Raw genomic sequence first — 57,671 nt, forward strand, 5'->3', positions numbered from 1 at the left:
AAAGACCCGTTTGGGTTGTATGGTTAAGTGACTAAGCGTACACGGTGGATGCCTTGGCAGTTGGAGGCGATGAAGGACGTATTAACTTGCGATAAGCTTAGTCAAGCTAGTAAAAAGCGCTTGAGACTAAGATTTCCGAATGGGGAAACCCACCTGCTTGCAGGTATCGTTAACTGAATACATAGGTTAACGAGGCGAACGCGGAGAACTGAAACATCTAAGTACCCGTAGGAAAAGAAATCAACCGAGATTCCGAAAGTAGCGGCGAGCGAAATCGGAACAGCCCTTAAGCTTATTATGTGTTAATGGAAGGCTGCTGGAAAGCGCCACGATACAGGGTGATAGTCCCGTACATGAAAAGACATTTTAAGTGAAATCGAGTAGGTCGGAGCACGTGAAACTTTGACTGAATATAGGTGGACCATCATCTAAGGCTAAATACTCCCAACTGACCGATAGTGAACCAGTACCGTGAGGGAAAGGCGAAAAGAACCCCTGTGAGGGGAGTGAAATAGAACCTGAAACCGTGTACGTACAAGCAGTAGGAGCCCACTTGTTGGGTGACTGCGTACCTTTTGTATAATGGGTCAGCGACTTATATTTTGTAGCGAGGTTAACCGAATAGGGTAGCCGTAGGGAAACCGAGTCTTAACTGGGCGAATAGTTGCAAGGTATAGACCCGAAACCCGGTGATCTAGCCATGGGCAGGTTGAAGGTTGAGTAACATCAACTGGAGGACCGAACCCACTAACGTTGAAAAGTTAGGGGATGACCTGTGGCTAGGAGTGAAAGGCTAATCAAACCGGGAGATAGCTGGTTCTCCCCGAAATCTATTTAGGTAGAGCCTCGGACGAATACTTACGGGGGTAGAGCACTGTTAAGGCTAGGGGGTCATCCCGACTTACCAACCCTTTGCAAACTCCGAATACCGTAAAGTAATATCCGGGAGACACACGGCGGGTGCTAACGTCCGTCGTGAAGAGGGAAACAACCCAGACCGCCAGCTAAGGTCCCAAAGTCATAGTTAAGTGGGAAACGATGTGGAAAGGCCCAGACAGCCAGGAGGTTGGCTTAGAAGCAGCCATCCTTTAAAGAAAGCGTAATAGCTCACTGGTCGAGTCGGTCTGCGCGGAAGATGTAACGGGGCTAAACTATGCACCGAAGCTGCGGATTCAGAATTTATTCTGAGTGGTAGGGGAGCGTTCTGTAAGCCGTTGAAGGTGTACCGGGAGGTATGCTGGAGGTATCAGAAGTGCGAATGCTGACATGAGTAACGATAATGGGAGTGAAAAACTCCCACGCCGGAAGACCAAGGGTTCCTATCCCATGTTAATCAGGGTAGGGTAAGTCGACCCCTAAGGCGAGGCCGAAAGGCGTAGTCGATGGGAAACAGATTAATATTTCTGTACTCGATATAATTGCGATGGGGGGACGGAGCAGGCTAAGCAAGCATAGCGTTGGTAGTCTATGTGAAAGTGAGTAGGGCGTTTGTTTAGGTAAATCCGGACAAACACTAAACCTGAGACACGAGACGAGTCACTACGGTGATGAAGTTGCTGATGCCATACTTCCAGGAAAAGCCTCTAAGCTTCAGATTATATGGAATCGTACCCCAAACCGACACAGGTGGTCAGGTAGAGAATACTAAGGCGCTTGAGAGAACTCGGGTGAAGGAACTAGGCAAAATCGTACCGTAACTTCGGGAGAAGGTACGCTCCTATCTGTGATGAGACTTGCTCTCTAAGCGGACGGGAGCCGCAGTGACCAGGTGGCTGGGACTGTTTATTAAAAACACAGCACTGTGCAAAATCGCAAGATGACGTATACGGTGTGACACCTGCCCGGTGCCGGAAGGTTAATTGATGGGGTTATCCTTAGGGAGAAGCTCTTGATCGAAGCCCCGGTAAACGGCGGCCGTAACTATAACGGTCCTAAGGTAGCGAAATTCCTTGTCGGGTAAGTTCCGACCTGCACGAATGGTGTAACCATGGCCACGCTGTCTCCACCCGAGACTCAGTGAAATTGAAATCGCAGTGAAGATGCTGTGTACCCGCGGCTAGACGGAAAGACCCCGTGAACCTTTACTACAGCTTGGCACTGAACATTGAACCTACATGTGTAGGATAGGTGGGAGACTTTGAAGCAGCGACGCTAGTTGTTGTGGAGTCAACCTTGAAATACCACCCTTGTAGTTTTGATGTTCTAACGTTGGCCCCTGAATCGGGGTTACGGACAGTGCCTGGTGGGTAGTTTGACTGGGGCGGTCTCCTCCTAAAGAGTAACGGAGGAGCACGAAGGTTGGCTAAGTACGGTCGGACATCGTACGGTTAGTGTAATGGTAGAAGCCAGCTTAACTGCGAGACAGACACGTCGAGCAGGTACGAAAGTAGGTCATAGTGATCCGGTGGTTCTGAATGGAAGGGCCATCGCTCAACGGATAAAAGGTACTCCGGGGATAACAGGCTGATACCGCCCAAGAGTTCATATCGACGGCGGTGTTTGGCACCTCGATGTCGGCTCATCACATCCTGGGGCTGAAGTCGGTCCCAAGGGTATGGCTGTTCGCCATTTAAAGTGGTACGCGAGCTGGGTTTAGAACGTCGTGAGACAGTTCGGTCCCTATCTGCCGTGGGCGTTTGAGAATTGAGAGGGGTTGCTCCTAGTACGAGAGGACCGGAGTGAACGAACCGCTGGTGTTCGGGTTGTCATGCCAATGGCATTGCCCGGTAGCTACGTTCGGAACTGATAAGCGCTGAAAGCATCTAAGCGCGAAGCAGGCCTCGAGATGAGTTCTCACTAGACTTTTAAAGTCTCTGAAGGGCCGTTGAAGACTACAACGTTGATAGGCAAGATGTGGAAGTGGTGTGAGCCATTAAGCTAACTTGTACTAATTACCCGTGAGGCTTAACCATACAACGCCAAACGCGTTTTATGCGACAGTTTAGACAGAAGTTAATATGACTAAAGTAGATATTACTTAGAAAGACTTAAAAAATATTATCAGATATTTTCCAAATTCAGTTAGTGCGTAGCGATACGGATTAACGCCCAAATTTGCTTGGTGACAATAGCGTTTTGGACCCACCTGATTCCATGCCGAACTCAGTAGTGAAACGAAACAGCGCCGATGATAGTGTAGCATTTGCTATGTGAAAGTAGGACATTACCAGGCTTCAAATTCAGTCGAAGGACTTTAATCTTAATAATTAAAAATAAGAAAATTGAAAAGAATTTTCTTGGTGACAATAGCGTTTTGGACCCACCTGATTCCATGCCGAACTCAGTAGTGAAACGAAACAGCGCCGATGATAGTGTAGCATTTGCTATGTGAAAGTAGGACATTACCAGGATTTAATTAAGAGAAACCCGTTACAGCAATGTAACGGGTTTTTTGCTTTTTGAAATTAGTAAAACTCTGCATACTAAGAGACGATACGATTAATAATAGTGTAGTATTTGCTATGTGACTCTCTACCGCTGTGGGCACTACGACATCCTACTGCGTAGCGCACCGACTTCACATTGTAGAGCGCCCGAATTTAAGATTCGGGCTTTTTTATGTCTGCAGAAAAGTGAAATACGCGCAATTAACACCCACTCACATTAACACCTATTACGTAGGTCGGGCGAGCGTAGCGACTCCCGACGCTAAAATCATAAAAATCTCCGCTCGACAATGAGTTCGTAGCATTTGCACTGTGACTCTCCACCGCAGTGGGCACCATGACATTACCAGGATTTAATTAAGAGAAACCAGATACAGTAATGTGACGTTTTTTTCTATTTAAATTTAGTAAAATCTCACCGTTAAATTCGACAACAAAACTAGGTGCACTTAATAGCGCGTGTTAAAATCCAATTTTTATGAATGACGATATAGAGGTCTAGATTGCCTACAGCTGATTACCAAAAGGTGCTTGATGAAATCGCATATGAAGTACGTCCTTTATTATCACAAGGGAAAGTAGCTGATTATATACCGGCGCTTGCCGAGGTTGATCCGGAACAATTTTCTATCGCTATTTATACAACTGATGGTGAAACTGTATGTGCGGGGGATTGTTCTCAACGCTTTACTATTCAATCAGTTTCTAAAGTTATGACACTTACTATGGCACTACAGCGTTATGGTGATGAACTTTGGCATAGAGTCGGAAAGGAACCCTCAGGTACAGCCTTTAACTCGCTTACACAGCTTGAGTTTGAAAAGGGAATACCTCGTAACCCATTCATCAATGCAGGCGCAATTGTAACGTGTGATGCGTTATACAGCCGCTTATCTGCGGCAATGCATTCTATGCTCGAAACCTTCAGGTTATTAGCTGGTAATAGAGGCATAGTAATTGATAAAAAAGTTGCTAATTCTGAGTATGAATTTAGGCATCGTAATGCTGCTATGGCACATTTAATGAAGTCGTTTGGTAATTTTGAAAACGAAGTAGATGATGTTTTGTGGGCTTACTTTAACTTTTGTTCTATTGAGCTCAACTGTATTGAATTAGCAAAAGCTTATAATTTTTTAGCTAATAAAGGTGTTGATAATCGATCGGGCAATCGTGTTTTAAGTAGTCGTCAGAATAAACAGCTTAATTCGCTTTTATTCACGAGTGGTTTATATGATGCTGCCGGTGATTTTGGTTACAGAGTGGGCATGCCAGGTAAGTCGGGAGTGTCAGGAACTATTTTAGCTGTGTTACCAAATAAGTTTACTGTAGCTGTTTATTCTCCGGGGCTTAATTCGTTTGGTAATTCGGTTGCAGGAATTGCAGCGCTGGAACTGCTATCTAAAAAGCTCGATATTTCTATTTTTTAGGAAATCGATAGGGAGCAATAATTGCTCCCACCGTTATTTATTGTTCCCAATAAACTTGTTCTAAACAATCTTCACGTTCAGGTAAACCACGAGATAAACGCGGAGAGTGCTGAACTAATACTTCATAGCTCGCTCGGTTAGCATATTTACTAATTTGCGATAGTGACGAGTAAGTAATAGCTTGTTGCTGATGTTTAGCTGAGTTTGCCACATTAAGCTTGTGGTAAACATTCGCTGACAAATCATGTAGTACAGCCGCAAGTGCGCAATCACCTGCACCATTGGTGTTTTTGATTGAATCAGGTCCACCCATAAATGGGGCCGTATGACTATATGCTCTGATAGGTTCATCACACTCATCTTTACGCATAGCTCGTGAGAATTCGTAACGGTTAAAATCAGGTATGGCGCCTGGTAGTAACGGGTATTCGGTTTCACGCTTTAAGCTTTCGTCTACGTAGCCGGCCATAAATAAGCCTTTTTCGCCAGCGGTACAAATAACTAAGTCTACCCAATCAAGTGCTTTATCAGCAGCTAAAAGAGGATCTTCAAAACCTGTAATAGCTAAACCTTCTTCTTCGTTCATAGCAAGAATATCAACATGCTTTTCAACAAAGTTTGCCCACCAAGTAGGGTCTTGTTCAATTAAGAATTTAGTTCCGAGTGTAAGCACAACTGGCACACCTGCGTCATTAGCGTATTTTACCGCTTGCATAGTGGCTTCAGTCATTGTTTCGCTACCTTGTGTGCGCATAAGGTAGGCACTGATCACTAACGCTGATGAATTCTCAATAAGGTCTTTATCGATAGATTCAGGACGTAAGTGATTCATTAAGCCTGCACTTATTGCAAAAGTACGCTCACCGGTTTCATCAATTAATGTAAAACAACGGCCTACAGGCCCATCAACTGGTTGAAGGTAGTTTAAGTCTACACGGCTTGAGGTATTACATAAAAAACGGTAAGCGTAGCTACCTATTTTTATATTTTCGCTCATTACGCCTAATAAAACTGAGCGATCATCTGCAAGTACAGAGTAGTTGTGCATAGTGTTACCAATGGTTCCACCGGCAAACTCAAAATCAACCATATTGTTTAATTTTAAACGATCGTATAAGGCGTTTGTTGTATCGCTATCAATAACTTGCGACATCCCCCTACGTAGTTGAAATTCGTCAAGGAAAGCTTGATCAACTTTTGCCTCTATATCAACAACGATCTGATCGATACCCGTAATATAACTACGTTGTAATCGCTCTGTTGCGTTAAGTTGATTGGTAAGTGGATCTTTGGCTTCCACTGGAAAATAATGTTTATGCCTGCGGCGTCCAGGAAATTTCATTTGCTACCCGTGTTGTGAGCTAAATAAAAAAAGCGTGAGATTATAGCGTAAATCAGCACGAGTGAGCCATTACAAACGGGTAAATATTGTTTTATTTTTGGAATAAAGTAATGAATGGCGCACTTTAGAGTGCTAACTAGGTATAATTACAGCATAAAAGGTTATTTAAGTAGAAATAATGAACGAACCATTTGATGATTCCTACTGGATGGAACAAGCGCTTTTGTATGCAAAGCAAGCAGAGCTGCTTGATGAAATTCCGGTTGGAGCAATTGTAGTCAAAGATAACCAGTTAGTTTCAGTCGGGTATAACCGCTCAATAACGGATAATGACCCATCTGCCCATGCCGAAATGATTGCAGTGCGAGAAGCTGGAAAAGTCCTTAACAATTACCGCTTAATTGATTGCACCCTATACGTAACGTTAGAGCCTTGTTCTATGTGTGCGGGATTGTTAGTGCATAGCAGAATAAAGCGTTTAGTGTTTGGAGCAGTCGATGCGAAAACAGGGTCTGCGGGTTCAATTATGAATTTATTACAAGAGCCTAAGTTAAATCATCAAGTTGAGGTGTGCGGTGGTGTTTTGGCACAGCAGTGCGGGGATACTATTTCGAATTTTTTTAAACGTAGAAGAGCGCAAATTAAAGCAGCTAAGAAAGCTGCTCGTGATGATCAAATAAATAAGCCTAACTAAAGTTAACTAGCGATTGGCTCTATTTCTGATTCAGCCATTTGCTGCATAGCAAACATTCGGCGACGCCAGATGATTTTTTTGTGTAGTTTTCGCAACATAACACGACGACGTGTGGCCGTTGAATAAATGACATTGCGTTTTAATCTTTGTGTGCGTCTACGTTTTAGCATGTTTTCTCCTAATGCAAGAGTGAGAAAGGCACGGGTATATCTTATAAAATAATGATATACAATTAACACACATTAGTGATCATTTGGTGACAAGTAAACAGATATTTAATTTACTTAAATTTTGCTTACTGACATGCTCAATAAACGGGTACTTATATTAATCTTGGCCATTGTTTTCACTCGACTGTTCGGGTTCGATTATAGGTTGTTGTTTTTCTGTTTGAGCTTCATCTGCCTTACTTTTTACTTCACTTTTCACTTCACTTTTTTCGTTTTGCTTTAGCTCAGTATCAGTGCTCAGCTCTGTAACTGGCTCAGGCTCTGTAGCAATAGCATCATTTTCATCTAGCCAAACAAGTGCATCGTAATAGCGACGAATATTATCAACATATTTAACAGCTACATCGCCTCGGGCATAACCGTAGCGAGTTTTACGGTAATAGCGCTTTTTAATTAATAGCGGTAGGCGTTTTTTTACATCAGCCCATTTGTCAGGGCTTGCGCCTTGCTGTTCGGTAATTATACGTGCATCGTTAACATGTCCCCAACCTACATTGTATCCGGCCAAAGCAAGCCATGTGCGGTCGGGTTGCGGGATACGGTCAGGAATACGTTTAATAAGCTTGCTTAAGTATTTAGCACCACCACGAATGTTTTGCTCTGGTTCTAACCGGTTAGTAACACCTACTTGTTTGGCTGTACTGCGAGTTAGCATCATGATGCCGCGCACACCTGTTGGTGATTTAGCGCGAGGATTCCACATAGATTCTTGATAGCTAAGTGCCGCTAATAATCGCCAGTCAAGGCTACCTGCATACTGTTCAAACCATGGCTGGTATGTTGGTAAGGTTTCTTTAATTGCTTCTATATAAGCTAGAGTATTTACATAGTTAAATTGGCGCACGTGACCAAAGTATTTTTCTTCAAGTACATAGAGCTGGTTACTTTGCTTAACGTCACCAAAAAATGGCACCAACAACGCATATAAAGAGTCGTCTTTAGATTTATTAAGTATCCATGCAATCGGGTCGTTATGGCTAACTGAAAAACCAATGCTTAAATTTGGGTGATAACGGCGAAACAGCGATAGCGTATGCGTATCAGCGAGTGTGTAATCTATCTCGCCATCAATAACTGCTTGAAGTAGTTCTTCTTCATCAAACTCTTCGCTTTCTATCCAAGTGAGATCTGGATTGTTCTTCTTCATTTTTTGTAGAGTAAGCGAGTGGCTACTTTTAGCTATAACAGTAAAGTTGCCATCTAAATCGTCAAACTCTCGAGGACGAACGCGCCCTTGTTTATAAACTAACTTTTGGCTGATTGTTCTGTAAGTTGGTCCGTAACGGTATTGCTCTGCACGGGTTTTATTATAGGTAAGTCCTGACGCTATTAAGTCTAAATCACCGCTTTCAAGGCGTTCAAACATTTCAGATAAGTTAAAGAAAGGGACTATTTCAAGCTCTACACCTAAATATTCAGCGAAGGCTTGAGATAACTCATATTCAAAGCCTTGCTCACCTTGAACGGCTTGATAATAATTACTAGCACTGGCAAGGGTACCCACACGTATTTTATTGTGTTCTTTTATTTGGGCGAGTTGAGTTGGCTGCTCTTGCATATCGCATGCACATAACAGCATAACTAAAGTAATGATTATTATTAGTTTTTCTTTGAACATTGAGTGCCCCTTAAGCTCGCCAGTCACCGTTATAGCAAAACTAAGCCATCGCGTCACTTTACCTTTTATTTTATTAACCAAAAGAGGCTATAAATAAAGCTAAAAAGTTAATTTTATGAAAAGCGTAATTTTGAGTTAAATCTGAATGCTAATTGGACTATAATGCGTGCCTAAAATATCGTTCAATCCCTAACCCCGGATGAAATTACCTATGTTGATCCTTCGTGGTGCACCAGCACTGTCAGAGTTCAGAGTTAATAAAATTTTAGCGCGTTGCCAACAATCGCAACTTCCAGTCACTAACGTATACGCCGAGTATGCTCACTTTGCCGATTTAACATCGCCGTTGAGTAGCTCCGAGCAAACCAAGCTTGAAAAACTATTAACTTACGGTCCAACTATTGCTGAGCATACCCCAGCTGGCAAACTTGTACTTGTTACACCTCGCCCAGGTACCATTTCACCTTGGGCATCTAAAGCAACCGATATTGCCCATAACTGTGGTTTAAAACAGGTTCACCGTGTTGAACGCGGTATTGCTTATTATGTTGAAGGTGACTTAAACGCAGAACAACTTGCACAAGTAATTGCGTTATTGCACGACCGTATGACCGAAGCCACGCATAGTGAGCTTGAAGATGCTGCACAACTGTTTCGCAGTGATGCACCGCGCCAAATGTCGTCTGTTGATATTTTAGGTGGCGGACGCGAAGCATTAGCAATAGCCAATGTTGAGCAAGGTTTTGCCCTTGCTGATGACGAAATAGATTACTTGGTAGAAAACTTTATAAAGTTAGGACGTAACCCTAACGACATCGAATTGTTTATGTTTGCACAAGCAAACTCAGAGCATTGTCGCCATAAAATATTTAATGCTGACTGGACGATCGATGGAAAAGAGCAGCCAAAATCGCTGTTTAAAATGATTAAAAATACGTTTGAGTTAAATCCTGAAAATGTATTGTCGGCGTATAAAGATAACGCGGCAGTAATGAAAGGCTCAAAAGCGGGTCGCTTCTTCCCAAATGCGCAAGGTGAATATGCGTATCATCAAGAAGACATTGAAATACTAATGAAAGTTGAAACGCATAACCACCCAACAGCTATTGCCCCATTCTCAGGTGCGGCTACAGGCTCTGGTGGTGAGATTCGCGATGAAGGCGCAACTGGTCGTGGCTCTAAGCCAAAAGCAGGTTTAGTTGGCTTTACTGTATCAAACTTACGTATTCCAGGTTACGAGCAACCATGGGAAAGCGATTTTGGTAAACCGGGTCGTATTGTTAACGCGCTTGATATAATGACAGAAGGTCCACTAGGTGGTGCTGCATTTAATAACGAGTTTGGTCGTCCTAACTTATTAGGCTACTTCCGTACTTACGAAGAAAAAGTAACAAGCCATAATGGCGAAGAAGTACGTGGTTACCATAAACCCATTATGCTTGCCGGTGGTTTAGGTAATATTCGCTCTGATCATGTTCAAAAAGGCGATATTCCTGTTGGCGCTAAATTAATTGCGCTAGGTGGACCTGCAATGAACATTGGTTTAGGCGGTGGTGCTGCATCAAGCATGGCCTCTGGTCAATCAAACGAAGATTTAGATTTTGCTTCAGTACAGCGCGAAAACCCAGAAATGGAACGTCGTTGCCAAGAAGTTATCGATAAATGTTGGCAGCTAGGTGACGAAAACCCAATTGCATTCATCCACGATGTAGGTGCTGGCGGTTTATCAAATGCGTTTCCTGAGCTTGTTAATGATGGCGGACGTGGTGGTAAGTTCCAATTACGTAGCATTCCTAACGATGAGCCAGGCATGGCACCACACGAAATTTGGTGTAATGAATCACAAGAACGCTATGTACTTGCTGTTGGCGTAGAGGATTTTGAACGCTTTGAAGCAATTTGTAAGCGTGAACGTGCCCAGTACGCTGTTATTGGTGAAGCAACAGCTGAACCTCACTTAACAGTGTCAGACAGTCATTTTGAAAATAACCCTGTTGATTTACCGCTGGACGTATTATTAGGTAAAGCACCTAAAATGCATCGCGATGTAACGTCAAAGCACGTTGTTGGTAAAGCGCTTGATACTACATTAATAAATGCAGCAGATGCAGCGCAGCGCTTAATGCGTTTACCAGCCATTGCAGAAAAAACATTCCTAATAACAATCGGCGATCGCTCAGTTACGGGTTTAGTAGCGCGCGATCAAATGGTCGGTCCTTGGCAAGTACCTGTTGCTAACTGTGCAGTAACTGCGGCAACGTATGATACTTACCACGGTGAAGCTATGTCACTCGGTGAGCGTACTCCTGCAGCATTACTTAATTACGGTGCATCTGCTCGTTTAGCTGTAGCTGAGTCGTTAACTAATATTGCCTGTGCAAACATCGGTAGCCTTGAAAATATTAAGTTATCGGCAAACTGGATGGCAGCAGCGGGTCACCCAGGTGAAGATGCTGGTTTATATGAAGCTGTTAAAGCCGTAGGCGAAGAGCTTTGTCCTGCGCTTGGTTTAACGATTCCAGTGGGTAAAGATTCTATGTCGATGAAAACGACATGGAAAGATGAAGGTGACTCACAAGAGAAGTCAGTAACATCGCCGCTTTCACTAGTTATAACTGCGTTTGGTCGTGTTGACGACGTACGTAAAACAGTAACTCCACAACTGCGCACAGATAAAGGCGACACATCGCTTATATTAGTTGATTTAGGTGCGGGTAAAAACCGCATGGGCGCATCAAGCCTTGCGCAAGTTTATAAGCAATTGGGTGATGTAACACCTGATGTTGATAGCCCTGAGTTATTAAAAGGCTTTTATAACGCAATGCAAGCGCTTGTGGCTGATAGTAAGTTACTTGCTTATCATGACCGATCAGACGGTGGTTTATTTACCACTGTTGCTGAAATGGCGTTTACGGGTCATACCGGTGTAACGGTTGATTTAGCAGCTTTAACAGGTTCAGACATTGAAGCGCTTTATAACGAAGAGCTAGGTGCGGTCATTCAAGTTGCAAATGCTGATTTAGATACAGTAAATGCGGTGTTTGAACAACATGGTATAGCAGCAATTAGCCACAATATTGGCACGCTTAACAGTGACGATACGATTATATTTAACCGTGGCGAAAATACGGTACTTAACCATACGCGTACTGAGCTTCGTACTATTTGGGCTGAAACAACGTATCAAATGCAAGCACGCCGTGATAACCCTGAATGTGCTAAGCAAGAGTTTGATGCTAAATTTGATGCAAAAGATCCAGGCTTAACCGTAAAACTTAACTTTGATTTAAACGAAGATATAGCTGCACCATACATTGCAACCGGTGCTAAACCGCAAATGGCTATTTTACGTGAGCAGGGTGTTAACTCTCATTTAGAAATGGCGGCAGCGTTTAATCGCGCAGGTTTTACAGCCGTTGATGTACACATGAGCGACATTTTAGAAGGTCGTTTAACACTAGAGCAATTTAAAGGTTTAGTGGCATGTGGTGGTTTCTCATACGGTGACGTACTTGGTGCGGGTGAAGGTTGGGCTAAGTCTATTTTGTTTAACGACATGGCACGCGATCAGTTCCAAAACTTCTTCCATCGTGAAGATACCTTTAGCTTAGGTGTATGTAACGGTTGCCAAATGTTATCAACGTTAAAAGAGTTGATCCCTGGAACAGAACATTGGCCGCGCTTTGTAACTAATAAATCAGAGCGTTTTGAAGCACGCTTTAGTTTAGTAGAAATACAAGAGAATCCGTCTGTGTTCTTTAACGGAATGGCTGGCTCGCGTATGCCTATAGCAGTTTCTCATGGTGAAGGACATGCTGAGTTTGCAAACGATGCAGCTACTAAAGCGGCGCTTGATAGCGGCACTGTAGCGGTTAAGTTTGTAGATAACTACGGTAACCCTACAACGCAGTACCCAGCTAACCCTAATGGTTCTCCAGAAGGTATTACAGGTATTACGTCAACTGATGGTCGCGCCACTGTAATGATGCCGCATCCAGAACGCGTATTCAGAAGCGTTGCCAACTCTTGGCATCCTGATGAGTGGATCGAGGATAGCCCGTGGATGCGTATGTTCCGTAACGCACGTAAAAATGTAGGTTAATTACATTTGCGTTTATACAAGTTAGATTCATAATCTTACTGTAAAATAAAAAAGGCTGCATTGTGCAGCCTTTTTTGATTAGTATAGTTTTAGCTAAAAGCACAAAGCATTTAAGGATAGTATGTTTAAGCGAGTTGGTTTAATTGTTGGAGCTGTATTGCTAAGTACCTTGCTGCTTGGTTATGTATTTCGTTTACCTTTATTACAGTGGGCTATAGCGCCTGAGCTTAAAAAAGCAGGCGTTACGTTAAGTTGTCTCGATTTTTCAATTACGTCTGAACTAAATATTCATGCTGATAAAGTGTGTGTAAATTACCAAAATCAACAGTTACAACTCACTGGTATTACTGCAAATACAAAGCGTATAGATATTGAAAATGCAGTGCTAACAGTTAATCCACTCCCTAAAAGTGATAATGCTAATCAGCTTGCTAAAAATCTCGATTTAGCGCTGCCTTCAACCCGCCCATTAATTAATATTAAACAGCTTATAGTAAAAAGTGATGAGCTCAATAAGCCACTTAAAATAAGCATATTAGAACCCGAACTAAATAAATTTGATGTCACGGGTGATATAAACGCGAGTGCAATTTTGACAGCTAATAAAGTAAGTGGCCAGCTTGAAATTAATGACACTCTTTTAAAGCAAGTTATAAACACTAAAAACACCTCAATAGCAGATGCTAATTTTAATACTCAGCAAGCATTTAGCTTTGACGGTATAGAACTTGAGTTAAATGGCGGTATTAGCTCCCAGTTTACTCACACGTATGAGTTTTCTCATACAAATCAGCAGTGCCAGATTAACGTATTAACTACGGGCAAATTGGCGACTCGTTTTAATTTAAATAGCCAAGTGCTAATGTTTAATACCGATTTGCTTAATAACAAAATTAATCTAACACCAAGCTGTGCTGAGTTAATTCCACCGAGTGAATACGCAGGCTTTGTTAGCAAACAAGTTCCTTTAAATTGGCAACTTAAACTCCCTCAATCAATTCGCTTAGAGGGTAGTGAGCTCAGTGTACCTGTAATTAATTTGATGAGTGAAGGCGATAAGCAATTTGATTTTTTAATAACAGATACAACACTAAATATTACATCTCCATTTGAGTACTTACAGACAAATTTATCAGCTCAAATAAATACACCCGATATAAATAATATTAACGTTAATGCTCAGTTATCTGGCGCTGTGATTAAAGGCGATTATGCCGTTATGCTTGAAAGCTTACCTGAGTTTGTTCCTGCAACAGCGAATGGGCTTAGCCTTAGTGGTCACTTTAATATAAGTGAGTTTATAGACTCAAAACCAGTTGGGCTTATAAATGCTAAATTAACGCTTAATAGTGTAGATGCGTTTGATATGAGTGCAGTGCAATATCAAGGTGATTTAACTGCAAAAATGGATAAACAGTTAAACGCAGAGGTAGCGTTAACGCAGCAATTAAAAAGTGCGGAATATAAAGAATTTAAAGTCACAGATATAAGTAACACATTAACAGCAAATGCTAATTTAGGCGTAGGTGAGTTATTTGCTGATCTAACAGCAAAAACAAATATAAAGACTGTTAATAGCCCTGACATAAAACTTAATAATATAAAAGTAGAGTCTACAGGCTTGCAAAGTCGTGCACTAAAAGCCACTCATCACGCGTTTATAAACGATGTTGAGTTAGTTATAAATCATCATATATCATCGCAAGATCATCCGTTTGAAGTCATTATTCCTGAACAAAGTACGCTGCCGTTAAATGCGTTTATTAGTCAATTTGAGCCACTTGCACAGCTAACTAAGGGCGAATTTAATGGCTATATTAACGGCGATGTAAACTTACAAAGTGCATCGTTCAATATGGGGATTAGTCATACAAGTGCACTGTATAACGATTACCTTGCGAGTGATTTAAATAGCGTGTTTAGCGGGGAATATAATTCAGGTAAGCTTAATGTAAAACCAACTACCTTTAATTTAAATGAGTTTAGAGCGGGTGCCGTAGTTAAAGCGATTAAAGGGCAATGGCAAGTTAGTAACAATACCGCGCTTATAAATGATGTAAAGGGAAGTGTGTTTGGTGGCGAATTTTCGTTAGATACCTACACAATAGGGAAGCCAAACCAAGTTGCTAATGTTAAGTTTGAAAATATTGATGCCAGTAAACTCGTTACACTCGACGATAAGTCGGGCATTGTATTAACGGGGTGCTTGGCGGGGTCTTTACCTGTCCATTTTGATAGTGGAAAAATTGAAATAATTGACGGTAGTTTATTTAGCCAAGGAACAGGTAATTTAAAAATCACCAATAATGCCGCGTTTGATTCAGTAATGCAGCAACAGCAAGAGTTGCAACCTGTATTAGGGCTATTAACTAATTTAGATATTCAAAAACTTAATAGCAGTGTGGCATTAAAAAACGATGGCTGGTTAAAGCTTGGGGTTAATTTACAAGGCTATAATAAACAAGAGCAGCAGCAAGTTAACTTTAATTATAACCACGAAGAAAACGTATTTACACTTTTACGCGCACTGCGTTTAAGTGACGAAATTACACAAAAAGTTGAGCTACAATACTCACAAAAAGGAAACTAATAATGAGACAGTCGTTATTGATAAAAGTACTGCTCGGGCTAGGTGTTATTAGTGCACTAAGTGCCTGCACACACCGAGTTGAGGTGTCTGCTAAAGAGCCCATTACGATTAATTTAAATGTGAAGGTCGATCACGAAATTCGCGTAAAAGTAGATAAAGAACTCGACAGTTTGTTTAGTGACGACAGTGAGTTATTTTAAGGAGCTAGAACATGAATACGAAGAAAAAATTAAATATTATTACGTTAGTTAGTGCAGTATGTATGTCGTTCTCTGCGTGGGCTATTAGCCTTGATGATGCTAAAAACCAAGGTTTTGTAGGTGAAGATAGCTCTGGTTATTTAGGGCTTGTTGTACAAAACGCAGAAGCAAAAGCAGTTGTTGATGACATAAATGCAAAGCGTAAAGCGCAGTACTTAAAGCTGGCTAAAAAGAATAACTTGTCGCTTTCACAAGTTGAAGCACTTGCTGCCGCTAAAACAATTGAAAAAACCCAAAGTGGTCATTACGTTGAAGTAAATGGTAACTGGGTTAAAAAATAAGGCTAAGTCATTGTCTTGTTTTGCACGAACCAAAATAAAACCGAGCGTTTAAGCGCTCGGTTTTTTACAGCCTTCGAGTAACTGCTGCCAAAAATCAATACCCTTACGCCTTGCTAGGTTTATATTATGCTCTGGAATAGATTCAGGCTCGTTATAACTATCAAGTGCTTCGCTCATACTTGCTTCGCGAATTAAATGCAAAGTAGGAAAGGGCGCTCTATTTGTGTAATTTGCGGCATCAGTTTCATCGCTGTCGGCAAATACGTAATCAGGATGAAAGTTAGCAATTTGATACTTCCCTTCAAACCCCTGCGCGACTAAAAGTGCATTAGCTAAATCGACCAAGTCTAAAAAGTCTTCAAAATCACTAAAGCCGTTGTCAAACATGATAAGGGTTGTTTCGCGCTCTGGTTCGCGGTCAAGCTCAACACATTGCTCAAGCATATCCATTACGGCATCATCCATAGTTGCTGCAGGGCTTACTATGTAATGAATACAGTTGTTTTCTACTTCTTTTCGAGCAAATGGGCAAAAGTTATATTTAACAATAACAGATGACACCCATTCACGGGTTTGGCTTATAGCTATGTTAGTCACGGTTTTGGCTCTAAATATTGGTTAATAATGGTAAGTGTTTTTTGTATTGCACCTTGGTTTTTAGCTACGCATTGCGCAGCTTTAATACCTAAGGTTTGGCACGCTTTTGTGTTTTGGCTAAACGTTATGAGCTGCTTTGCTAGTTCGTCGTTGCTATCAACCACTACAGTGCCTTTAAGTTTTATTAGCTCGGGATAAACATGATCAAAATTGTATGTGTGCGGACCTGTTATTACACCTACTGAAAACGCGGCTGATTCCAGTGGGTTATGTCCACCTCTGCGAATTAAGCTGCCGCCAATAAAGCTGATATTTGCAGCGCCATACAAACACTGTAGTTCACCAAGCGTATCAGCAAGGAGGACTTGCTCATTGCTATAGCTATTTTGGCTGCGGCGGCTAAAACTAAGTGGGCTTTGCGTTAAAAATTCTGCCACTTTATCAAATTGTTCTGGATGGCGCGGAGCAATTATAAGTAATGCATTAGGTTGCTTTTTTAGTAACTCTTGATGGGCTGAAAGTACCAACTCATGCTCTAAAGGATGTGTTGAGCCTGCCACCCATATAAAACGCTCGTCAGTATTATGCTCATTATTGCTGTGTTTATTACTGCTATAAAGCTGTTTAAGATTAAGTACTTTGGCTAATTGCTCGTCACTTGGTGTTATATCAAATTTTATAGAGCCTGTTACATGGCTTTTTGAAGTTTCGAGACCAAGCTCTATAAAACGCTCCGCATCTGCCTTGTTATGACTCGCAAGTACTGTAATTGAGCGCATAATAATATGCGTTAATTTAGCGACCTTTTGATAGCCTTGCTGCGACTTTTCAGAGAGTCTTGCATTGATGACAAGTACCGGTATATTTTTTTTGTGACTTATCGCCATTAAATTTGGCCATAGCTCGGTTTCTAAAATACATAATGCTTGTGGCTTTATACGCTTTAAAAATCGGGCTGTAGCAAACGGAAAATCGATTGGTAAGTAGCTACACGCCACAGTATTTTTAAACTGGTTAAGTATTTGCTCTCTGCCTGTTGGGGTATTACAGGTTATAAGAATATTTAAATTTGGATGCGCTTTTTGCAGTGCTTTAATAAGCGGCGTTGCGGCAAGTACCTCACCAACAGAAGCACAATGAAAAACTAAAGGTTTGGTTTTAGTCGTAAATAAAGACTTACTGACAAACCCAAAGCGCTCTTTAAAGTGTGCACGATAGCCTTGGTTTTTTTTACCTCGTAAAATATAGAGATAAAATACAATCAGTGGGCTAATAAAAATTAATGCTAGAGAGTAAAAAATGCGTGCCATACTGATCTTTCGTAAAGGGAAGTGGCGTTAGTTTACCGTGAAATATCCGTTTTCTAAACATACTCGTAATAAAATATGGTCTGGGTTCAGTTATAACCCGATAAAATGCACACAATTAAATAAAATTATGGAATAATGGATTTAATTTTTCCCTGCTATTTCAGTTCCTAGAGGAATTTTTCATGTCAATTATCGATTCAGTGGCAACTAGCTACGTTGAAACATTAAACCGTCATCAAGCATTATTTGAAACGATGGAAGCTTATCATCAAGAATCTATGCAACTGTTAGAAGCATGTCATAGTGCATTACAAGCTGGTGGCAAGATTGTATGGTTTGGTAACGGCGGTAGTGCAGCCGATGCACAGCATTTAGCAGCAGAATTTGTAGTGCGTTATAAATTAGAGCGTGGTCCGCTTGCCTCTATGGCATTGACCACCGACACATCAATTTTAACAGCACACAGCAACGATTATCACTTTGATACGGTGTTTGAACGTCAAGTTCAAGCGCTATGTAAACCAGAAGACTTAGTGATTGGTTTAACCACATCAGGTACTAGTAATAATATTAATTTAGCGTTAGAAGCCGCAAATAAACTAGGTGCTTTTACAGTGGCATTAACTGGGCGTGATGGCGGTAAAGTAAAAGATATTGCTAAGTTACCTATCATTATAAAAAATGATGAAACAGCACGTATTCAAGAAGCTCACATGTTTATAGGTCACTGGTTATGTGAAGCCATGGATATGGTTGTTGCGGAGCAGCAGTAATGGATTTATCGTTATTAAAAAATTTATCGGCAGCACGTATATTAGTTGTTGGCGACGTAATGCTAGACCGTTATTGGTATGGCGACACAGGACGTATTTCGCCAGAAGCGCCAGTACCTGTTGTTAAAGTAAGTAAATTTGAAGACAAAGCGGGCGGTGCAGCTAACGTTGCAAAAAATATAGCGCGGTTAGATGCAAAAGTCGGCTTACTGGGCTTAATTGGTGAAGACGAAAGCGGGCAGATTTTAGAGACTATTCTAAAAGGTGAAAAAATAAGCTCACAATTAGTCAGTGTATGTGATTTACCGACTATTTCTAAAATGCGCGTTATTAGTCGTCACCAACAACTAGTTCGTCTTGATTTAGAAGAAACATTTACCGAGCAACATAGCCAACTTTTATTAAACCGCTTAGAGTTGGTACTTGATGAATACGACTTTATTGTGTTTTCTGATTACAGCAAAGGATCTTTAAGCTTAATTAAAGAGATGGTAAGCCTTGCTAAGGGCGCCGGAAAAACGGTTTTAATCGACCCTAAATCGCCAGATTTACATTTATATGAAGGTGCTGATTACATTACGCCTAATTTACATGAGTTTAAGTTAGCGGGTGGTCAAACCGATTCAGAAGAAGCTTTAGCTGCAAGTGCACGTGATTTAATTAGCAAAAATGGCATTAAAGCCATGTTGCTTACGCGTTCTGAGCAAGGTATGTCGCTTATTAGTGCAGATGAAAAGTTTGATTTTGCAGCACAAGAACTTGAAGTAAGTGATGTGACTGGAGCCGGTGATACGGTTATAGCTACATTAGCCGTTATGCTTGGTGCGGGCATGGAACCTAAAGATGCTGTCGAAATTGCTAACTTAGCAGCAGGTATAGCGGTTAGTAAATTTGGTGCAGCTACAGTTTCGCCAGAAGAGTTAAGTCGTAAACTTGGTCAGTATTTACATACTACCGGCGAGCATTACCAAACACCATTTGATGATGTACTTCAGCATATTGAATTTGCAAAACAAAACGGCGAAACCATTGTATTTACCAATGGCTGCTTTGATATTTTACACGCAGGGCATGTACGTTATTTAGCGCAAGCTAAAGCGCGAGGCGATAGACTCGTTGTTGGATTAAATAATGATGAATCTATTACGCGTTTAAAAGGGGCAGATCGTCCAATAAATCCGCTAGATGAGCGTGCAATGGTACTTAGTGCACTTTCATCAGTTGATTGGGTTATTCCGTTTGGTAGCTTAGATGAAAACGATACTCCCGCTAAATTAATTGAGCAAATAAGCCCTGATATTTTAGTTAAAGGCGGCGACTACACCGTAGAGCAAATAGCGGGTGCTGAGCATGTGCTTCGCCATGGTGGAAAAGTTGAAGTGCTTGAATTTTTAGATGGATGCTCAACGTCAAAAGTAATTAGTAAAATTAAACAGTAATTACTGATTTAGTTTGCTTAAAAAATACAAAAAAGGGATGAAAACACTGTTTTCATCCCTTTCTTACTTTTAATACGTTACTTTATTAAAAGTTATATTCGTACTTAGCAAATGCAGAAGTATCGTTTTCAGCGCCGTCGTTGTTAGACGCAAAAGCACCTAAAGTGACGCGTCCTCCCATAGAAAGCATTCTGTAACGCAGTTCTAATTGCTTAGAGTTAAACCCTGTTTTAGTAATAGAATTGCCTAAATCTGGGTTGTTAGGGTAAAGGTCCCTGTTATCGCTGTTGTAATCAACACTACGTAATTTTACCTGCCAATCGTTTCCATTAGATAACTGACCTAGCAGAGTTAAAACGACTGATTGTGCATCGTTATCGTAGGTTGAGCCAATTGTACGACCATGGTATCGGTAGCCTGATCTATAAGCCGACAACTTATCATCATGCTCATAGTAACAATTTTCAACTTTTGATTCAGCTTGGCATGAAACACCAGTATCTATATATTCAACATTTACTAATATGTTCTGAGCGTATATGCGTTGTGTTGTTTGAATACCAAAAAGATATGCTCTGTCGGAAGGCTTAAATTGAGAGCTTGCGTCTTCACCTATAGTGCTAATGTAGATTGCATATGGGTGTGTTAACAAGGTATCAGACCAGCGCATATCAATACCAGCCAGTTGATTACCTATTTTTGACTCAAATTGACTGTCACAGCTGTCATTACCATCTGTGCAAGTTGTTTGGCCAGTTATAACATCAATAAAATCACCCGCAGAGCTAGGTTGTCCATCGCCAGCCCATTGTGCAGACCAGCTAAGTGCAATTTCTAACTGTTGAATAGGGCGAAAATTAACACGAGTACTCCACAGTAAAGCATCAGGTATAACACGCGTAGACTCAAGTTTAGCCATTTGTGCAGTAAAGCTCCATTGACCAATCCAGCTCAGCCATGGTGTCTCGAAAGCAGTACTTTTTTCTCTGGTAACACTTAGTGCAGGTAAAGGTTTCGCATTACCTGACATAATTAAGCTGTTATCAACACCAGGTCCCCAAAATTGTTCAACAGCACCGGCTCTAAAAATCCAGTTACCTAAACGGTAAGCTAAGTAACTATCATCAAGTGAGGTATCGTTACAATCGGTTAAAGCTTGCTCGTTGGTAACTATATCGTCAGTCGTTTTTCCATCAACTAAACACTTTTTACCGTCTTTTCTATAATTTATAGCTACTTTAGCTGCAAAGTTATCGCCTAAATAAGCGTAAGCTGCAGAAAGCTCTGTTTCTTGAGTATTTGTTGCACCAAAGCTTGTTGCTATGATTGGATCTGTGGCTGCAAAAGCTGATAATTGAAGACTATGTGAGCTATTATTTTCTGATTTATATCGATGTTTAACGCGAAGTAAAGCATCTTGTAAGCTTGGAGATAATTGCTCCAGCGGCATACTTTCCACATCGCTTATAAAACTTTTCCACATAAGCGGATAGGTAGTTACAGGAGCTAAAATAACACCGGCATCAGCTAATTGTTGAATATCAGCTCTTAGACCATAATCATCGGGTTTTACCCATGGCTCAGCATTAACTGATGCGCTCATAGCGCAAAAAAGAGTAGAAAGTAGAAAAATTCTGTTTCGCAAAGTTCAGATCCTTGTGATTAAGATTGCGGCTAAGTTTATCAATCTAAGTCTGCTATTGCAGTAAATAATCAAATTTATAGAGTTAATTTAATATATTAAAATGTAACCTGTCTATCGTAATAAGTATCTGATTGATATACTGGAGCTCAAATAGGACATTGAGAATGCAATGAGCAACAAACGACTTTTATTTATTCCAGTATCATCACCAGAAGGCATTGGTGAATATATGCGCTCGTTGTTGTTGGCTCAAAGTTTAAAGGCAGAACTTGCAGATTCTCTCGATATTCACTTTATATTAAATAAGCATACAAGCTATGCAAAAGATTGTCCTTTTGAAGCCACACTACTCGAACACTCAGCGACTAAAGAGCTTGATTTTGTTTGCGAGTTTATAGAGCAATTTAAACCTGATGTCGTTGTTTTTGATTGTGCAGGACGTGCAGGGCATATGAAGGCGGCTAAAAAGGTAGGCGCTAAAGTTATATTCATTTCTCAGCATGCAAAAAAACGTGCTAAAGGCTTAAAACTTAACAGAATTAATTTAATTGATACACATTGGGTTGTACAGCCTGATTATTGTATTGAGCCACTTACATGGGCTGAAAGTACGAAGTTAGACATGTTTCCCTTGGCACATCCTCGAAATGTAGGTCCTTTTGTTACATTTGCCTCTTGCGCGCAAAAACGTGATGTTTTAAATCGCTATAACTTAGTACCTGAAGGCTATTTTATTGTAAATGCTGGCTCAGGCGGCCATAGTGTAAATAATCTAAACTGCGCTGATGTATATTTTGAAGCTGCACTTAAAATAACTAAACTCACAGGCTTAAAAGGCGTTGTTGTTTTTGGTCCAAATTATAATAAAATCATTCCCAAAAGTGATGAGCTAATTTGTTTAACAAGCTTGCAAAGCACTGATTTTTTGGCATTAATGAGCCAAGCTAAAATCGCATTACTTAGCGGTGGAGATACTTTACTGCAAGCAATTGCAGTTCAAACCCCCGTTGTGGCATGTGCTATCTCAAAAGATCAAAATACACGTTTGGATCATTGTGTTAATGCAGGTGTTGTCATAAAAGCAAATCTTGATATTGATGAAATCACTACGAAAATAGCTCAGGTTATTAGCGAGCCTTTCTATAATGAATTCGTTGCTAAATATAGCCAACTTGATAATACACATAGCTTCGATGTGATCACTAATGGCATAAAAAATATGCTTATAGGGGATCGCTAATGAATATAGTGATTGTAATTGATTCCCTAGTGGGTGGTGGTGCTGAAAAAGTAATGCTTACCCTTGCTGAGGAAATGGCCAAGTTACAGCACAGAATCACTATTTTGTCTCTTGCTAACTCTATTGAATATAATATCCCTGAAGTACTTAACGTGGAGAGTTTATTCGCACATAGGGCATCAAAAGTAGATCGATTTTGGCAGCGTAAAAATAGCATTTTAACACTACAAACTTGGTTTGAAAAAAAACAAAGCGAGCTGGGCAATATTGATTTAGTGCTTTCTAATCTTGATAGAAGTAATAACTTGCTCGCGCGTAGTAATATCCAAAATGTTCATTTTGTTATTCACAACTCAGTTAATGCAGAACTTGCACGTCAAAAAAAGTTAGGTCCATTTTCATACTTATATCTTAAAAAGAGTAAGAAAAATTTAAATGGTAAATCACTTATTTGCGTATCAAAGGGGGTTGAAAAAGAAATAACACAAGGGGATTTTATTAACCCAAGTGCAATTGCGACTATTTATAACCCGTTCGATTTTGAAAAAATAAAACAACAAGCAAATGAGCAAAATAACAATATCCCAAATGAGCCCTACTTAATTCATGTAGGAAGACTCGCCAAACAAAAACGCCACGATATATTATTTGCAGCATTTGCAAAGCTTGATAAAAAATACAAGTTAGTACTTTTATGTAATAAACCTGCAAAAGCGATAAAGCTTGCACAGCAATACGGCATAGAAAAACAGTTAGTAGTGCCAGGATTTCAACAAAACCCGTACAACTGGATTAAGCATGCCAAAGCTTTAGTGTTGAGTTCTGATTTTGAAGGACTTCCAACGGTATTAATTGAGGCTTTAGCGGTGGGTACTCCGGTAGTTAGCACTAATTGTACATTTGGACCAAGCGAGATATTAACAGGCGAGCTAAGTAAATATTTAGTACCCGTTCAGCAAAGTGAGGCATTAGCCAATGCCGTTAAGCAGGTGCTAGCAGATAAGCCAAATGTAGAAAATGCAGATATTCTAAAACAAGTACAGGCAGAGCAGGTTGCTCTGCAGTATTTAGCATTGGCTAACTAAGTTAACTTATATTAGGTTAACTGATATTGGCGAGCGCTTTGAAGTAGTTGCTGTGCAGAGTTTGCCAGTCAGTCGCTTGCCAATTAAATGACTCGTTTCGACCTTGTTCTTTTAAAAATGAGCGCTCAAGACGTGCCATATTACTTTGTTGCCACTGCACATTAGGCATTTTTATTTCACCTCTATCAAAGTCGATAATATACACATCACCAGTATCATCAAACAAAATGTTATTAATGTTTAAATCGGCGTGATACACACCTTTTGAATGAAATAGCGCGATTGTTCTAGCTATGCCCTCTAACTCATCTTCAGTCAATGAGCGTTCAATTAATATGTCGAGTACACTTTTCGCGCCTTTAACAGCCTCGGTAATAATATCACCACGATAAATTAATCCGCTGCGAGTTACTTTAGCTGCAATAGGGGTTGGTACGTTTAAACCAAGCTCTATAAGTTTACTCATTAAGCTAAACTCTTTATACACACGGGTTTGTTCAAGTCCTGGGTATAAATACTGATCGCTTAGCAATTTACCTACTAAGCCACCGCGCCAATAATGCCTAAGTACGGCTGTTAATTCGTCTTGCTTAAAAAACCACGCAGTTGCTCGACCTTTTTTAGCGCCCACAATTTTATTTTGTTGTTGCCAATAATTTGCATCAAACCAATCGAGGGTAATTTGGCTCGTGTATTTAGGGTGGCTTAATACAGTGTGATTGCCTTGCACGTGTTGTTTAAACATAGCTCTGCGTAATTGCTAAATAATGTGCCTATATTAGCGCGTTTTAAAGCTGAGGATAAGTGCTTGCAATAGCGTGATTATAATTTAAGATCGGCTTTTGTATTTAATACCTAAGGGAATGTGTGACTCAAGCTCCTAACTATTCATCTATTTGTATATTAAGACTTTCAGCCATTGGTGACGTATGTCATGGTGTGAGTGCTGTACAAGCCATTCAAAAAGCACACCCAAATGCAAAAATCACGTGGGTTATTGGTAAAATAGAAGCGATGTTACTTGCCGACTTACCGGGTGTTGAGCTGGTGGTATTTGATAAAAAACAAGGTAAAGCAGCACTTAAAAGCTTAAAGCAACGCTTTAAAGATCAACAGTTTGATGTACTACTTAATATGCAAGTTGCATTAAGGGCTGGGTTTGTAGCGCGTTGTATTCCTGCAAAAGTAAAAATAGGGTTTGATTGGGCGCGTTCAAAAGAATTGCACAGCTTGTTTATTAATAAACGAATAGCCCCAGAAGCTCAGGCGCATGTGCTTGAAGGCTTTAAAGGTTTTGCAAAAGCCATTGGTGTAGCTGATTATAAACCGAGTTGGGACATGCCATATACAGAGCAAGACCAAGCGGTTGCTGATGAACTACTAACACCAGAGTACCTAACTAATAAACTGTTAGTAATATCGCCAGCAGCAAGTAAAGCACAGCGCAATTGGCTCGCTGATCGTTATGCAGCATTGGCTGATTATGCAAATGAGCAAGGCTTTAAGGTGGTATTGACGGGGGGGCCAACAGAACTTGAAATTAACCTAGCAAATAGTATTGTTGAGTATAGTAAAACACCTATTTTAAATTTAGTGGGTAAAACGAAACTCAAAGAGTTGTTGTGCGTGTTAAAGCGTGGCAGCTTAGTGCTTGCGCCCGATACGGGTCCTGCACATATGGCGGTAACGGTTGGTACGCCGGTTATTGGTTTATACGCACATTCAAACCCAGCACGCACAGGTCCTTACTTATACCAAGACTACGTGGTAGAGGTTTATCATCAAAATTTGCTTAAGCAAACTGGTAAAACAGCTGAGCAAGTGCCGTGGGGTACGCGCGTAAAAGGCGATGATTTAATGAGCCAAATTACAGTTGATGACGTAAAAGCGATGTTTGATCATGTTGTACAAAAAGAGTCTTTGTAATGAATGCACAAAAAAAAAATAAAGCACTTTTTTTAGACCGAGATGGCGTAGTAAATGTTGACCATGGTTATGTGTATCAAAGCGATAAATTTGAATTTATTGAAGGTGTTTTTAGTACTTGTAAAGCATTTTATGATGCGGGCTATAAAATCATAATCGTCACTAATCAATCTGGAATTGGCCGAGGTTATTACACCGAAACTGATTTTTTAGCACTAACTGATTGGATGAAAACCCAATTTAGCGATCACAGTATTGAAGTTGCCGATGTGTACTTTTGCCCTCATCACCCTAAAAAAGCGCACCCTGAATATTTGAAAGAGTGCAGTTGCAGAAAGCCTGCGCCAGGGATGTTATTGCAAGGCATACAAGAGCATAACATCGACCCTGCTTGCAGTATAATGGTGGGCGATAAACTCAGTGATATGCAGGCTGCGAAAAAAGCAGGGATCACTACTCGCGTTTTAGTGCGTTCAGGTCAAAGCTTTGATGAAAGTGCCAAGCAAGAGGCTGATTTAATTATCGATTCTATAAACAGTTTACCTGCACTTTTAAAGACATAAATAGACTAAACAGATTAGCCTGTAAACTGGCAGGAATTCCTTCCAGTTTAGGGCGTTTGCGACGAACTGCAAACCGTGCATTTTCCCCATTAAACTTTTACAATACCCCCCATAATAAACAGTCGCTTAAATGTGGTTGTTTACCCGTTCAAATAAATGGAGAACACAGATGAGAGCATCTGCTTTTTTTAGCCAGCTACAACAGCAAATTGAAGACGTAAAAACCGAAGGTTTGTATAAAAGCGAACGTATTATTAAATCTCAGCAGCAAGCTCAAATCGAAGTTGCGTCAGGTAAAGTAATCAACTTTTGTGCTAATAACTACTTAGGTTTAGCTAATAGCCCAGAGCTAATTGAAGCTGCGCAAAACGGTTTAAATAATCATGGTTTTGGTGTTGCGTCTGTTCGTTTTATTTGTGGTACGCAAGATATTCATAAAACACTAGAGAAAAAAATCAGTGAGTTTTTGGAAACTGAAGACACCATTCTATATTCTTCGTGTTTTGATGCAAACACCGGTTTGTTTGAAACTATTTTAGGCGCAGAAGACGCTATTATTTCTGATTCGTTAAACCATGCATCAATTATTGATGGTGTACGTTTGTGTAAAGCTAAGCGTTTTCGTTATGCAAATAACGACATGGCTGATCTTGAAAAGCAACTTATTGCAGCAGATGAAGCTGGCGCTAAAACGAAACTAATTGCTACCGATGGCGTGTTTTCTATGGATGGCGTTATTTGTAATTTAGAAGCTGTGTGCGACCTAGCTGATAAATATGATGCACTTGTAATGGTTGATGACTCTCATGCTGTTGGCTTTGTTGGCGAAAACGGTAAAGGTACACCAGAGTACTGTAATGTATTAGACCGTGTAGATATTATTACCGGTACATTAGGTAAAGCGCTAGGCGGTGCATCAGGTGGTTATACATCAGGTAAAAAAGAAATTGTTGAATGGTTACGTCAGCGCTCACGCCCATACTTATTCTCAAACTCATTAGCACCTTCAATTGTTACTGCATCAATTAAAGTACTTGAAATGCTAGAAAATGGCGGCGAGCTTCGCGCTAAACTTTGGTCAAATGCTAAATATTTCCGTGAGCAAATGGAAGCTGTTGGTTTTACGTGTGCAGGTAAAGATCATGCAATCATCCCTGTAATGCTAGGAGATGCCAAAGTAGCCTCGTTAATGGCTGATAAACTACTTGCTGAAGGCATTTACGTCACTGGTTTTTCATTCCCTGTAGTACCAAAAGGGCAAGCGCGTATTCGTACACAAATTTCAGCAGCGCATAGCATTGAGCAACTCGATATTGCTATTGATGCATTTACCCGTATTGGTAAAGAAATGGGCGTTATTTAATTTTATTTTAAACCGAAGCCTCGCTTCGGTTTTTTAGTTGAGTGTGGATTATGAAAGCATTATCTAAATTAAAAGCAGAACCGGGCATTTGGATGACAGATGCACCAAAGCCAGAAGTGGGTCATAACGACTTACTGATTAAAATTCGTAAAACAGCTATTTGTGGTACCGACGTACATATTTACAAATGGGATGAATGGGCAAGTAAAACGATTCCTACTCCTATGGTTGTTGGTCACGAATATGTTGGTGAAGTCGTTGATATGGGCCAGGAAGTTCGTGGCTTTAAAGTAGGCGATCGCGTATCGGGTGAAGGTCATATTACATGTGGGCATTGTCGTAACTGTCGTGCTGGGCGTGTACATTTATGCCGTAATACAACGGGTGTTGGCGTAAACCGTGAAGGTGCATTTGCAGAGTATTTAGTTATTCCTGCATTTAATGCATTTAAAATTCCAGATAATATTTCTGACGAACTGGCTTCAATTTTTGACCCGTTTGGCAATGCAGTTCATACCGCATTATCGTTCGACTTAGTTGGCGAAGATGTACTTATTACTGGTGCCGGCCCAATTGGTATTATGGCAGCAGCGGTTGCAAAACACGTTGGTGCTCGCCACGTCGTTATTACCGACGTAAATGAATACCGCCTAGACTTAGCCCGCAAAATGGGTGCATCACGTGCTGTAAACGTGGCAAGCGAAAAGCTTGAAGATGTAATAAAAGACTTAGGTATGACAGAGGGCTTTGATATTGGTCTTGAGATGTCAGGTGTGCCAAGCGCTTTTAATTCAATGCTTAATAACATGAACCACGGCGGTAAAATTGCCATGCTAGGTATTCCACCATCTGATATGGCAGTTGATTGGAACCAAGTTATTTTTAAAGGTTTAGTGATTAAAGGTATTTACGGTCGCGAAATGTTCGAAACGTGGTACAAAATGGCAAGCTTGATTCAATCTGGTCTTGATTTGAACCCAATTATTACACATCAGTATTCTGTGGATGACTTCCAAGCTGGCTTTGATATGATGATTTCAGGTCAGTCAGGTAAAGTAATTTTAAACTGGGATTAGTTCCTAACTAAATTACAAGAAGGGCGGCTTTAGCCGCCTTTTTTATACTATTAATTAAAGAGACTTCAATGGCATTTAAACACATTTCTATAGCGCAAACGTTAGAACTTCTAGATAAAGAAGACGTTGTAATTGCAGATATTCGCGATCCTAATTCGTATCAAGCTGGTCGTATTCCAGGCTCAGAAGCACTTTCTAACGGTAATATTGCACAATTTATGATGGAAAAAGAATTCGATCAGCCAATTATTATTGTGTGTTACCACGGTATGAGCTCTCAGGGCGCAGCTAGTTATTTAGTTGAGCAAGGCTTTGAAGATGTTTATAGCATGGATGGTGGTTTTACCGCTTGGGAAGCAGCTTACAGCGAGAAAGTAGAGCGATGATAGAGCTTGGCAGTTTAAATAACCCGCGCGCCGCACAAGGCTTTATAGATTATTTAAAAAGCCAAGGTTTAGATGCAAAGATACACTCGGCAGATGGCAGTAATGTCATTATTAGCGTGACTGAAGAGGACTTTCATCAAGTTCAGCCTTTATGGGTTGAGTTTACACAAAACCCTAATCATGAAAAATACCAGCAAGCATCTTGGGATGTAGGCAGCACACAATCGCCGCTTAAATATCAAGGGCAATCACTTAATCTTATGGCGCGGTTTAAAGCGCTTAGCTGGCTTAACCAAACTGTTAGCATATTGAGTATTGTTATTTATGTCGCTTTTTTATTGGGTGGATTTGATGAAATTTATACAGTTCTGCAATTTAATCCATCACAACCACTAAGCTGGCTCACTCCCGCGCTTGTGCATTTTAGCGCGATCCATATTGTGTTTAATTTAATTTGGTGGATGTCGCTTGGCGACAATATCGAAAAGCAATGCGGAAAACTCAGCTTAATAGGTTTGTTTTTAGTGACTGCGCTTATTAGTAATTGGGCGCAATACCTAATGGTTGGTCCCAACTTTGGCGGTTTGAGTGGCGTAGTATATGGGTTACTTGGTTTTTGTTGGATTCATAGCTTTTTAAATCCGAACAAACCTGCGCTGGTTAGTACGGCTATTGTTGGTTTTATGTTGATTTGGTTAGTGCTTGGGTTTGCAGATGTATTGTTTGTAGGTATGGCTAATTGGGCGCACTTAGGTGGATTAGTTAGCGGTATGGCTTTTGCCTACACCGCCAAAGTATTTAACGCAAAACGTTAAATACTAATGATATAAATATTTAGTGAACAAGACTTCACGGATGATCTCTTGTCCTGTTTCTTCTTTTAAGAGGCTTTTTAGTTTTTCGGCGCACTTTGCGCGTATTTCTTCACGGCCAGTAAGGGATTTTATTTTTTCTTCAGGCTCTTTAGATAAAATCTCTACTAGGGCATCACGTAGTAATGGCGTGTGGTGCTCTACTACTGCAATATCTGAAGTGTCATTAAGCATTAAATCAATAGTTACACGCACATAGCCCATTTTTTTACTTGATGCGCCAATGTAGTTGGTGATTATATCGGGCTCAAAACCAAAATAACCAACTGTAGATTCAGCACGAGCTGTAAAGCTTATGACACTTACAAAGAACGTAAAAAGACCTGCGTATACTATTTTTTTCATATTTAAAGCGTTTCTTAAAACTTGTTACAAATAGTTTATACTTAATAGTGGGTAATAAACAGCGCCAAGCTATTATTTATGGTTATAAAACATCACTTTTTCAAAAGCTTTGGCAATGGTATCATCACGATGTTTTTTATTTTGTTGAGCTATTGTGATTACTTATCCTCTGTCTATATCTGCTAATTGGCAGTCCACTTCATATGTAAGTGACTTATCTCCTCTAGAGCAAGAATGGCTTTTTGAACCTAATTCTTTAACTGCTAAATTAAAAAGTAAATCACAAATTTTTAGTGTAAGAGTATTAAGCGAGCAGTTATTTACTTTAAGCCTAGAGCAAAAGTTATTACTAAACTGTAGCGCTAAAACAGCGATTAATCGAGAAGTACTCTTATTGTGCGATAACAAACCTGTGGTGTACGCACAGAGCTGGCTTCCTAAAAATGATTCGATCAATCCTTTGCACAATATGGGTGAACGACCTCTTGGTGATGTGATTTTTCAAGACCCAGCACTAAAACGAACGGATATAGAAATTGCTTATTTTGATGCCAAGCACCCCGTTCAGCAATTAGTTGCAAAATTAAACCTACCCGAAAAAAACTTACTAGGCCGTCGAAGTGTATTTGCACTCAAAGAATATAAATTTTTAGTGTGTGAAGTGTTTTTACCAGGAGCATATTTATACTCATGAAATTAGCCGCTTTAAAGCCAAAACATATTTCTTACTATATACAGCTAATGCGTATAGATAAGCCCATTGGTACCTTGTTATTACTTTGGCCAACATACTGGGCTTTATGGCTTGCTAATAGTGGGATGCCGAGCTTACTCAACTTTATTATATTTACGCTGGGCGTTGTTGTTATGCGAAGTGCAGGATGCGTAATTAATGATTTTGCAGATAGAAAAATAGACGGCTCTGTAAAACGCACAGCTCAGCGGCCGCTAGCTTCAGGGAGGGTTAGTAGTGGTGAAGCACTTAGCCTATTTTTACTACTAATAGTTATTGCGTTTATTTTAGTATTAATGCTTAGCGTTAATACTATTTTGCTTTCTTTTGGGGCTTTGGCTTTAGCCTTTTGCTACCCTTTTATGAAACGCTATACACAATTACCACAAGTTGTTTTAGGAGCTGCATTTGGTTGGGCTATTCCAATGGCCTATATGGCTTCAATAAATGCATTACCGCAGCAGGCATGGTTATTATTTATAGCCAACATTTGCTGGACAGTCGCTTATGACACTATGTATGCGATGGTTGATAGAGATGACGATTTAAAAATAGGGGTAAAATCAACCGCTATTTTATTTGGTAAATACGACCGCCACATAATCTTTTTACTTAATGCTGTATTTATAGCGCTGGTTGCGTTTATTGGTATAAGTAATCATTTAAGTGTCGCGTTTGGCATTGGTTTGAGTGTAGCAGCTGGTTTATTGGCATATCAACAAACGCTTATTCATAAACGTGAAAGAGATGCCTGCTTTAAAGCGTTTTTAAATAATCATTATGTGGGCTTGGCTATCTTTATAGGGTTATTACTTTCATACCCAATAGCATTTTAAAGCCTTAATAAAAGCCGTTAAAATTCTCTATTTAGATCTATCGGGGCGGATCAATAATGCCGCTAATAGAGGCGTTTTTTCTAAACCATCCAGCAATAGAATAGCGTTCGTCAACTGCGGGAAGCACTTCATGGGCAAAACGTTCGCTTTCAAACATAACCAATGTGCCAGCAGTTGGTTTAATGGTTATTTCTACTTCTTTACTTTTAGGTTTATATATAACAAGTTCGCCACCTTGCTCTGGCGTATTTAAATAAAGCACCGTTGTAAATACACGATTAGATCGACCTTTAAATGCATCTAAATGTTTTTTGTAAAAATCACCCTGTGTATATTTTGCATAATGGCATTCGTAATCAAATAGCCCCATAAAAAAGCTACGATTTAACGTGGTTTTTATACTTTGCATTATTGCTTGGTAAGTAAGCTGTGCTTGAGAGCTGCCGTCAAACCAATAGGTTTTGTCAGTACGAATAGTTTTATCTATTTGTAAGTTATTTAATCGACCAATACCGGCAAGGCTAAAGTGGGGGTTTATACGGTGACAATCTGCAACTAAATCGTTAACTAAATCGGCAATAAGCGCGTTATGAATTACGGTGTATCCTTGGCGTTCTATATCATCTAAATAGACATCAGGACCAAAAAGTGTGTTCATTCACATCAGCTGTTTAAAAAAGGTGCGACAGTGTAGCCGAAAAGCGATTTAAAGCTACTGTTTATTGTGCCGCACTTTTTCAAAAAGAAGAGTTAGTTAAATGCAGCTCCCGCTTTTTTTATAAGCGACAACAAGTGCTCTACATGTTCGGTAATAGACGTTTGTTGGCTTGTCTGTACAATGAGTTGTTCGTGATTTAAATCTTTATTTGTTTTTAGTTGCACGAGTTCAGAGTTCTCTGCGATTGTGTTTGCATGCTCAATGCTTGCAATAGCAAAGTGATCTGATTTAACTACACCGGCCATTACTTGCTCAATGCTGCCCACTTTAATACTTGATGATTTATTTAAAGAATCAATTGCTTCATTAAGCATAGTTTGCACTTGTTTAGATTGAGAGAAGCAGCCAAACATAGGGTAGCTATCAAGATTTTGCTTACTTATATCGTTTTTATGTGCAAGAGGGTGATTTTTTGAAACAAATAATACAAGCTGATCAGGTAAGTGAATGTCACTGCCAATACTATTAATAGCTTGAGAGTATACACTTATGTCTATTTCACCTTGTTGGAGTCTGCGTGTTAGCTCTTGTTGATCTTGTAACTGCATTTCAATTTTTATATGAGGATATTGAGCTAAAAACTGTCCACAAGAAATAGGTACTATGCTGCTTGCCTTATTGGTATAGCCAATAACAAGTTTTTCATTAGCATTACCGTTTACTGATTGAAAAATCCGTTTTTTCGTTAGCTCAAGTTCCGATAGAGTCGTTTTAGCATATTCAAGGAAAAGTTCGCCTTCAGGCGTTAATTTAACAGAACGAGTTGAGCGTTTTACTAACTCATATCCCATTTCATTTTCAAGTGTTTGAATGCTGCGCGTTAGCGCTGAAGTACTAATTTGGGTTTGTTCAGCTGCTTGTCTAAAGTGACGTAATACACCAAGTGCTACAAATTGCTCTAATTGTTCAAATCTCACTTTATAGTCCCTTTTTATAAGTAAGTCGCAGATACCACGGATATCAAATATATTAATTTTTATTCTAAAGTTTAGTAAAATTATATATTGAAATACGGTTGCAAGTTCATACGTGTTTCCAGCAGGATACCCCCCTTTTAGTATTAATTAAAGAGGAAAGCGACCAAATAGTATTACTTTTTTAATTGATAACTAGTTGTTTATTGTGTTTTGTCTATATTTTTGCAATTTACTATCTAGGCAAAGTTATTTTAACTCAGTGGGTTAGTTAGGAGATTGGAATTTAATTGTTCTAATTAATAAAAAAGTACGCCCCAAAATAGGGCGCACATATAACATGATTATGACAAATAATAGGGTGTTTTATCTATAAGAGTTTATTTTACAAAATTTCTATTTATTCGGCTGCTTAATGGTTTATTTTCAATGCTTTGTAGTTCTATTTCAATCGCATCACAGGAAATATGTATTTCGAATAAAGACGTTAATAACGATAAACTTAAGCAAGCTAAGCTAATGCCAAATAAAATAATCCCTGTGGTATTAAATTCAATAAATAAAGCAAACATCGAAAATGTACACAGTAAAAAAGAGGCTACGCCGTATACCTGCATTGTTCTTATTAAGTTTATTCGTTTACGTAAGTTAGTGATTTGAGCGACTACAACAGGTCGGATAGATTCACCTTCGCGCGCATTTAACTCCCTAATTAATTGCGCTAAAACTAAAAATCGGTTTGTATAGGCTAATAATAGCAGCGATATGGCCGGAAAAAGTAAGCCCGGGGTTGTAAGTGTCATGTTTATTCCTTAAAAGTGCAGCATGCTAATAATTTAGCGTAGGATATTGTTAACACAAAATAAATGAGGTGAATATTGCAAAATATTAATAATAAAAATTCAACTGATAGCTCTTTTCAATGGGTTACAATTTATAAAGCCGAAAATACCCTTGAAGCTAATATTATTAAAGGTTTAATACAAACCAGTGGGATTGAATGCAAAATAAAAGGTGAGATGCTCCAAGGCGCATTGGGAGAAATTCCATTTGATCAAGCACAAGTTAGTGTGCAGGTTTATGCGATAAAAGAGCGCCATGCGCGCCAAATATTGTTAAACTATCAACAAGTAAAACAATCCGCTCCAGATTGGGTATGCCCTAACTGTAATGAGCATAATGGATCAACATTTGATTTTTGTTGGTCGTGTGAGACGTTAAAGAATGACTAAAGCAAATAATTTTCAGCGTATTAGAGAGCTTAACTATTTACAAAAAGCTGTTTTAGCAAGTGCTTTAATAGAGCGAATGCTGCCAAATTACGGTTTATTTAGCGAAGCAACGGGGTTTGGTGATGAAACCTTACTTCGTAATTCGCTTAATGTTTGTTGGGAAAAAATATTACTGCCTAAAAGTAAAATAGATCTCGAAAAACAAGTTGAAAAAATAGAACCGAATGTTCCTGAACTTGCTGATTTTGATATGTTTGGTACTTACCCTGCTATTGATGCTGCAACGTCTTTACTTAGCTTAATGCATGGTTTAATGGCGCAAGATGAGCAAGAGTTCATTAGTGTCAGTAAAATATCTCAAGCAACAGTGGCTCGCTTTATTGAATATCAAATGACGGTTGAAGGTGAGGTTGCAGATAACACAGCAGTTAGAGAGCATCCATTAATGCAATACGAAATTGAAGTATTAGGTGAGCTAATTGATTTTGTAGAAAATATGGGGCGTATTACCTCTGATAGCGTGAAGGCACTTAAAAAGTTTGCCCTAGAAGATGGCCAAACAAATATTGGCCTTACGTTATAAAAACAGCGAAGTGAAATTTTAAAGGCAGGAGAAGTACAGTGCGAATTTTAGGCATTGAATCGTCATGTGATGAAACAGGTATTGCAATATACGATGACGAAAAAGGCTTGTTAGCTCATCAATTATACAGCCAGGTAAAAGTACACGCTGATTATGGCGGTGTAGTACCGGAACTTGCATCGCGCGATCATGTTCGTAAAACGCTACCACTTATAGACGCAGCTTTTGCACAAGCGGGTTGCGGCCCAGAAGATTTAGACGGTATTGCTTATACTGCAGGCCCAGGTTTAGTTGGAGCATTGTTGGTAGGTACTTCTATTGGTCGTTCATTAGCATACGGTTGGGATATTCCAGCTGTTGCTGTTCATCATATGGAAGGGCATTTACTTGCTCCGATGCTTGAAGAAAATATTCCTGAGTTTCCGTTTATTGCATTGCTTGTATCGGGCGGTCATACCATGATGGTTAAAGTAGCGGGTATTGGACAATACGAAGTACTAGGTGAGTCAGTTGATGATGCCGCAGGCGAAGCCTTTGATAAAACGGCTAAGTTACTTGGTCTTGACTACCCTGGAGGTCCGCGCTTAGCCAAAATGGCCGAACAAGGCGTTGCGAAGCGCTTTATTTTTCCTCGCCCGATGACCGACAAACCAGGTCTTGATTTTAGTTTTAGTGGTTTAAAAACTGCAGCATCAATCACTATTCGTGAAAATGACGATGACGATCAAACTAAAGCTGATATAGCGCATGCATTTCAAACAGCGGTTATTGATACGTTGGTTATTAAGTGCAAGCGAGCGCTTAAACAAACAGGTATTAAGCGTTTAGTAATCGCCGGTGGCGTAAGTGCAAATACACAGCTTCGATTGCAGCTTGAACGCGTAATGAAAGGTATGAAAGGCGAAGTTTTTTATCCGCGTACTGAATTTTGTACCGACAACGGTGCAATGATTGCTTATGCAGGAATGCAACGTTTAAAAGCAGGGCAATTTGCCACGCTTGATATGAAAACAAAACCTCGTTGGCCTATAGATAGCCTTGAGCCGATTTAATGACTCATATTTTAGATATTTTTGTTTTCATCGGTGGGTGCTTTTTTAGCACCCACTTTTGGTTCTTCCCCGCTAAATAATCGAATAATATTAGTACGGTGACGAAATATAATTAACAGCGTGATAAAAGTAACGGGAAGAGTATAAAGTGGCTTTATCAGCCATGTATATAAGGGCGCTAAAGATACAGCTACAAGCGCTGCCAGCGATGAATAGCGTGTTATTGCCACTATAACTAACCAAGTGCATACAAGTAAACCAGCCAATGATAAGCCAATAGGTAATAATGAGCCAAATGCCGTTGCTACGGCTTTACCTCCTTTGAAGCTAAAAAACAGTGGGTACATATGACCTAAACAAGCAGCTACTGCGACTAATCCAAGCTCTAAAGGTTCAACTTCTAAAAAATAAGCCCCCCATACTGGAATAGTGCCTTTTAAAATATCAAACACTAAAACCAAGCAAGCCGGAAATGCTCCGCCTAATCTATAAACATTTGTAGCCCCTGGGTTGTTAGAACCACTATTACGAGGGTCAGGGAGTTTGAACAACCGCGACACTAAAATAGCCGACGAAATCGACCCAAGTAAATAAGCTAAAACAAACATTAAAGTGGCTAACACACGCTTCCTTATTTTTTAATTACTATACCAATTGATAGTACTTTTAAGCTATTATTGGCAGCAAAATTTATCGTGAAAATTATTAACAGACTATTTAATAGCTAGTTTGGTTATTTTGCTATTGTAGAAGTTATTTTCACATATTTAAACACTGGCTAAACCATATACAGTATTAATTTTATTGATGCTTTGTATAGTTGCTTAGTCGTTTGTTGTTATTTGGAGTATCAATGGATAAGGTTTTTATATCTCAATTGCACGTCGACACTATTATTGGAGTGTACGACTTTGAAAAAGAAAGTAAACAGAGCCTTTATTTTGATATTGAAATGCTTAGTGATATTAAGCCTGCAGCCGAAAATGACGATATTAATTTAGCACTGGATTACTCAAAAGTAAGCGAACGCGTTATTAAGCACTGCACTGCAAAACCTGTTGAGTTGCTAGAGACTTTGGTTGAGCAGTTGGCTGAGATTATTTTAAGCGAGTTTAATACGCCACAAGTTACTATAAGAGTAAGTAAACCTGCAGCAGTAGCACAAGCACAAACTGTAGGTGTTGAAATTACACGTGTTAAGGCAACTGACTAAATGGCTCAAATTTATATCAGCCTAGGGTCAAATATAAATAAAGCGCATTATATACAATGTGCATTAATTGCACTTAAGCAGCACTTTGAGCACATTGTGCACTCGTCTGTTTTTGAAAGTGAAGCAGTTGGGTTTGCTGGCAATAATTTTTATAATTCAGTAGTTGGCGCTACAACTGATATGTCGCTTGCTGATGTATGCGCTTTATTAAAAGAAATAGAGCGTGATAATGGGCGTACAGCGAACGATAAAAAATTTAGTCCACGAACGCTCGATTTAGATTTACTGTTTTATGATGATGTAACTTGCGATTCCCCAGCGCAATTACCACGTGATGAAATAACTAAAAATGCATTTGTATTACAACCTCTGAGTGAGGTTGCCCCAGATTTTTATCATCCTGTAGCTAAGCAAACGATTGCGCAGTTATGGAATGAATATAATAACCCTCAACAAAAGCTATGGAAGGTGGAGTTTTCTAACCTATGAGTATTATCGAAATAATTATTTTAGCCCTCATACAGGGATTTACTGAGTTTTTACCAATATCGAGTTCTGCGCATTTAATTCTCCCATCGCAAATTTTAGGTTGGGAAGATCAAGGGCTTGCGTTTGACGTAGCAGTACATGTTGGTACTTTAATAGCCGTTGTTATTTATTTTCGTAAAGAAGTAGTAGATATACTAAGCGCATGGTTTAAATCTTTTGGTAAGCAAGGCACTACCGATGACAGTAAATTAGGCTGGTGGATTATACTAGGTACAGTGCCTGCCGCTATTTTAGGTTTACTTTTAAAAGACTTTATTGAGTTATATTTGCGAAGCGCTTGGGTAATTGCTACTACCACCATTGTATTTGGTTTGTTGCTTTGGTACGCAGATGCAAAAGGGAAACAAATTAAAACTATTTATCAGCTCAATTGGAAAACGGCACTTATCATTGGTTTCGCACAAGCTGTTGCAATGATCCCGGGTACTTCTCGATCAGGTATCACGATGACCGCTGGTTTAATGTTGGGTATGAATAAGCAAAGCGCAGCGCGTTTTTCGTTTTTACTAGCGATTCCGATTATTTCTATGATGGGGCTTTATTATATTGCAGAGCTTGCACTGGGTGACCATGTAGTTGATTGGAATACATTATTGCTTGGTGTGGTGCTATCGTTCTTATCGGCTTATGCATGTATATTTATGTTTTTAAAAGTAATAGAGCGAATGGGTATGTTGCCATTTGTAATATATCGTTTATTACTCGGTGTCGGTTTGATTGTATTTTTAACGCTATAAACAAACTTAATTAGTAAAACCAAAAAAAGCACCTTTAGGTGCTTTTTTGGTTTTAAACTCAGCTTATAAATTTAATAAATAAGCTTCAATAAAGCGGCGTTGGTTAGCGGCTTTTGGCGCTGTTTTAAATATAAGTGTATTACCATTTTTACGTAGTTTTAGCTCATTAGTAAATTTACATTCGATAGCATTGAACTGAGCTATGTCGTTTTTAAAACTTTGGTCTTTTTCGCACATGTATGCCATTTCGTTTGCAACTTGTGCACAAAATGAACCCACTGGATATTCTTTTAGGTTTTCATCATCAATGCTTTCCCAATCAACATTGGTATTTATTTTTAATCCGCATTGCTTATCTATTTCGCTATTAGCGGCAGCTATATTTTTTTGTTGATACCCTAAATGCTTTTCACGATTAAACTCCGCTAGTTTAGCTTGAGTACCTTTATTTAATTGTTGATCGTATTGCGCTTTTAAGTCTTCAACAATGGCAGGGTTTGACTCTTCTTTTTTTGATAAGTAAATTCCATCACGAGTGTCTGGAATATAAAGATTGTAAGAGCAACAGCGGTAGCCTTCCTCAACACTTACTAAACTTCTTTGTGTACCATCGTAAGTATATTTGTAAGCTTTATTACTACCATGAGGTTTTAAATCGGTTAAAAATACAATGCCATCAATATCATGGTTTATGCCTGTTACTTTTACTAAAGCTTGTTTTTTATCTGTTGTTGGGGCAATAACAACATTAACGCCTTCGCCCGAACTTAGTTCTATTGGGTACTTAGCAAATTCCAAAGCAAAGCTTTTTTGACTAAGTAAAATACAGGCTATAAAGAATAGTTTTTTCATATTAAGTCCTTTTTAAGTTTTAAAGTTATACAGCAAGCTGGTTTATAACATTGATAATAATTGATTAAAAGCAATACAGGGTAGGTGAACGTGCCTATTTTTTGATTTTTAGCGTTTAAAAAACTAATTAACGTGTTTTTGGCACGAGTGAATTGTGCAGACGTACATAGTAACTAAGCACGAATTTTGGCATTATAGCGCCATTAAACTTTGCATAGCTGTAAAGTGAGCATACGATTTAAGGAAAGTATATGCATATACATATTTTGGGCATTTGTGGCACGTTTATGGGTGGCATTGCAGCCATTGCTAAATCATTAGGCCATAAAGTAACGGGTTCCGATCAAAACGTTTACCCACCAATGAGTACGCAACTTGGAGAGCTTGGCATTGAACTGACTCAAGGCTACGACGTATCTCAATTAGAGCCAAAACCAGATATGGTAGTTATCGGTAATGCAATGAGCCGTGGTAACCCGTGTGTTGAATATGTGCTTGATAAAGGCCTGCCTTATACATCTGGCCCTGAATGGCTTAAACATAACCTATTACAAAACTCGTGGGTACTTGCTGTAGCCGGTACGCATGGTAAAACAACCACAGCAAGTATGCTTGCGTGGGTTTTAGAGTACGCAGGTTTAAAACCAGGGTTTTTAATTGGCGGCATAGTCCAAAATTTTGGTGTATCGGCCAAAGTAGGTGAAACGCCATTTTTTGTTATTGAAGCCGATGAATACGACACAGCTTTTTTTGATAAGCGCAGTAAGTTTGTCCATTACCTTCCGCGTACACTTATATTAAATAATCTTGAATTCGATCACGCTGATATTTTCGAAGATTTAAACGCAATAAAAAAACAATTTCATCACTTAATGCGTACATTACCTCAAAGCGGCAAGGTAATTTGGCCTAAGCAAGACGTAGCGCTTAATGACGTAATAGCACAAGGGCTTTGGAGCGAAAGCGAAACACTCGGTGATGACTGGGGCTATGAATTAATAAAAGCCGATGGTAGTGAGTTTAATGTACTTTTAAATAACGAAAAGCAGGGCACTGTTTGCTGGCAAGCAATAGGCGAGCATAACGTTAAAAATGCAATTATGACTATCGCAGCAGCGCGCCATGTGGGTATAGCTGTTGATCATAGTATTGATGCCCTAGGAGAATTTATTAGCCCTAAAAGGCGTATGGAGCTAAAGGCTGATATAAATAATATTAAGGTGTATGACGATTTTGCGCATCACCCAACAGCAATTAAAACTACGCTTGCAGGACTGCGCGCAAAAGTAGGCGATGAAAAAATTATCGCTATTTTAGAGCCGCGCTCAAATACTATGAAAATGGGTGTGCATCAATATACATTATTAGATTCACTGCGTGATGCTGACGACGTACTACTTTTTGAACCAGAGAATCTAAATTGGTCGCTAAAAGAGCAAGCAGATAAAGCGGGTATGCAATGCTATAGCAGCACACAAACAATTATTGATACGGTGCTTGAAAGTATTGAGCCTAATCAACATATTTTAATTATGAGCAATGGCGGTTTTAATGGCCTTCATCAACACCTTGTTGATGGTTTAGCTGATAAATACAGCGGAGAATAGTGTGCAATTTAAAGATAGAATTACGCTCGCTTTTAGCGGTGCATCAGGTGCGCCTTATGGTTTAAGGTTACTTGAAGTGTTGCTTGAGCAGCAATTTCAAGTTTACGTACTTATCTCAAGTGCAGCGCGAGTGGTGCTTGATACAGAATCAAATATTAAGCTCTCTGGTAACGAAGATAAAGCCACTGAGCAGTTAAGTACGCTGTTTAATGCTAAATCTGGGCAGTTAAAAGTATACGGTAAAGATAACTGGTTTAGCCCTGTGGCTTCGGGCTCTGCGGCGCCTAAAAAAATGGTGGTATGCCCGTGTAGTGCAGGATCGGTTTCTGCAATTGCAGTAGGGGCGTCAGATAACTTATTAGAGCGCGCCGCTGATGTGGTAATTAAAGAACGCGGACAGTTAATTTTAGTGCCGCGCGAAACACCGTTTAACGAAATTCATTTAGAAAACATGCTTAAGTTATCTCGTTTAGGTGTGACCATAATGCCAGCAGCGCCTGGCTTTTATCATAAGCCACAAAGTATTGAAGACTTAGTTGATTTTATGGTGGCGAGAATTTTAGATCATTTAAATATTGAACATAACCTAACAAAACGTTGGGGTTATGGTGAGGGTAAGTAATGAATAAGCAAAATATTGCTTTAAATATAGAAGGCCTTACCAAGGTTTATAAAAATGGTGTTGAGGCTATTAAAGGCGTTGATTTGCAAGTTAAAGAGGGCGACTTTTTTGCTTTACTTGGTCCAAACGGAGCAGGTAAATCAACCACCATTGGTGTTATTTCGTCACTTGTTAATAAAACAAAAGGCAAAGTAGAAGTATTCGGTTGTAATATTGATACTGACTTAGAAGCTGCAAAAGCGCATTTAGGCTTAGTGCCGCAAGAGTTTAATTTTAGCCAATTTGAAACGCTTAGCCAAATACTTGTTAACCAAGCCGGTTATTATGGTGTGCCACGTGGCGAAGCCCATAAACGTGCTGATAAATACTTAGCGCAACTTGGCTTACTTGAGAAAAAAGACAAACAAGCACGTACGCTTTCAGGCGGTATGAAACGCCGATTAATGATTGCGCGTGCCCTTATGCACGAACCTAAGTTGCTTATACTTGATGAGCCAACAGCGGGTGTAGACATAGAACTTCGTCGTTCAATGTGGGATTTTTTACGCCAAATAAATGAGCAAGGCGTAACTATTATTTTAACTACACATTACCTTGAAGAAGCAGAGTTATTGTGTAAAAACATCGCCATAATCGATAATGGCCGAATTGTTGAAAACACGACCATTAAAGCACTGCTTGCAAAGCTTGATAAAGAAACCTTTATTTTAGATTTAAAAATGCCAGCAAACCCTGTAACGCTTGAAGGTTATAAATTTACCATGACGGACGATCACACTGTTGAAGTGGAAGTCGCTAAGTCTCAAGGCTTAAATGCGGTTTTTAGTGCATTAACAACTCAAGGTAATACTGTATTGAGTATGCGAAATAAAGCAAACCGATTAGAAGAGTTATTTGTTGGATTACTAGAGCAAGGGCGGGGCGAATAAATGTTTAAATATGGCGTAGCCTTAAAGAGTTTGTGGATCAAAGAGTGCATTCGTTTTTTACGTATTTGGGTGCAAACTTTAGTACCGCCAGCAATTACGATGAGCTTATATTTTGTTATTTTTGGTAACTTAATTGGTTCACGCATTGGCGACATGGGCGGCTTTAGTTATATGGAGTTTATTGTACCTGGCCTTATAATGATGTCGGTTATTACTAACTCTTATTCCAACGTAGCCTCTAGTTTTTACTCAACAAAGTTTCAAAAAAGCATTGAAGAGCTTTTAGTTGCACCTGTACCTAACTACATCATTGTTCTAGGTTATATGGGCGGCGGCATGACGCGCGGTATTATGGTGGGCTTTATAGTTACCTGTGTGTCGTTATTATTTGTTGATATTCAAATTCATAATATTTTTGTAATTATGGCGACGGTTATTTTAACCTCAGCTGTATTTGCTTTAGGTGGCTTAATTAATGCGATTTACGCAAACAGCTTTGACGATATAAGCATTATCCCCACCTTCATACTAACGCCACTAACTTACTTAGGCGGTGTATTTTATTCAATTACGTTGCTGCCTGAATTTTGGCAGAATGTATCACAAATCAACCCTATAATTTATATGGTTAACGCATTTCGTTATGGCTTTTTAGGTGTGTCGGATGTTGATTTGAGCGTGGCTCTTGGGGTTATTTTAGTATTTATAACAGCGTTATTTACATTAGCGCTTACATTGATCAAAAAAGGTGTGGGGCTAAGACACTAATGAGTGATGCAAATTCACGTAGTATTGTATCTAATCAAGCGGGTATTCACGAAAAGCTTGATGAAATAGTAAATAAGCACTTAGATGCTGAATTTAAAAAGCCAATTGCAGCACACACCCAAGCCGCATTTGACGAGGTTAATGCTAAAGTACAAGCCTTTAGTGGCCCGCTTATTTTAGACTCGTGTTGTGGCGTAGGTGAAAGCTCAGCTAACTTAGCTAAGCGCCACCCTGATGCACTTATAATTGGTATTGATAAATCGTCGCACCGATTAGATAAGCACGATGTTGAATATAAGCAAACAGATAGTGGTCAGTACATCTTAGTGCAAGCAGACTTAAATGACTTTTGGCGTTTAGCGGTTGCTGCTAATTGGCAACCTACGCACCATTATTTGTTGTATCCAAACCCGTGGCCTAAATCTAAGCATATTCGTAGGCGCTGGCATGGCGCAGCTATTTTTCCATTTATTGTTAAGTTAGGTGGAAAATTAGAAGTACGCAGCAATTGGGATATTTACGTTAAGGAGTTTGCTCGGGCGCTCGAATTAACAGGCAACCCTTGCGATGTAACGCTTTATGAGTCAGACGATGCCATTACGCCTTTTGAGCGTAAATACTGGGCCAGTGGCCAGCAAAGCCACCGACTCGTTATTAACTTACCTCGCTAAAGTAAGTTAAAGTGCTAATTCTTCTTCTATAACCGTACTAACATGTGACACTGGGTGGGCAAAGTAGTTGCCTTGCATTAGTGTCACATTCGCCTTTTTAAGTGCGGTTACTATGGTTGCATTTTCTACCGACTCTGCCATTAATTGCAAACCAAGTTGATTAGCAAAACTGGCTATATGTTCAATAAATAAATAGATATCTTTGTCATTCACTATTTGCTTTATTAGTGCGCCATCTAGCTTAATACCATCTACTTCCAGCTTAAGTACGTTTGATATATTTGAATAACCACTACCAAAGTCATCAATAATAACCTTAACGCCTTTCGTTTTAACCATTCCAATAAATGCTTTTACCTCAGAAAAGTTGGCAATAGCTTGGGTTTCTAAAAGCTCTAGTGTGATATTACCAGGATGCGGGTAGCGCTTAAGTTCGTCCGCAATAAACTCACTTAAATTAGGGTCGAGCATATCTTGTGCTGTTATATTTAAACTCCAGCAAATATCGGTTTTTCTAAAGCGACTAACACATTGTGAAAATATAGTACGGGTAAGTATTCCGTCCATTCTTGAGCGAGTAACAACATTTAAAAATGCATCAGGTTTCAACACTTCCCCTTGCGCCGTTACCATTCGAGCTAAACATTCGTATTGAACGACCTTGTTGGTATTTGTATCAATAATGGGTTGAAAGTAAGGCACTATACGGTTGTTATCAAACGCTTCACGCACCTCTTTAGCCATTTCAACATTGTATTGATATTGCGTTTTTACATCGTGTAGCGCTTTTGAGTAGTTAACTACGCTATGCCTGCCTTGTTTTGCTTGCAGCGCCGCTATATGAGCATTTTCAAGCAGTAGCGATTTATTGCCACTGGCAATACCTGCACATAGGGTTATGTAAATAAAAGGGTCAGTTAACACTGGGGTATTAAAGTTATATGTTTTTACGAGATCGGTAAATTCGTCATTACTCATTTCTTTAGGCGCGAGTAATACTATTTTGTTGGTTGCTAGTCTGTATATATGGCAATGCGCAGAGCTTCTGAGTTTAAAGTGAATAAGTAAGTTTTTCATTACTTTGTCACCCACTTCAGTGCCGTAGAAACTGTTTATATCTTCTATTTCATTAACCCAAATAACGGCTAACTGCATGTGATGAGCATTACTTTTTTTAATAAAGTACTCAAGAGCAATATGATTTGAAAAACCAGTACTTGAGTCAGTTGCTAAAGAGCGCTTTAGTAAATAAATATATATGGCGGCAACTAGTATCGCGATAAAAAAGAAGAAGCTCGCCATGGCAGCTGCTTTTGATACGCTTTCTTTAAGTTTCTCGTTTAAATTGTAAATAGTTATATCGGCACCCGTTAAATAGGTATTGCCGTTAATAGGGTCAACGTAAGGAATAAAAATAGTTTTAAAGTGGCCCCACTGATCGCTCGATATTTCAAATACAGGCTCGGTTGAGTAAAAAGCACTTATATTTGCATCGGTAGCTTCAGGGTAGAGATCTAAAAATTGAGTTACTTTGCCATTATTCTGATCGTCTTGCGTGTAGCTTGATGAGCTAAAAAGAACCTTTCCGTCTTTTAAAATCATTGAATACACATAAGCAATATCAAGTGCTTGAGCAAACTCAGAGAGCTGTTTACTCTTATTTTGATAGTAAGAAAAACTTATGTTGTCGCCTTGATTAACCGCACTTAAGTAATTTTCACCTAGAATATGTTTAACGCTGGTGGCGGCATTAAGTAAGCGATTATCAACCGACTGCATTATTTCAGCACGCGTGGTTTGGTATGTGTAGTAAACATAGGTAAGCAAGCTTATTAAAAACAAGCTAAAGCCTGCCACTATCCAACTAACTTTGACTCTTCCTTCTGGCATATGTGTCCCTTTTTTGTTATCAAATTTATTATACCCAAAATAAGTAAATGCCCAATAAATAATTAGGTTTGGTAGAGTTTTAATTAAATTATCATTTTTTTGTCATCGCTTTGATTGCTTTTATAGGTTTAAACGAGACATTTTAGTTATATTGCAGTAAAGTTAGCGCAATTTTTAAAGAAACACGATTGCTCTAAATGTCCTAATAAGTAGGTGTTTTTGATGGGTAAGCGCGTGTTTTAGCTACACACACTAGGTATTGAGATGGATCAAAAGCGTTGTGCCGTCGCCTCTAAAGAAAGCCTTAAGCGTATATTTACTGTACCTGAAGCGCCAGACTCAACTTTAAGCAAAATCGAGCTTGAAATTTCGAGTAATTTAGCAGGTTTTCTAAACGAAAATATAGCGGCAATTGAAAAACCATTACATGAAATCGAAAAAGATTTTCAGTCGGCAGTGATCCCAGAGGATCCAACGTTTGTATCTGCTTATGCCCAAGACATAATGGAGCAACTTGTTGCACATTCTGTGCATACAGCTGCGCCTAGCTTTATTGGTCACATGACCTCTGCCTTGCCGCATTTTTTATTACCGCTGTCAAAATTGATGGTAGGGCTAAATCAAAATCTAGTAAAAATAGAAACGTCTAAAGCGTTTACGCCTCTTGAACGTCAAGTGCTTGGAATGATGCATCATTTAGCTTATGGGCAAGAAGATTCATTTTATTCTAAATGGATGCACAGTGCTAAAACCTCACTAGGTGCATTTTGCTCTGGTGGAACGGTTGCTAATATTACTGCGCTTTGGATTGCTCGAAACCGCTTATTAAAACCCGATGGCGATTTTAGAGGTATCGGCGCACAAGGCCTAATTGCCGGTATGCTGCATTACGGCTATAAAGGTTTAGCAGTATTAATATCAGAACGCGGACATTACTCACTAGGTAAATCGGTTGATTTACTCGGTATTGGTCGCGATAACTTAATTGGTATTAAAACCTGCGAAAATAATAAAGTTGATGTAGGAGCTATGCGCGAAAAAGCACGTGAGCTTGAATCGCAAGGCATTAAAGTAATGGCGATTATTGGGGTAGCGGGTACAACCGAAACCGGTAATATTGACCCACTTGATGAAATGGCCGACTTAGCACAAGAGATTAACTGCCATTTTCATGTAGATGCTGCATGGGGAGGAGCAACCCTTTTATCGAACACGCATCGCCCTTTATTAAAAGGGATTGAGCGAGCAGATTCAATTACCATCGATGCACATAAACAAATGTATGTACCAATGGGAGCGGGCTTAGTTTTATTTAAAGATCCCGCTGCAACTGATGCAATAGAGCATCACGCTGAGTACATATTACGTAAAGGTTCAAAAGACTTAGGTAGCCACACGCTTGAAGGCAGCCGACCTGGTATGGCAATGTTAGTACACGCTTGCTTACGTGTTATTGGTCGCAAAGGTTACGAAATGCTGATTGATCGAAGCATCAAAAAAGCACATTACTTTGCTGATTTAATTAAAGCTGATGAAGACTTTGAGCTTATTTCAGAACCTGAATTGTGCTTATTAACGTATCGTTATGTACCTAAGAAAATTAAACAAGCAATAGCTGATGCAGATGCTGCAACTCGGTTAGATATTTTTGCCTCTCTGAATCGTTTTACTGCCAGTATGCAAAAACGTCAGCGAGAGTCTGGTCGCTCATTTGTATCACGTACTCGTTTAACGCCTTCTAAATACGACAATCAACCTACAGTTGTATTTAGAGTGGTACTTGCAAACCCGCTTACATCAGGCGCTATTTTAAAAGAGATATTAGCTGAGCAAAAAGAGTTGGCTGCAACAGATCCGGTATTCAAAAAATACCTAAGAAAGTATATGTAATCTAAATACAAAAAAGGGTCACTTAATGAAGTGACCCTTTTTGATATTAGAATAGCTGATTAAATTACTAATGCAGAATACGTGCTCTAATTGTACCTTCAACTGCGCTTAGTTCTTTAAGTGCTACTTCAGATTGATCTGTATCTACATCAATAACTACATAACCAATAGATGCGTCTGTTTGTAGGTATTGCGCAGCAATGTTAATACCGTGCTGTGCAAACGCTTGGTTAATTTGCGTTAGTACACCTGGGCGGTTGTGGTGTACGTGTAATAAACGGCTACGATTAGCAAGCTCAGGCAGCGATACCTCAGGAAAGTTAACAGCTGTAATAGTTGAGCCATTATCTGAGTATTTAGCCAGTTTACCCGCTACTTCAATACCAATGTTTTCTTGTGCTTCTTGTGTAGAACCACCAATGTGCGGCGTTAAAATAACATTGTCGAATTGGCGCAGTGGCGATACAAATTCTTCATCGTTAGATTTTGGCTCAGTAGGGAACACATCGATTGCTGCACCACTTAGTTTTTTCTCTGTTAGTGCTTCTGCAAGTGCATCAATATCAACAACAGTTCCGCGTGAAGCGTTGATCAAAATAGATCCCTGCTTCATAACAGCAAGTTCTGCACTACCAATAAGATTTTTAGTTTGCGGTGTTTCTGGTACGTGTAAACTAATAATATCAGAGCGTTGTAATAGCTGAGTTAGGTTGTGAACTTGTTTTGCATTACCGAGTGATAATTTATCTTCGATATCGTAAAACTCCACGTTCATACCGATATTTTCAGCCATAATACCTAGCTGAGTTCCAATGTGACCGTAGCCAATAATACCTAATGTTTTACCACGTGCTTCAAACGAACCATTTGCTGTTTTTAACCAGCCACCACGATGAGCCGCTGCATTACGCTCTGGAATACCGCGTAATAAAAGTAGGATTTCACCAAGTACAAGTTCAGCAACTGAACGAGTATTAGAAAATGGTGCGTTAAATACAGCAATACCGCGTTCGCGTGCTGCATCTAAATCAACTTGGTTTGTACCAATACAAAAACACCCAACAGCAACTAGCTTGTCAGCTGAGTCTAATACGGCTTGGTTAATATGAGTACGAGAACGAAGTCCTACAAAGTGAACATCTTTAATGCGCTCTTTTAATTCGTCCTCAGGTAAGGATGTTTTAACGTAGTCGATATTGCTGTAACCGTTACGTTTTAGCGTTTCAACAGCGCTTTGGTGAACACCTTCAAGCAAGAGAATTTTAATTTTGTCTTTTGCTAACGATACCTTACTCATAACCTCATCCTATTTAATTTGTGGCCCATTTTTAGTACCGATAATCACTTTATCAGCACCACGCATTGCAAATAGGCCGTTGGTAACTACGCCAACAATTGAATTTATTTGTGCTTCAAGTTGTTTAGCATTGGTAATTTTTAAGTTGAATACATCTAATATAACGTTACCGTTATCGGTAACTACGCCTTGGCGATAAACAGGGTCACCACCAAGCTTTAATAATTCTCGTGCAACGTAGCTGCGAGCCATTGGAATAACTTCTACCGGAAGCGGGAAGTCGCCTAATGTTTTTACTAATTTGGTGTCATCTACAATGCACACAAATTGTTTAGCTACAGCGGCTACTATTTTTTCGCGAGTGAGGGCTGCACCGCCACCTTTAATCATTTCGTTTTGATCGTTTATTTCGTCAGCGCCGTCAACGTATACATCTAAAGCAGCAACGTTATTAAGCTCAAATACTTCAATACCTAACGCTTGTAAGCGCGCGGTTGAGGCTTCTGAGCTTGATACAGCGCCTACAATAGTGTCCTTTACTGAGCCAAGGGCATCAATAAAGTGATTAACAGTAGAGCCTGTACCCACACCTACAATAGTGTTTTCTTTTACAAACTCGAGTGCTGCCCAAGCAGCTGCTTTTTTTAATTCATCTTGTGTCATTGCTTTGTGCTCATGTATGTCAGAAATATGCGGTTAGTAATCAAATTTAATTGTTACCAACAGTATGTTTTATCTGGGGTGATAATGGTTTTAAGTGGTACATCCCACGACTCGATTGGTAGAGCCTCAACTTTTTGGCATTCATGTGCAAGGCCAATTAGTTGTGGTTTTTGCCAATTTTGTTCGTGTAAACGTGCCAATGTCCGGTCGTAAAACCCACCTCCCATTCCTAGGCGATTACCTTGTTTATCAAATGCAACTAATGGCATAAGGAGGTAATCAAGCACTGGTAATGGGCATATTTGAGAGCAGTTCAGCTTAGGCTCCAAGATACCATAGCGATTTGCTCTCATGGGTGAGTTTTTCTCATAGCGCTGAAATAGTAAATTAGCGCCATTGAATGGGTGTATTATAGGTAGGTAAACGGTATGGTTTAAACTCCATAATTCTTTAATTAACAATGAAGTGTCTAGTTCCCCATCGTTACTCAAGTAAATGGCAATATGCTTTGAATTCGTTGTTTTTTCGCTTTTTAAATGTTGAATAAAATTCATTTTTACCGATTGCGCAGCAATTATTTGCTGATTATTTGATAAGTTTTTACGGGTGTTACGAATTTCCGCTCTTATTTTTGCGCGTTTATTGCTCATTAAATTAATTAGCCATTCTTAAAAAGAGAATAAATCGGGAAAAATTAAAAAAACAGCCAGTACGACTAGCAAAATTGTGGCAGTTGCAATCAATGAATATAAAAGTAAGTTACTGCGTTTTTTAGGAGGCGCTAAATCATCATCTAGCATTAGATCGTCACCTTGCCATTCGTCAATACTTTCGTCTGGTGCTTTTAATTGAGCTTCAGGAAGGCGTTGCTCTAACTCGTCTAGCTTTTCTTCAAGGCGAATTAAGCTGCTAGTGATGTAATCGAGTGCATCAAAAATACGTTCGTTACGTTGGTTGTTATTTGCAGCTGCGGGGGAGCTATTTTGAATTGCATTTGAAACAGCTTGCAGCTTACTTTTAATACCTAAGCTTGCTAGTAACTTAGCCTGTTTTAACGCTTTGTCTTTATCGCTTGGTGCAAACAGTGGCTTACCTTTAAAAAAAAGAGCTACTTTTTCATCTGACGTTTTTAATTTTACAGCTAAATTTGTACATGCTGTTTTTATGTCAACGTTATCGGCAAGTCCTGCAAATATAACGCGAAAGTTATCGGCCATTTAACTGTCCCTAAAGCTTTATAATGAAGCGAGTATAAACCGAACCCCTTTATAAATGTATCTCTATGTAAAATAAAATTGTTAAACGTATCGGTTTCCTAAAATATTACTTACAAAAAAGTTGGTTAATATTTCAATAGAATATTTCATTACTTGCAATTAAATGTGAACGAAATATTTTACATGTAAATTTTTCTCTTTAATTACAGGTAATTACAGCTATTTCCTTGTTGAAATAGCTTAAACAAGTAAAATTGTTTTCCTAGGGGTATAATATATTAGGTACAGGATTTTGCTAAAAACACACACACTTCCATCTAGTCGTTGGCTAGAATTTGTAAAAGAAAGCGGACGTATCGCCACACTTTGGTTTGCTGGTGTACTGCTTTTTATGGGCTTTCGGATTTTCTTTTTAATTCATTTTAGTGATCGTATTACTTCAGAACTAGATATTGATTCAATAATCGCGACATTAAAAGCGGGTCTAGCATTTGATTCTGCCGCGACGGGAGTCTGTTTTAGTATTGTTTTTATTTTAAACTGTATTTTACAGCCTCTGCGTTTAGGACAATGGGTTAGAAAAGCACGTATATATACAAGCCGAATATTTTTCATTACGGCAATAATACTATGTATAACGAGTATTACTTACATTGCTGAATATGGAAGCCAGTTTAACTTTTTTATGTTTGAAGGACTAAATGACGATCAACAAGCTATTGCATTAACTGTAATTGAGCAATATAAACCGTGGGGGAGTCTACTTAGTTTAGTTGTTTTATTAGCGATGGCATTTAAAATAAATAAACTAGTTGATAGGAAAAACTATAGTGTTATCAATCATCTTTTCACCACTAATATATTAAAGCGTACGATTTTAGTTGCATTGATTATTGTTTTATTTGTTTGTGCAATAAGAGGGTCATTTGAAACTCGTCCGGCTTCTCGAAAATGGTCAGCAGTAACAACAGATGCTTTTGTAAATAATCTTGTAATAAATCCATTTCGAAGCTTTATATATGCCATTAAAGATTATAATGATTTACAAAGTTTTGGTTTAAATGGTCATAATCCTTACTTACGAAAAAGTGCACCTGACATAGATAACCCTTTAGCGGCGCTTGAGAAAAAAACGAATACGCCAATGTTAGCGGCACCTTCACAAGTATTTTTTATTGTTATGGAAAGTTATGATGCTTGGCCGTTACAGCAAAAATATACATCGCTCAATTTAACTAATGAACTACGTAATTTAGCTAGTAAAGGTATATATTTAAATAATGTATTACCTGCAGCAAGCAGTACTATGAATTCGCTATCTAGCCTTATGTCTGGTATTGCGTTTTCGGGCGTTAACATGAGCCGTATTGGACCACAAAAACCAGCGAGTAAGTTATCAATATTTAATCAACTTGAGCAACTAGGTTATCAAAGTCGATTTTATTATGGCGGCTTGCTGTCATGGCAAAATGTAGGCGAATATGTGCTTTCACAAGGAGCTGATAAAGTATTTTCGGCTGCAGACACTGGAGGTAAAGGAAGTGCTGGTGTGTGGGGAATTGATGATGGTCAGTTATTTGATTTAGTCGATACTAAAACAGATGAAAAAAGTTTTAACTTAATCATGAGTGGGAGTTACCACGGGCCATTTAACTTAGATTTAGATAAGTATGGGTATCCTTTAAAATCAGTTGCTGACTATCCAAAAGAAATTCAAGCTTTAGATGATGACTTATTAGACCCTTACGTATTAGGGCATTTATGGTATGCCGATAAAATGCTTGGTCAATTTGTTCGTAAAATGGAGCAGCGCTATCCAGATGCATTATTTGTAATTACAGGTGATCATTATAGTCGCCGTTATTTACATCATCGCCCGGGTCTATATGAGCTAACACATGTACCGCTTGTTATTTATGGTAAAGGTGTAAATCCAAACTGGGTATCGAGTGATCAATTAGCGAGTCATATGGATATTGCGCCTACATTATTAAACTTAATAGCGCCGCAAAAGACGACATTTTATAGCATGGGCCAGTCACTATTAACTCAACCTAAAGATCGTACTGTATTTGGTTTTCAAACTGTACGTAAACCAGAACAGCTTTGGCGTGGTGATTTTTCGTCAATGTATGAGTATCAAAAAGTTAACCCAGAGGATCGGATTAACTTAGTCCCACTTGAGCCGCAACCTTTTGAACCAATCGATGTAGCAACAGAGCAAGCTTATAATAAGTATATGGCTACAGCGTGGCAGTTACTTACTAAAGGAATGGATTAATAGATTTAAAAGTAGCTTTTAAATCTGCTTTTACTCAATTAGTTTACATATAAAAAAAGCGCCAATTGGCGCTTTTTTTGTATTTACTTAGCCAATCAAAGGCCAGCAGCTGCGCGAAGTGCTTCAGCTTTATCTGTACGTTCCCAAGGGAATTCGTCACGACCAAAGTGGCCGTAAGCCGCTGTAGGAAGGTAGATAGGGCGCTCTAAATCAAGCATTTGAATTAAGCCGTAAGGGCGCAGGTCAAAATGTTCACGAATAAGTTCGATTAAACGGCTTTCTTCTAGCTTGCTTGTACCAAACGTTTCAACGCTGATAGAAGTAGGCTCTGCAACACCAATTGCGTAAGAAACTTGTAGCTCACACTTGTCAGCAAGACCAGCAGCAACAATGTTTTTAGCAACGTAACGTGCAGCGTATGCCGCAGAACGGTCAACTTTTGATGGATCTTTACCAGAGAAAGCACCACCACCGTGACGAGCCATACCACCGTATGTATCTACAATGATTTTACGACCAGTTAAACCACAGTCACCCATTGGTCCGCCAATAACAAAGCGACCTGTTGGGTTAATGAAAAACTTAGTTGCACTTGTAATAAGTTCTGCAGGAAGTACCGGCTTGATGATTGTTTCCATCACAGCTTCTACTAAATCTTTTTGCGAAATGTCTTCGCTGTGCTGAGTAGAAAGTACAACAGCATCAATACCTACTGGCTTACCGTTTTCGTATGCAAAAGTAACTTGAGATTTTGCATCTGGACGTAACCAGTTAAGCTCGCCGCTTTTGCGTACTTGCGCTTGGCGCTGTACTAAACGGTGTGAGTAAGTAATTGGGGCAGGCATTAGTACTTCTGTTTCGTTACATGCGTAACCAAACATTAAGCCTTGGTCGCCAGCGCCTTGCTCTTCTGGGCTAGTACGGTCAACACCTTGGTTAATGTCTGGAGACTGTTTACCAATAGTGTTTAAAATTGCACATGAATCGGCATCAAAGCCCATGTCTGAATTTGTGTAGCCAATGTCACGAATTGTTTTACGTGTAATTTCTTCGATATCAACCCATGCGCTAGTAGTGATTTCACCACCAACCATAACCATACCGGTTTTTACGTAAGTTTCGCATGCAACACGGGCATGAGAGTCTTGCTCTAGGATAGCATCAAGTACCGCATCAGAGATTTGATCGGCGATTTTATCCGGATGACCTTCAGAAACTGATTCAGAAGTAAATAAATGTTTTGCCATTGTAATTCTGCTCACAAATATTGCGCTTCACAAACGTCGGTATTAGCGCTAAAAAATTAAGGGGCGTATTTTATCGAAAACAAAACACCTTGCATAGTGTTTTTACGCCTAGACGTCTAAATAAAATTACTAATAACTTTTTGGTCTTAAAAAATATTCATAATGCCTCACTTTTATAGGGTTTTTAATTGCACACAGCCCCCACAATAAGTAAGAATGGTCGGTATAAACGAACCCAAGTTACTTGGGTGCATAAACAAACACATAAATACCCGCGCAAATACACATAAAGGTAGGAGAATTCATGCCATCTCGCAAAGAACTTGCAAATGCTATTCGCGTCTTGTCAATGGACGCAGTACAAAAGGCCAAATCTGGTCACCCTGGAGCCCCTATGGGCATGGCTGATATCGCAGAAGTATTATGGCGCGATTATCTAAAACATAACCCAACGAATCCAGAGTGGGCTGACCGTGACAGATTTATTCTTTCAAACGGCCACGGTTCAATGCTTATCTATTCTCTATTGCACCTAAGTGGTTACGACTTACCACTGGACGAAATTAAAAACTTCCGTCAAATGCATTCTAAAACACCAGGTCACCCTGAATATGGCTATGCACCAGGAATCGAAACTACTACGGGTCCATTAGGTCAAGGGATCACAAATGCCGTAGGTATGGCAATTGCTGAAAAAGCGCTAGCTGCACAGTTTAACCGTGAAGGTCACGATATTGTTGATCACTTTACCTATGCATTTATGGGCGATGGCTGCCTTATGGAAGGTATTTCTCATGAAGCAGGTTCACTTGCAGGCACATTAGGTCTGGGTAAACTTGTTGCATTTTGGGATGACAACGGCATTTCAATCGATGGCGAAGTAGAAGGTTGGTTTACAGATGATACACCAGCTCGCTTTAAAGCATACGGTTGGCATGTAATTAGTGGTGTTGATGGCCACGACAGCGATGCTGTAAGTGCTGCAATTGCAGAAGCAAAAAGCGTTACCGATAAACCTTCACTAATTTGTTGTAAAACAATTATTGGTTACGGCTCACCTAATAAATCAGGTAGCCATGATTGTCACGGTGCTCCACTAGGTGATGACGAAATTAAAGCATCTCGCGAATTTTTAGGTTGGACTGGCGATGCTTTCGAAATTCCTGATGATATTTACGCACAGTGGGATGGCAAAGAAAAAGGCAAGCAGCTTGAATCAAGCTGGGACGAAAAATTTGCAGCATACGCAAAAGCATACCCAGAGCTTGCAACTGAATACAAACGTCGTATTAATAACGAACTGCCTGGCGATTGGGCTGAAAAATCTCAAGCGTATATTGAGCAATTACAAGCAAACCCTGCAAACCCAGCGTCTCGTAAAGCATCGCAAAATGCATTAAACGCATTTGGTCCGTTATTACCAGAATTTATGGGTGGTTCAGCCGATTTAGCAGGCTCAAACTTAACAATTTGGGATGGCTCTAAAGGTTTAACACGCGATGATGCAAGTGGTAACTACATTTACTACGGTGTACGTGAGTTTGGTATGTCGGCAATTATGAATGGTATTGCGCTTCATAAAGGCTTTATTCCTTACGGTGCTACGTTCTTAATGTTTGTTGAATATGCAAAAAATGCTGTGCGTATGGCTGCATTAATGAAGCAACCAAGCATTTTTGTATACACGCACGATTCAATTGGTTTAGGTGAAGATGGTCCAACTCACCAACCAGTAGAGCAAATTGCAAGCATGCGTTTAACGCCTAACTTATACAACTGGCGTCCATGTGACCAAGTTGAGTCGGCAATTGCATGGCAACAAGCTATTGAGCGTAAAGACGGTCCTACATCGTTAATCTTTACTCGCCAAGGTCTTGAGCAACAAGCACGTGACGCACAGCAATTAAGCGATGTTAAAAAGGGTGGTTACATCCTTAGCTGTGACGGCAACCCTGAGATTATTTTCATTGCGACGGGCTCTGAAGTGCAACTAGCACAAGATTCAGCAAGCGAACTACGCAGCCAAGGTAAAAAGGTACGTGTTGTATCTATGCCATGTACTGATGCCTTTGAAGATCAAAGCGCAGCATACAAAGAAAGCGTATTACCGGCATCTGTTTCACGCCGCGTAGCAGTAGAAGCAGGTATTGCTGACTACTGGTACAAGTACGTAGGCCTAAACGGCGCAGTAGTAGGTATGACTACCTTTGGTGAGTCAGCACCTGCAGGCGAGCTGTTTGAGCACTTTGGTTTTACAGTGGCAAACATTGTAAGCAAAGCAAACGAGCTTTTTTAATCGCTTTGATTAAATAAAGTAAGTAATTGAAAAACCCGCACATGTTGCGGGTTTTTTTATGCCCTTACATGAAGCAACTTCACCTTGATCAATGCAGCTTTCCTTGCAAGAAAGTAAGCTATCAGGCAAGGTAGTGCGATAAAATTTATAAATAAAAATCTTAAATTAATAGCAGGAGCTAAAAATGCCAAAGTTCGATAACGTGAGTGTAGTAAAAAAAGCCAATGTATATTTTGACGGAAAAGTGTCGAGCCGTACCGTTATTTTAGGTGATGGCGAAGCGAAAACGTTAGGTTTTATGCAACCAGGTGAGTTTGTTTTTGA

52 protein-coding genes and 3 rRNA genes (1 of these 55 running past the window's edge) are annotated in these 57,671 nt (G+C 39.5%); 36 read left to right on the forward strand and 19 right to left on the reverse strand.

Features of this window, described 5'->3' with window-relative positions:
* Positions 1-21: 21 nt before the first annotated feature.
* The 4 genes from L659_RS0118035 (at position 22) to glsB (ending at position 4,813) form a co-directional block, all read left to right on the forward strand.
* Positions 22-2,912, forward strand: a 23S ribosomal RNA gene (locus tag L659_RS0118035).
* 145 nt (positions 2,913-3,057) lie between these two features.
* Positions 3,058-3,172: ribosomal RNA gene (gene rrf / locus L659_RS0118040) — 5S ribosomal RNA — on the forward strand.
* 63 nt (positions 3,173-3,235) lie between these two features.
* Positions 3,236-3,350, forward strand: a 5S ribosomal RNA gene (rrf, locus tag L659_RS0118045).
* Positions 3,351-3,889: 539 nt separating this feature from the next.
* Positions 3,890-4,813, forward strand: coding sequence for a glutaminase B (glsB, locus tag L659_RS0118050; RefSeq protein WP_024591446.1), 924 nt, complete (start codon positions 3,890-3,892; stop codon positions 4,811-4,813).
* Positions 4,814-4,850: 37 nt separating this feature from the next.
* On the opposite strand, the gene L659_RS0118055 is transcribed toward glsB, so the two are convergent.
* Entirely contained in the window at positions 4,851-6,155 is a 1,305-nt protein-coding gene (locus tag L659_RS0118055) for an inosine/guanosine kinase (RefSeq protein ID WP_010554383.1), read from the reverse strand.
* A 178-nt stretch (positions 6,156-6,333) separates the two neighbouring features.
* Between L659_RS0118055 and tadA the strand changes: the two genes are divergently transcribed.
* Complete coding sequence (tadA, locus tag L659_RS0118060; RefSeq protein ID WP_010554384.1) at positions 6,334-6,849, forward strand: tRNA adenosine(34) deaminase TadA; 516 nt, start codon at positions 6,334-6,336, stop codon at positions 6,847-6,849.
* Positions 6,850-6,851: 2 nt separating this feature from the next.
* On the opposite strand, the gene L659_RS1000000123825 is transcribed toward tadA, so the two are convergent.
* Both L659_RS1000000123825 and mltF read right to left on the reverse strand, forming a co-directional pair.
* On the reverse strand, positions 6,852-7,019 hold the full coding sequence (locus tag L659_RS1000000123825; RefSeq protein ID WP_007584688.1) for a hypothetical protein: 168 nt from the start codon (positions 7,017-7,019) through the stop codon (positions 6,852-6,854).
* A 157-nt stretch (positions 7,020-7,176) separates the two neighbouring features.
* Complete coding sequence (mltF, locus tag L659_RS0118070; RefSeq protein ID WP_024591447.1) at positions 7,177-8,697, reverse strand: membrane-bound lytic murein transglycosylase MltF; 1,521 nt, start codon at positions 8,695-8,697, stop codon at positions 7,177-7,179.
* 211 nt (positions 8,698-8,908) lie between these two features.
* Between mltF and purL the strand changes: the two genes are divergently transcribed.
* The 4 genes from purL (at position 8,909) to L659_RS0118090 (ending at position 15,930) form a co-directional block, all read left to right on the forward strand.
* On the forward strand, positions 8,909-12,799 hold the full coding sequence (gene purL, locus L659_RS0118075) for a phosphoribosylformylglycinamidine synthase (RefSeq protein ID WP_024591448.1): 3,891 nt from the start codon (positions 8,909-8,911) through the stop codon (positions 12,797-12,799).
* A 121-nt stretch (positions 12,800-12,920) separates the two neighbouring features.
* A complete protein-coding gene (locus L659_RS0118080) occupies positions 12,921-15,389 on the forward strand; it encodes a YdbH domain-containing protein (RefSeq protein ID WP_024591449.1) in 2,469 nt (822 codons plus the stop codon).
* A gap of 2 nt (positions 15,390-15,391) precedes the next feature.
* Positions 15,392-15,589 carry a YnbE family lipoprotein gene (locus L659_RS0118085; protein WP_024591450.1) on the forward strand — a complete coding sequence of 66 codons (198 nt, stop codon included), beginning with the start codon at positions 15,392-15,394 and terminating at the stop codon, positions 15,587-15,589.
* A gap of 11 nt (positions 15,590-15,600) precedes the next feature.
* Entirely contained in the window at positions 15,601-15,930 is a 330-nt protein-coding gene (locus L659_RS0118090; protein ID WP_007584701.1) for a YdbL family protein, read from the forward strand.
* 48 nt (positions 15,931-15,978) lie between these two features.
* On the opposite strand, the gene L659_RS0118095 is transcribed toward L659_RS0118090, so the two are convergent.
* On the reverse strand, positions 15,979-16,527 hold the full coding sequence (locus L659_RS0118095; protein WP_024591451.1) for a DUF1415 domain-containing protein: 549 nt from the start codon (positions 16,525-16,527) through the stop codon (positions 15,979-15,981).
* Positions 16,524-17,837, reverse strand: coding sequence for a lipid IV(A) 3-deoxy-D-manno-octulosonic acid transferase (waaA, locus tag L659_RS0118100; protein ID WP_024591452.1), 1,314 nt, complete (start codon positions 17,835-17,837; stop codon positions 16,524-16,526). Before waaA ends, L659_RS0118095 begins: the two co-directional genes overlap by 4 nt.
* A 182-nt stretch (positions 17,838-18,019) precedes the next feature.
* Here waaA and L659_RS0118105 point away from each other — a divergent pair, with 182 nt between their 5' ends.
* Both L659_RS0118105 and hldE read left to right on the forward strand, forming a co-directional pair.
* A complete protein-coding gene (locus tag L659_RS0118105; RefSeq protein ID WP_002961065.1) occupies positions 18,020-18,610 on the forward strand; it encodes an SIS domain-containing protein in 591 nt (196 codons plus the stop codon).
* Positions 18,610-20,049 carry a bifunctional D-glycero-beta-D-manno-heptose-7-phosphate kinase/D-glycero-beta-D-manno-heptose 1-phosphate adenylyltransferase HldE gene (gene hldE, locus L659_RS0118110; protein WP_024591453.1) on the forward strand — a complete coding sequence of 480 codons (1,440 nt, stop codon included), beginning with the start codon at positions 18,610-18,612 and terminating at the stop codon, positions 20,047-20,049. Before L659_RS0118105 ends, hldE begins: the two co-directional genes overlap by 1 nt.
* A gap of 85 nt (positions 20,050-20,134) precedes the next feature.
* Here the strand turns inward: hldE and L659_RS0118115 are convergent, their stop codons facing one another.
* Positions 20,135-21,652 carry a capsule assembly Wzi family protein gene (locus tag L659_RS0118115; RefSeq protein WP_081709170.1) on the reverse strand — a complete coding sequence of 506 codons (1,518 nt, stop codon included), beginning with the start codon at positions 21,650-21,652 and terminating at the stop codon, positions 20,135-20,137.
* 211 nt (positions 21,653-21,863) lie between these two features.
* Here L659_RS0118115 and L659_RS0118120 point away from each other — a divergent pair, with 211 nt between their 5' ends.
* Both L659_RS0118120 and L659_RS0118125 read left to right on the forward strand, forming a co-directional pair.
* On the forward strand, positions 21,864-22,934 hold the full coding sequence (locus L659_RS0118120; protein ID WP_024591455.1) for a hypothetical protein: 1,071 nt from the start codon (positions 21,864-21,866) through the stop codon (positions 22,932-22,934).
* Positions 22,934-24,019, forward strand: coding sequence for a glycosyltransferase (locus tag L659_RS0118125; RefSeq protein ID WP_024591456.1), 1,086 nt, complete (start codon positions 22,934-22,936; stop codon positions 24,017-24,019). The genes L659_RS0118120 and L659_RS0118125 overlap by 1 nt, the downstream gene beginning before the upstream one ends.
* A gap of 16 nt (positions 24,020-24,035) precedes the next feature.
* Here L659_RS0118125 and L659_RS0118130 read toward each other — a convergent pair whose 3' ends face one another.
* On the reverse strand, positions 24,036-24,764 hold the full coding sequence (locus L659_RS0118130; RefSeq protein ID WP_024591457.1) for a 3-deoxy-D-manno-octulosonic acid kinase: 729 nt from the start codon (positions 24,762-24,764) through the stop codon (positions 24,036-24,038).
* Positions 24,765-24,886: 122 nt separating this feature from the next.
* Here L659_RS0118130 and L659_RS0118135 point away from each other — a divergent pair, with 122 nt between their 5' ends.
* The 6 genes from L659_RS0118135 to glpG all read left to right on the forward strand — a co-directional run bounded on the left by L659_RS0118135 (position 24,887) and on the right by glpG (position 30,148).
* Positions 24,887-25,945: a glycosyltransferase family 9 protein gene (locus L659_RS0118135; protein ID WP_024591458.1), complete on the forward strand. Its 1,059-nt coding sequence runs from the start codon at positions 24,887-24,889 to the stop codon at positions 25,943-25,945.
* A complete protein-coding gene (gene gmhB / locus L659_RS0118140) occupies positions 25,945-26,508 on the forward strand; it encodes a D-glycero-beta-D-manno-heptose 1,7-bisphosphate 7-phosphatase (protein ID WP_024591459.1) in 564 nt (187 codons plus the stop codon). Before L659_RS0118135 ends, gmhB begins: the two co-directional genes overlap by 1 nt.
* A gap of 169 nt (positions 26,509-26,677) precedes the next feature.
* Complete coding sequence (locus tag L659_RS0118145; protein WP_024591460.1) at positions 26,678-27,871, forward strand: glycine C-acetyltransferase; 1,194 nt, start codon at positions 26,678-26,680, stop codon at positions 27,869-27,871.
* 50 nt (positions 27,872-27,921) lie between these two features.
* Positions 27,922-28,947 carry an L-threonine 3-dehydrogenase gene (gene tdh / locus L659_RS0118150; protein WP_007584716.1) on the forward strand — a complete coding sequence of 342 codons (1,026 nt, stop codon included), beginning with the start codon at positions 27,922-27,924 and terminating at the stop codon, positions 28,945-28,947.
* Between the two features lie 68 nt (positions 28,948-29,015).
* Positions 29,016-29,333, forward strand: coding sequence for a thiosulfate sulfurtransferase GlpE (gene glpE / locus L659_RS0118155; protein ID WP_010554397.1), 318 nt, complete (start codon positions 29,016-29,018; stop codon positions 29,331-29,333).
* On the forward strand, positions 29,330-30,148 hold the full coding sequence (gene glpG, locus L659_RS0118160) for a rhomboid family intramembrane serine protease GlpG (protein WP_024591461.1): 819 nt from the start codon (positions 29,330-29,332) through the stop codon (positions 30,146-30,148). The genes glpE and glpG overlap by 4 nt, the downstream gene beginning before the upstream one ends.
* Before the next feature lie 3 nt (positions 30,149-30,151).
* Here the strand turns inward: glpG and L659_RS0118165 are convergent, their stop codons facing one another.
* Positions 30,152-30,550, reverse strand: a complete 399-nt coding sequence (locus tag L659_RS0118165) for a flagellar basal body-associated protein FliL (RefSeq protein ID WP_007584719.1) — start codon at positions 30,548-30,550, stop codon at positions 30,152-30,154.
* Between the two features lie 154 nt (positions 30,551-30,704).
* Here L659_RS0118165 and L659_RS0118175 point away from each other — a divergent pair, with 154 nt between their 5' ends.
* Together L659_RS0118175 and ubiA are read left to right on the forward strand one after the other, a co-directional pair.
* The gene (locus L659_RS0118175; protein ID WP_024591462.1) at positions 30,705-31,244 is read left to right on the forward strand and encodes a chorismate--pyruvate lyase family protein; all 540 of its coding nucleotides are present in this window, start codon (positions 30,705-30,707) and stop codon (positions 31,242-31,244) included.
* Entirely contained in the window at positions 31,241-32,119 is an 879-nt protein-coding gene (gene ubiA, locus L659_RS0118180; protein WP_024591463.1) for a 4-hydroxybenzoate octaprenyltransferase, read from the forward strand. Before L659_RS0118175 ends, ubiA begins: the two co-directional genes overlap by 4 nt.
* 37 nt (positions 32,120-32,156) lie before the next feature.
* Here the strand turns inward: ubiA and L659_RS0118185 are convergent, their stop codons facing one another.
* From L659_RS0118185 to L659_RS0118195, 3 genes are all read right to left on the reverse strand, one after another.
* Positions 32,157-32,777, reverse strand: a complete 621-nt coding sequence (locus tag L659_RS0118185; protein ID WP_007584723.1) for a 2OG-Fe(II) oxygenase — start codon at positions 32,775-32,777, stop codon at positions 32,157-32,159.
* 92 nt (positions 32,778-32,869) lie between these two features.
* On the reverse strand, positions 32,870-33,754 hold the full coding sequence (locus L659_RS0118190) for a LysR family transcriptional regulator (protein ID WP_024591464.1): 885 nt from the start codon (positions 33,752-33,754) through the stop codon (positions 32,870-32,872).
* Between the two features lie 377 nt (positions 33,755-34,131).
* Positions 34,132-34,554, reverse strand: a complete 423-nt coding sequence (locus tag L659_RS0118195; protein ID WP_007584730.1) for a DUF2721 domain-containing protein — start codon at positions 34,552-34,554, stop codon at positions 34,132-34,134.
* 75 nt (positions 34,555-34,629) lie between these two features.
* Here L659_RS0118195 and L659_RS0118200 point away from each other — a divergent pair, with 75 nt between their 5' ends.
* From L659_RS0118200 to tsaD, 3 genes are read left to right on the forward strand one after another with little or no spacing between them, the layout of a single operon-like run.
* A complete protein-coding gene (locus L659_RS0118200; protein WP_007584731.1) occupies positions 34,630-34,983 on the forward strand; it encodes a putative signal transducing protein in 354 nt (117 codons plus the stop codon).
* On the forward strand, positions 34,976-35,566 hold the full coding sequence (locus L659_RS0118205; RefSeq protein WP_007584732.1) for a YjaG family protein: 591 nt from the start codon (positions 34,976-34,978) through the stop codon (positions 35,564-35,566). Before L659_RS0118200 ends, L659_RS0118205 begins: the two co-directional genes overlap by 8 nt.
* 38 nt (positions 35,567-35,604) lie before the next feature.
* The gene (gene tsaD, locus L659_RS0118210; protein WP_007584734.1) at positions 35,605-36,618 is read left to right on the forward strand and encodes a tRNA (adenosine(37)-N6)-threonylcarbamoyltransferase complex transferase subunit TsaD; all 1,014 of its coding nucleotides are present in this window, start codon (positions 35,605-35,607) and stop codon (positions 36,616-36,618) included.
* A gap of 11 nt (positions 36,619-36,629) precedes the next feature.
* Here tsaD and plsY read toward each other — a convergent pair whose 3' ends face one another.
* Positions 36,630-37,241 (reverse strand): glycerol-3-phosphate 1-O-acyltransferase PlsY, encoded by a 612-nt coding sequence (gene plsY, locus L659_RS0118215; RefSeq protein ID WP_007584736.1) that lies wholly within the window; start codon positions 37,239-37,241, stop codon positions 36,630-36,632.
* Positions 37,242-37,471: 230 nt separating this feature from the next.
* On the opposite strand from plsY, the gene folB reads away from it, so the two are divergent.
* Genes folB through L659_RS0118230 form a run of 3 tightly spaced genes read left to right on the forward strand, consistent with a single transcriptional unit; the run spans position 37,472 to position 39,117 of the window.
* Entirely contained in the window at positions 37,472-37,831 is a 360-nt protein-coding gene (folB, locus tag L659_RS0118220) for a dihydroneopterin aldolase (protein ID WP_007584738.1), read from the forward strand.
* On the forward strand, positions 37,832-38,320 hold the full coding sequence (folK, locus tag L659_RS0118225; protein ID WP_024591465.1) for a 2-amino-4-hydroxy-6-hydroxymethyldihydropteridine diphosphokinase: 489 nt from the start codon (positions 37,832-37,834) through the stop codon (positions 38,318-38,320).
* Positions 38,317-39,117 (forward strand): undecaprenyl-diphosphate phosphatase, encoded by an 801-nt coding sequence (locus L659_RS0118230; RefSeq protein ID WP_007584742.1) that lies wholly within the window; start codon positions 38,317-38,319, stop codon positions 39,115-39,117. The genes folK and L659_RS0118230 overlap by 4 nt, the downstream gene beginning before the upstream one ends.
* Positions 39,118-39,180: 63 nt before the next feature.
* Here L659_RS0118230 and L659_RS0118235 read toward each other — a convergent pair whose 3' ends face one another.
* Positions 39,181-39,969 carry a hypothetical protein gene (locus L659_RS0118235; protein ID WP_024591466.1) on the reverse strand — a complete coding sequence of 263 codons (789 nt, stop codon included), beginning with the start codon at positions 39,967-39,969 and terminating at the stop codon, positions 39,181-39,183.
* Positions 39,970-40,220: 251 nt separating this feature from the next.
* Between L659_RS0118235 and mpl the strand changes: the two genes are divergently transcribed.
* From mpl to trmB, 5 genes are read left to right on the forward strand one after another with little or no spacing between them, the layout of a single operon-like run.
* Positions 40,221-41,576 (forward strand): UDP-N-acetylmuramate:L-alanyl-gamma-D-glutamyl-meso-diaminopimelate ligase, encoded by a 1,356-nt coding sequence (gene mpl, locus L659_RS0118240; protein WP_024591467.1) that lies wholly within the window; start codon positions 40,221-40,223, stop codon positions 41,574-41,576.
* 1 nt (position 41,577) lies between these two features.
* Positions 41,578-42,198, forward strand: coding sequence for a flavin prenyltransferase UbiX (locus L659_RS0118245; protein WP_007584746.1), 621 nt, complete (start codon positions 41,578-41,580; stop codon positions 42,196-42,198).
* A complete protein-coding gene (locus L659_RS0118250; protein WP_007584747.1) occupies positions 42,198-43,127 on the forward strand; it encodes an ABC transporter ATP-binding protein in 930 nt (309 codons plus the stop codon). The genes L659_RS0118245 and L659_RS0118250 overlap by 1 nt, the downstream gene beginning before the upstream one ends.
* Positions 43,128-43,895 (forward strand): ABC transporter permease, encoded by a 768-nt coding sequence (locus L659_RS0118255; RefSeq protein WP_007584748.1) that lies wholly within the window; start codon positions 43,128-43,130, stop codon positions 43,893-43,895.
* A complete protein-coding gene (trmB, locus tag L659_RS0118260) occupies positions 43,895-44,566 on the forward strand; it encodes a tRNA (guanine(46)-N(7))-methyltransferase TrmB (protein WP_007584750.1) in 672 nt (223 codons plus the stop codon). Before L659_RS0118255 ends, trmB begins: the two co-directional genes overlap by 1 nt.
* 6 nt (positions 44,567-44,572) lie before the next feature.
* Here the strand turns inward: trmB and L659_RS0118265 are convergent, their stop codons facing one another.
* On the reverse strand, positions 44,573-46,456 hold the full coding sequence (locus L659_RS0118265; RefSeq protein WP_010554415.1) for a bifunctional diguanylate cyclase/phosphodiesterase: 1,884 nt from the start codon (positions 46,454-46,456) through the stop codon (positions 44,573-44,575).
* A gap of 264 nt (positions 46,457-46,720) precedes the next feature.
* Between L659_RS0118265 and panP the strand changes: the two genes are divergently transcribed.
* Positions 46,721-48,346: a pyridoxal-dependent aspartate 1-decarboxylase PanP gene (gene panP / locus L659_RS0118270; protein WP_024591468.1), complete on the forward strand. Its 1,626-nt coding sequence runs from the start codon at positions 46,721-46,723 to the stop codon at positions 48,344-48,346.
* A 67-nt stretch (positions 48,347-48,413) separates the two neighbouring features.
* Here panP and serA read toward each other — a convergent pair whose 3' ends face one another.
* Genes serA through L659_RS0118290 form a run of 4 tightly spaced genes read right to left on the reverse strand, consistent with a single transcriptional unit; the run spans position 48,414 to position 51,523 of the window.
* Positions 48,414-49,643 (reverse strand): phosphoglycerate dehydrogenase, encoded by a 1,230-nt coding sequence (gene serA / locus L659_RS0118275; protein ID WP_007584756.1) that lies wholly within the window; start codon positions 49,641-49,643, stop codon positions 48,414-48,416.
* A gap of 9 nt (positions 49,644-49,652) precedes the next feature.
* Positions 49,653-50,306, reverse strand: a complete 654-nt coding sequence (gene rpiA / locus L659_RS0118280) for a ribose-5-phosphate isomerase RpiA (RefSeq protein ID WP_024591469.1) — start codon at positions 50,304-50,306, stop codon at positions 49,653-49,655.
* Between the two features lie 53 nt (positions 50,307-50,359).
* Positions 50,360-50,956, reverse strand: coding sequence for a 5-formyltetrahydrofolate cyclo-ligase (locus L659_RS0118285; RefSeq protein WP_029769940.1), 597 nt, complete (start codon positions 50,954-50,956; stop codon positions 50,360-50,362).
* Positions 50,957-50,974: 18 nt separating this feature from the next.
* On the reverse strand, positions 50,975-51,523 hold the full coding sequence (locus tag L659_RS0118290) for a hypothetical protein (protein ID WP_024591471.1): 549 nt from the start codon (positions 51,521-51,523) through the stop codon (positions 50,975-50,977).
* A gap of 292 nt (positions 51,524-51,815) precedes the next feature.
* Between L659_RS0118290 and L659_RS0118295 the strand changes: the two genes are divergently transcribed.
* Complete coding sequence (locus L659_RS0118295; protein WP_010554420.1) at positions 51,816-53,804, forward strand: LTA synthase family protein; 1,989 nt, start codon at positions 51,816-51,818, stop codon at positions 53,802-53,804.
* 95 nt (positions 53,805-53,899) lie between these two features.
* On the opposite strand, the gene metK is transcribed toward L659_RS0118295, so the two are convergent.
* On the reverse strand, positions 53,900-55,051 hold the full coding sequence (metK, locus tag L659_RS0118300; RefSeq protein ID WP_007377800.1) for a methionine adenosyltransferase: 1,152 nt from the start codon (positions 55,049-55,051) through the stop codon (positions 53,900-53,902).
* A 304-nt stretch (positions 55,052-55,355) separates the two neighbouring features.
* Here metK and tkt point away from each other — a divergent pair, with 304 nt between their 5' ends.
* Both tkt and ppnP read left to right on the forward strand, forming a co-directional pair.
* Positions 55,356-57,347, forward strand: a complete 1,992-nt coding sequence (gene tkt, locus L659_RS0118305; RefSeq protein WP_024591472.1) for a transketolase — start codon at positions 55,356-55,358, stop codon at positions 57,345-57,347.
* Positions 57,348-57,531: 184 nt separating this feature from the next.
* A protein-coding gene (ppnP, locus tag L659_RS0118310) for a pyrimidine/purine nucleoside phosphorylase (RefSeq protein WP_002958974.1) crosses the window boundary here: on the forward strand, positions 57,532-57,671 show its beginning. It continues 175 nt past the right edge of the window; 140 of the gene's 315 nt are visible here — the first part of the coding sequence; the start codon lies at positions 57,532-57,534; its stop codon lies off the right edge, out of view.

This window comes from Pseudoalteromonas sp. S8-8, from assembly GCF_000497875.1.
In the GTDB taxonomy this organism is placed as follows: Bacteria; Pseudomonadota; Gammaproteobacteria; order Enterobacterales; family Alteromonadaceae; genus Pseudoalteromonas; species Pseudoalteromonas arctica.

Bases quoted from the DNA above. Each gene is read 5' to 3' on its own strand.
- L659_RS0118055 (WP_010554383.1), bottom strand. From the start codon at position 6,155: ATGAAATTTCCTGGACGCCGCAGGCATAAACATTATTTTCCAGTGGAA.
- tadA (WP_010554384.1), top strand. From the start codon at position 6,334: ATGAACGAACCATTTGATGATTCCTACTGGATGGAACAAGCGCTTTTG.
- L659_RS1000000123825 (WP_007584688.1), bottom strand. From the start codon at position 7,019: ATGCTAAAACGTAGACGCACACAAAGATTAAAACGCAATGTCATTTAT.
- mltF (WP_024591447.1), bottom strand. From the start codon at position 8,697: ATGTTCAAAGAAAAACTAATAATAATCATTACTTTAGTTATGCTGTTA.
- purL (WP_024591448.1), top strand. From the start codon at position 8,909: ATGTTGATCCTTCGTGGTGCACCAGCACTGTCAGAGTTCAGAGTTAAT.
- L659_RS0118080 (WP_024591449.1), top strand. From the start codon at position 12,921: ATGTTTAAGCGAGTTGGTTTAATTGTTGGAGCTGTATTGCTAAGTACC.
- L659_RS0118085 (WP_024591450.1), top strand. From the start codon at position 15,392: ATGAGACAGTCGTTATTGATAAAAGTACTGCTCGGGCTAGGTGTTATT.
- L659_RS0118090 (WP_007584701.1), top strand. From the start codon at position 15,601: ATGAATACGAAGAAAAAATTAAATATTATTACGTTAGTTAGTGCAGTA.
- waaA (WP_024591452.1), bottom strand. From the start codon at position 17,837: ATGGCACGCATTTTTTACTCTCTAGCATTAATTTTTATTAGCCCACTG.
- L659_RS0118105 (WP_002961065.1), top strand. From the start codon at position 18,020: ATGTCAATTATCGATTCAGTGGCAACTAGCTACGTTGAAACATTAAAC.
- hldE (WP_024591453.1), top strand. From the start codon at position 18,610: ATGGATTTATCGTTATTAAAAAATTTATCGGCAGCACGTATATTAGTT.
- L659_RS0118115 (WP_081709170.1), bottom strand. From the start codon at position 21,652: ATGAGCGCATCAGTTAATGCTGAGCCATGGGTAAAACCCGATGATTAT.
- L659_RS0118120 (WP_024591455.1), top strand. From the start codon at position 21,864: ATGAGCAACAAACGACTTTTATTTATTCCAGTATCATCACCAGAAGGC.
- L659_RS0118125 (WP_024591456.1), top strand. From the start codon at position 22,934: ATGAATATAGTGATTGTAATTGATTCCCTAGTGGGTGGTGGTGCTGAA.
- L659_RS0118130 (WP_024591457.1), bottom strand. From the start codon at position 24,764: ATGTTTAAACAACACGTGCAAGGCAATCACACTGTATTAAGCCACCCT.
- gmhB (WP_024591459.1), top strand. From the start codon at position 25,945: ATGAATGCACAAAAAAAAAATAAAGCACTTTTTTTAGACCGAGATGGC.
- L659_RS0118145 (WP_024591460.1), top strand. From the start codon at position 26,678: ATGAGAGCATCTGCTTTTTTTAGCCAGCTACAACAGCAAATTGAAGAC.
- tdh (WP_007584716.1), top strand. From the start codon at position 27,922: ATGAAAGCATTATCTAAATTAAAAGCAGAACCGGGCATTTGGATGACA.
- glpE (WP_010554397.1), top strand. From the start codon at position 29,016: ATGGCATTTAAACACATTTCTATAGCGCAAACGTTAGAACTTCTAGAT.
- glpG (WP_024591461.1), top strand. From the start codon at position 29,330: ATGATAGAGCTTGGCAGTTTAAATAACCCGCGCGCCGCACAAGGCTTT.
- L659_RS0118165 (WP_007584719.1), bottom strand. From the start codon at position 30,550: ATGAAAAAAATAGTATACGCAGGTCTTTTTACGTTCTTTGTAAGTGTC.
- ubiA (WP_024591463.1), top strand. From the start codon at position 31,241: ATGAAATTAGCCGCTTTAAAGCCAAAACATATTTCTTACTATATACAG.
- L659_RS0118185 (WP_007584723.1), bottom strand. From the start codon at position 32,777: ATGAACACACTTTTTGGTCCTGATGTCTATTTAGATGATATAGAACGC.
- L659_RS0118195 (WP_007584730.1), bottom strand. From the start codon at position 34,554: ATGACACTTACAACCCCGGGCTTACTTTTTCCGGCCATATCGCTGCTA.
- L659_RS0118205 (WP_007584732.1), top strand. From the start codon at position 34,976: ATGACTAAAGCAAATAATTTTCAGCGTATTAGAGAGCTTAACTATTTA.
- folB (WP_007584738.1), top strand. From the start codon at position 37,472: ATGGATAAGGTTTTTATATCTCAATTGCACGTCGACACTATTATTGGA.
- folK (WP_024591465.1), top strand. From the start codon at position 37,832: ATGGCTCAAATTTATATCAGCCTAGGGTCAAATATAAATAAAGCGCAT.
- L659_RS0118230 (WP_007584742.1), top strand. From the start codon at position 38,317: ATGAGTATTATCGAAATAATTATTTTAGCCCTCATACAGGGATTTACT.
- L659_RS0118235 (WP_024591466.1), bottom strand. From the start codon at position 39,969: ATGAAAAAACTATTCTTTATAGCCTGTATTTTACTTAGTCAAAAAAGC.
- mpl (WP_024591467.1), top strand. From the start codon at position 40,221: ATGCATATACATATTTTGGGCATTTGTGGCACGTTTATGGGTGGCATT.
- L659_RS0118250 (WP_007584747.1), top strand. From the start codon at position 42,198: ATGAATAAGCAAAATATTGCTTTAAATATAGAAGGCCTTACCAAGGTT.
- L659_RS0118255 (WP_007584748.1), top strand. From the start codon at position 43,128: ATGTTTAAATATGGCGTAGCCTTAAAGAGTTTGTGGATCAAAGAGTGC.
- trmB (WP_007584750.1), top strand. From the start codon at position 43,895: ATGAGTGATGCAAATTCACGTAGTATTGTATCTAATCAAGCGGGTATT.
- L659_RS0118265 (WP_010554415.1), bottom strand. From the start codon at position 46,456: ATGCCAGAAGGAAGAGTCAAAGTTAGTTGGATAGTGGCAGGCTTTAGC.
- panP (WP_024591468.1), top strand. From the start codon at position 46,721: ATGGATCAAAAGCGTTGTGCCGTCGCCTCTAAAGAAAGCCTTAAGCGT.
- serA (WP_007584756.1), bottom strand. From the start codon at position 49,643: ATGAGTAAGGTATCGTTAGCAAAAGACAAAATTAAAATTCTCTTGCTT.
- rpiA (WP_024591469.1), bottom strand. From the start codon at position 50,306: ATGACACAAGATGAATTAAAAAAAGCAGCTGCTTGGGCAGCACTCGAG.
- L659_RS0118285 (WP_029769940.1), bottom strand. From the start codon at position 50,956: ATGAGCAATAAACGCGCAAAAATAAGAGCGGAAATTCGTAACACCCGT.
- L659_RS0118290 (WP_024591471.1), bottom strand. From the start codon at position 51,523: ATGGCCGATAACTTTCGCGTTATATTTGCAGGACTTGCCGATAACGTT.
- metK (WP_007377800.1), bottom strand. From the start codon at position 55,051: ATGGCAAAACATTTATTTACTTCTGAATCAGTTTCTGAAGGTCATCCG.
- tkt (WP_024591472.1), top strand. From the start codon at position 55,356: ATGCCATCTCGCAAAGAACTTGCAAATGCTATTCGCGTCTTGTCAATG.